General features: G+C 71.1%; 55 protein-coding genes and 1 riboswitch (2 of these 56 cut by a window edge). Of the genes, 30 read left to right on the top strand and 25 right to left on the bottom strand.

Annotation, left to right across the window (positions count from 1 at the left end):
• Nucleotides 1–598, top strand: the end of a protein-coding gene (tyrS, locus tag ACQEVG_RS10595; RefSeq protein WP_432980476.1) for a tyrosine--tRNA ligase. Its footprint begins 668 nt before the window's first position; 598 of the gene's 1266 nt are visible here — the last part of the coding sequence; its start codon lies beyond the left edge, outside the window; the stop codon is at nucleotides 596–598.
• Nucleotides 599–668: 70 nt separating this feature from the next.
• Here tyrS and ACQEVG_RS10590 read toward each other — a convergent pair whose 3' ends face one another.
• Complete coding sequence (locus ACQEVG_RS10590; protein ID WP_432980473.1) at nucleotides 669–944, bottom strand: GlsB/YeaQ/YmgE family stress response membrane protein; 276 nt, start codon at nucleotides 942–944, stop codon at nucleotides 669–671.
• Nucleotides 945–1160: 216 nt separating this feature from the next.
• Between ACQEVG_RS10590 and ACQEVG_RS10585 the strand changes: the two genes are divergently transcribed.
• Nucleotides 1161–1535 carry a DUF3099 domain-containing protein gene (locus ACQEVG_RS10585; RefSeq protein WP_432985225.1) on the top strand — a complete coding sequence of 125 codons (375 nt, stop codon included), beginning with the start codon at nucleotides 1161–1163 and terminating at the stop codon, nucleotides 1533–1535.
• 193 nt (nucleotides 1536–1728) lie between these two features.
• Nucleotides 1729–1965: a hypothetical protein gene (locus tag ACQEVG_RS10580; protein ID WP_432980470.1), complete on the top strand. Its 237-nt coding sequence runs from the start codon at nucleotides 1729–1731 to the stop codon at nucleotides 1963–1965.
• A gap of 52 nt (nucleotides 1966–2017) precedes the next feature.
• Here the strand turns inward: ACQEVG_RS10580 and moaA are convergent, their stop codons facing one another.
• From moaA to ACQEVG_RS10565, 3 genes are all read right to left on the bottom strand, one after another.
• Complete coding sequence (gene moaA / locus ACQEVG_RS10575) at nucleotides 2018–3007, bottom strand: GTP 3',8-cyclase MoaA (protein ID WP_432980467.1); 990 nt, start codon at nucleotides 3005–3007, stop codon at nucleotides 2018–2020.
• Nucleotides 3008–3192: 185 nt separating this feature from the next.
• Nucleotides 3193–4833 carry a solute symporter family protein gene (locus ACQEVG_RS10570; protein ID WP_432980464.1) on the bottom strand — a complete coding sequence of 547 codons (1641 nt, stop codon included), beginning with the start codon at nucleotides 4831–4833 and terminating at the stop codon, nucleotides 3193–3195.
• Nucleotides 4830–5195, bottom strand: a complete 366-nt coding sequence (locus ACQEVG_RS10565) for a DUF485 domain-containing protein (RefSeq protein ID WP_360879530.1) — start codon at nucleotides 5193–5195, stop codon at nucleotides 4830–4832. The genes ACQEVG_RS10570 and ACQEVG_RS10565 overlap by 4 nt, the downstream gene beginning before the upstream one ends.
• A 260-nt stretch (nucleotides 5196–5455) precedes the next feature.
• Between ACQEVG_RS10565 and ACQEVG_RS10560 the strand changes: the two genes are divergently transcribed.
• Nucleotides 5456–6988, top strand: a complete 1533-nt coding sequence (locus ACQEVG_RS10560; RefSeq protein ID WP_432980460.1) for a S8 family peptidase — start codon at nucleotides 5456–5458, stop codon at nucleotides 6986–6988.
• 62 nt (nucleotides 6989–7050) lie between these two features.
• On the opposite strand, the gene ACQEVG_RS10555 is transcribed toward ACQEVG_RS10560, so the two are convergent.
• The 6 genes from ACQEVG_RS10555 to ACQEVG_RS10530 form a co-directional block, all read right to left on the bottom strand.
• Nucleotides 7051–8094, bottom strand: coding sequence for a zinc-dependent alcohol dehydrogenase family protein (locus ACQEVG_RS10555; RefSeq protein WP_432980457.1), 1044 nt, complete (start codon nucleotides 8092–8094; stop codon nucleotides 7051–7053).
• A 153-nt stretch (nucleotides 8095–8247) separates the two neighbouring features.
• Nucleotides 8248–8961, bottom strand: a complete 714-nt coding sequence (locus ACQEVG_RS10550) for a VIT1/CCC1 transporter family protein (protein ID WP_432980454.1) — start codon at nucleotides 8959–8961, stop codon at nucleotides 8248–8250.
• A 22-nt stretch (nucleotides 8962–8983) separates the two neighbouring features.
• Entirely contained in the window at nucleotides 8984–10207 is a 1224-nt protein-coding gene (locus tag ACQEVG_RS10545; protein WP_432980451.1) for an amidohydrolase family protein, read from the bottom strand.
• A complete protein-coding gene (locus ACQEVG_RS10540; protein WP_432980448.1) occupies nucleotides 10207–11490 on the bottom strand; it encodes an amidohydrolase family protein in 1284 nt (427 codons plus the stop codon). Before ACQEVG_RS10540 ends, ACQEVG_RS10545 begins: the two co-directional genes overlap by 1 nt.
• A gap of 10 nt (nucleotides 11491–11500) precedes the next feature.
• Nucleotides 11501–12385: an SDR family NAD(P)-dependent oxidoreductase gene (locus ACQEVG_RS10535; protein WP_432980445.1), complete on the bottom strand. Its 885-nt coding sequence runs from the start codon at nucleotides 12383–12385 to the stop codon at nucleotides 11501–11503.
• Nucleotides 12385–13212 carry an acetoacetate decarboxylase family protein gene (locus tag ACQEVG_RS10530; protein ID WP_432980442.1) on the bottom strand — a complete coding sequence of 276 codons (828 nt, stop codon included), beginning with the start codon at nucleotides 13210–13212 and terminating at the stop codon, nucleotides 12385–12387. The genes ACQEVG_RS10535 and ACQEVG_RS10530 overlap by 1 nt, the downstream gene beginning before the upstream one ends.
• Nucleotides 13213–13319: 107 nt before the next feature.
• Here ACQEVG_RS10530 and ACQEVG_RS10525 point away from each other — a divergent pair, with 107 nt between their 5' ends.
• From ACQEVG_RS10525 to ACQEVG_RS10500, 6 genes are all read left to right on the top strand, one after another.
• Nucleotides 13320–13937, top strand: coding sequence for a TetR/AcrR family transcriptional regulator (locus ACQEVG_RS10525; protein WP_432980439.1), 618 nt, complete (start codon nucleotides 13320–13322; stop codon nucleotides 13935–13937).
• 54 nt (nucleotides 13938–13991) lie between these two features.
• Entirely contained in the window at nucleotides 13992–15026 is a 1035-nt protein-coding gene (locus ACQEVG_RS10520; protein WP_432980436.1) for a DEDDh family exonuclease, read from the top strand.
• A 54-nt stretch (nucleotides 15027–15080) separates the two neighbouring features.
• Complete coding sequence (locus tag ACQEVG_RS10515; RefSeq protein ID WP_307664289.1) at nucleotides 15081–15314, top strand: hypothetical protein; 234 nt, start codon at nucleotides 15081–15083, stop codon at nucleotides 15312–15314.
• Nucleotides 15315–15388: 74 nt separating this feature from the next.
• Nucleotides 15389–16177 (top strand): SURF1 family cytochrome oxidase biogenesis protein, encoded by a 789-nt coding sequence (locus tag ACQEVG_RS10510; protein WP_432980433.1) that lies wholly within the window; start codon nucleotides 15389–15391, stop codon nucleotides 16175–16177.
• An 85-nt stretch (nucleotides 16178–16262) separates the two neighbouring features.
• Nucleotides 16263–18050, top strand: a complete 1788-nt coding sequence (locus tag ACQEVG_RS10505; protein WP_432980430.1) for a glycoside hydrolase family 15 protein — start codon at nucleotides 16263–16265, stop codon at nucleotides 18048–18050.
• A 4-nt stretch (nucleotides 18051–18054) separates the two neighbouring features.
• A complete protein-coding gene (locus tag ACQEVG_RS10500; RefSeq protein WP_432980427.1) occupies nucleotides 18055–18810 on the top strand; it encodes an SDR family oxidoreductase in 756 nt (251 codons plus the stop codon).
• Between the two features lie 117 nt (nucleotides 18811–18927).
• On the opposite strand, the gene amaP is transcribed toward ACQEVG_RS10500, so the two are convergent.
• From amaP to ACQEVG_RS10475, 5 genes are read right to left on the bottom strand one after another with little or no spacing between them, the layout of a single operon-like run.
• Nucleotides 18928–19506 (bottom strand): alkaline shock response membrane anchor protein AmaP, encoded by a 579-nt coding sequence (amaP, locus tag ACQEVG_RS10495; protein WP_432980424.1) that lies wholly within the window; start codon nucleotides 19504–19506, stop codon nucleotides 18928–18930.
• Between the two features lie 7 nt (nucleotides 19507–19513).
• The gene (locus tag ACQEVG_RS10490) at nucleotides 19514–20155 is read right to left on the bottom strand and encodes a DUF6286 domain-containing protein (RefSeq protein WP_432980421.1); all 642 of its coding nucleotides are present in this window, start codon (nucleotides 20153–20155) and stop codon (nucleotides 19514–19516) included.
• Entirely contained in the window at nucleotides 20152–20523 is a 372-nt protein-coding gene (locus ACQEVG_RS10485) for a hypothetical protein (protein ID WP_432980418.1), read from the bottom strand. Before ACQEVG_RS10485 ends, ACQEVG_RS10490 begins: the two co-directional genes overlap by 4 nt.
• A 6-nt stretch (nucleotides 20524–20529) precedes the next feature.
• Entirely contained in the window at nucleotides 20530–20721 is a 192-nt protein-coding gene (locus ACQEVG_RS10480) for a hypothetical protein (RefSeq protein WP_404726158.1), read from the bottom strand.
• A 33-nt stretch (nucleotides 20722–20754) separates the two neighbouring features.
• Nucleotides 20755–21252 (bottom strand): Asp23/Gls24 family envelope stress response protein, encoded by a 498-nt coding sequence (locus ACQEVG_RS10475; RefSeq protein WP_432980415.1) that lies wholly within the window; start codon nucleotides 21250–21252, stop codon nucleotides 20755–20757.
• Between the two features lie 127 nt (nucleotides 21253–21379).
• On the opposite strand from ACQEVG_RS10475, the gene ACQEVG_RS10470 reads away from it, so the two are divergent.
• On the top strand, nucleotides 21380–22045 hold the full coding sequence (locus tag ACQEVG_RS10470) for a hypothetical protein (RefSeq protein WP_432980412.1): 666 nt from the start codon (nucleotides 21380–21382) through the stop codon (nucleotides 22043–22045).
• Here the strand turns inward: ACQEVG_RS10470 and ACQEVG_RS10465 are convergent, their stop codons facing one another.
• From ACQEVG_RS10465 to abc-f, 3 genes are all read right to left on the bottom strand, one after another.
• The gene (locus ACQEVG_RS10465; protein ID WP_432980409.1) at nucleotides 22046–22837 is read right to left on the bottom strand and encodes an enoyl-CoA hydratase/isomerase family protein; all 792 of its coding nucleotides are present in this window, start codon (nucleotides 22835–22837) and stop codon (nucleotides 22046–22048) included.
• Between the two features lie 161 nt (nucleotides 22838–22998).
• A complete protein-coding gene (locus ACQEVG_RS10460) occupies nucleotides 22999–23217 on the bottom strand; it encodes a helix-turn-helix domain-containing protein (protein ID WP_185035675.1) in 219 nt (72 codons plus the stop codon).
• Between the two features lie 384 nt (nucleotides 23218–23601).
• The gene (gene abc-f, locus ACQEVG_RS10455) at nucleotides 23602–25200 is read right to left on the bottom strand and encodes a ribosomal protection-like ABC-F family protein (protein ID WP_432980405.1); all 1599 of its coding nucleotides are present in this window, start codon (nucleotides 25198–25200) and stop codon (nucleotides 23602–23604) included.
• A gap of 337 nt (nucleotides 25201–25537) precedes the next feature.
• Here abc-f and ACQEVG_RS10450 point away from each other — a divergent pair, with 337 nt between their 5' ends.
• Entirely contained in the window at nucleotides 25538–25942 is a 405-nt protein-coding gene (locus ACQEVG_RS10450; RefSeq protein WP_432980402.1) for a VOC family protein, read from the top strand.
• A gap of 40 nt (nucleotides 25943–25982) precedes the next feature.
• Here the strand turns inward: ACQEVG_RS10450 and ACQEVG_RS10445 are convergent, their stop codons facing one another.
• The 3 genes from ACQEVG_RS10445 to ACQEVG_RS10435 form a co-directional block, all read right to left on the bottom strand.
• Nucleotides 25983–27377, bottom strand: a complete 1395-nt coding sequence (locus tag ACQEVG_RS10445; protein ID WP_432980399.1) for a hypothetical protein — start codon at nucleotides 27375–27377, stop codon at nucleotides 25983–25985.
• Nucleotides 27378–27455: 78 nt separating this feature from the next.
• The gene (locus ACQEVG_RS10440; protein ID WP_432980396.1) at nucleotides 27456–28583 is read right to left on the bottom strand and encodes an alpha/beta hydrolase; all 1128 of its coding nucleotides are present in this window, start codon (nucleotides 28581–28583) and stop codon (nucleotides 27456–27458) included.
• A gap of 55 nt (nucleotides 28584–28638) precedes the next feature.
• Entirely contained in the window at nucleotides 28639–29301 is a 663-nt protein-coding gene (locus ACQEVG_RS10435; RefSeq protein ID WP_432980393.1) for a class II aldolase/adducin family protein, read from the bottom strand.
• Nucleotides 29302–29535: 234 nt separating this feature from the next.
• On the opposite strand from ACQEVG_RS10435, the gene ACQEVG_RS10430 reads away from it, so the two are divergent.
• The 9 genes from ACQEVG_RS10430 (at nucleotide 29536) to cobI (ending at nucleotide 42373) form a co-directional block, all read left to right on the top strand.
• Entirely contained in the window at nucleotides 29536–30789 is a 1254-nt protein-coding gene (locus ACQEVG_RS10430) for an anion permease (RefSeq protein ID WP_432980390.1), read from the top strand.
• Between the two features lie 12 nt (nucleotides 30790–30801).
• Entirely contained in the window at nucleotides 30802–31023 is a 222-nt protein-coding gene (locus ACQEVG_RS10425; RefSeq protein ID WP_432980387.1) for a hypothetical protein, read from the top strand.
• A gap of 131 nt (nucleotides 31024–31154) precedes the next feature.
• Nucleotides 31155–31293: riboswitch (cobalamin riboswitch) on the top strand.
• 107 nt (nucleotides 31294–31400) lie between these two features.
• Nucleotides 31401–32366 carry a cobalamin biosynthesis protein gene (locus ACQEVG_RS10420; protein WP_432980384.1) on the top strand — a complete coding sequence of 322 codons (966 nt, stop codon included), beginning with the start codon at nucleotides 31401–31403 and terminating at the stop codon, nucleotides 32364–32366.
• Nucleotides 32363–33886, top strand: a complete 1524-nt coding sequence (locus ACQEVG_RS10415; protein WP_432980381.1) for a cobyric acid synthase — start codon at nucleotides 32363–32365, stop codon at nucleotides 33884–33886. Before ACQEVG_RS10420 ends, ACQEVG_RS10415 begins: the two co-directional genes overlap by 4 nt.
• Nucleotides 33883–37548, top strand: a complete 3666-nt coding sequence (cobN, locus tag ACQEVG_RS10410; RefSeq protein ID WP_432980378.1) for a cobaltochelatase subunit CobN — start codon at nucleotides 33883–33885, stop codon at nucleotides 37546–37548. The genes ACQEVG_RS10415 and cobN overlap by 4 nt, the downstream gene beginning before the upstream one ends.
• 109 nt (nucleotides 37549–37657) lie before the next feature.
• Nucleotides 37658–39664 (top strand): putative cobaltochelatase, encoded by a 2007-nt coding sequence (locus ACQEVG_RS10405; RefSeq protein ID WP_432980375.1) that lies wholly within the window; start codon nucleotides 37658–37660, stop codon nucleotides 39662–39664.
• A complete protein-coding gene (cobO, locus tag ACQEVG_RS10400) occupies nucleotides 39664–40272 on the top strand; it encodes a cob(I)yrinic acid a,c-diamide adenosyltransferase (RefSeq protein WP_432980372.1) in 609 nt (202 codons plus the stop codon). The genes ACQEVG_RS10405 and cobO overlap by 1 nt, the downstream gene beginning before the upstream one ends.
• A complete protein-coding gene (locus ACQEVG_RS10395) occupies nucleotides 40266–41648 on the top strand; it encodes a cobyrinate a,c-diamide synthase (protein WP_432980369.1) in 1383 nt (460 codons plus the stop codon). Before cobO ends, ACQEVG_RS10395 begins: the two co-directional genes overlap by 7 nt.
• On the top strand, nucleotides 41645–42373 hold the full coding sequence (gene cobI, locus ACQEVG_RS10390; protein WP_432980366.1) for a precorrin-2 C(20)-methyltransferase: 729 nt from the start codon (nucleotides 41645–41647) through the stop codon (nucleotides 42371–42373). Before ACQEVG_RS10395 ends, cobI begins: the two co-directional genes overlap by 4 nt.
• 17 nt (nucleotides 42374–42390) lie before the next feature.
• Here cobI and ACQEVG_RS10385 read toward each other — a convergent pair whose 3' ends face one another.
• Nucleotides 42391–43110, bottom strand: a complete 720-nt coding sequence (locus tag ACQEVG_RS10385) for a ZIP family metal transporter (RefSeq protein ID WP_432980363.1) — start codon at nucleotides 43108–43110, stop codon at nucleotides 42391–42393.
• Between the two features lie 93 nt (nucleotides 43111–43203).
• Here ACQEVG_RS10385 and cobM point away from each other — a divergent pair, with 93 nt between their 5' ends.
• The 4 genes from cobM to cobC all read left to right on the top strand — a co-directional run bounded on the left by cobM (nucleotide 43204) and on the right by cobC (nucleotide 47785).
• On the top strand, nucleotides 43204–44025 hold the full coding sequence (cobM, locus tag ACQEVG_RS10380) for a precorrin-4 C(11)-methyltransferase (protein WP_432980360.1): 822 nt from the start codon (nucleotides 43204–43206) through the stop codon (nucleotides 44023–44025).
• The gene (gene cobJ / locus ACQEVG_RS10375) at nucleotides 44022–45710 is read left to right on the top strand and encodes a precorrin-3B C(17)-methyltransferase (RefSeq protein WP_432980357.1); all 1689 of its coding nucleotides are present in this window, start codon (nucleotides 44022–44024) and stop codon (nucleotides 45708–45710) included. Before cobM ends, cobJ begins: the two co-directional genes overlap by 4 nt.
• Before the next feature lie 94 nt (nucleotides 45711–45804).
• On the top strand, nucleotides 45805–46746 hold the full coding sequence (locus tag ACQEVG_RS10370) for a sirohydrochlorin chelatase (RefSeq protein ID WP_432980354.1): 942 nt from the start codon (nucleotides 45805–45807) through the stop codon (nucleotides 46744–46746).
• Complete coding sequence (cobC, locus tag ACQEVG_RS10365) at nucleotides 46730–47785, top strand: Rv2231c family pyridoxal phosphate-dependent protein CobC (protein ID WP_432980351.1); 1056 nt, start codon at nucleotides 46730–46732, stop codon at nucleotides 47783–47785. The genes ACQEVG_RS10370 and cobC overlap by 17 nt, the downstream gene beginning before the upstream one ends.
• Before the next feature lie 134 nt (nucleotides 47786–47919).
• Here cobC and ACQEVG_RS10360 read toward each other — a convergent pair whose 3' ends face one another.
• Together ACQEVG_RS10360 and ACQEVG_RS10355 are read right to left on the bottom strand one after the other, a co-directional pair.
• Nucleotides 47920–48927, bottom strand: a complete 1008-nt coding sequence (locus ACQEVG_RS10360) for an SCO1860 family LAETG-anchored protein (RefSeq protein ID WP_432980348.1) — start codon at nucleotides 48925–48927, stop codon at nucleotides 47920–47922.
• A gap of 327 nt (nucleotides 48928–49254) precedes the next feature.
• On the bottom strand, nucleotides 49255–50340 hold the full coding sequence (locus ACQEVG_RS10355) for an amidohydrolase family protein (RefSeq protein WP_432980345.1): 1086 nt from the start codon (nucleotides 50338–50340) through the stop codon (nucleotides 49255–49257).
• Nucleotides 50341–50768: 428 nt separating this feature from the next.
• Here ACQEVG_RS10355 and ectA point away from each other — a divergent pair, with 428 nt between their 5' ends.
• Genes ectA through thpD form a run of 4 tightly spaced genes read left to right on the top strand, consistent with a single transcriptional unit; the run spans nucleotide 50769 to nucleotide 53940 of the window.
• Nucleotides 50769–51305, top strand: a complete 537-nt coding sequence (gene ectA, locus ACQEVG_RS10350) for a diaminobutyrate acetyltransferase (RefSeq protein WP_432980342.1) — start codon at nucleotides 50769–50771, stop codon at nucleotides 51303–51305.
• Nucleotides 51306–51332: 27 nt separating this feature from the next.
• On the top strand, nucleotides 51333–52601 hold the full coding sequence (gene ectB / locus ACQEVG_RS10345) for a diaminobutyrate--2-oxoglutarate transaminase (protein WP_432980339.1): 1269 nt from the start codon (nucleotides 51333–51335) through the stop codon (nucleotides 52599–52601).
• 34 nt (nucleotides 52602–52635) lie between these two features.
• A complete protein-coding gene (locus ACQEVG_RS10340) occupies nucleotides 52636–53040 on the top strand; it encodes an ectoine synthase (protein ID WP_432980336.1) in 405 nt (134 codons plus the stop codon).
• 3 nt (nucleotides 53041–53043) lie between these two features.
• Nucleotides 53044–53940: an ectoine hydroxylase gene (gene thpD / locus ACQEVG_RS10335; protein WP_432980333.1), complete on the top strand. Its 897-nt coding sequence runs from the start codon at nucleotides 53044–53046 to the stop codon at nucleotides 53938–53940.
• 65 nt (nucleotides 53941–54005) lie between these two features.
• Here the strand turns inward: thpD and ACQEVG_RS10330 are convergent, their stop codons facing one another.
• Nucleotides 54006–55085 (bottom strand): alkene reductase, encoded by a 1080-nt coding sequence (locus ACQEVG_RS10330; RefSeq protein WP_432980330.1) that lies wholly within the window; start codon nucleotides 55083–55085, stop codon nucleotides 54006–54008.
• A gap of 148 nt (nucleotides 55086–55233) precedes the next feature.
• On the opposite strand from ACQEVG_RS10330, the gene ACQEVG_RS10325 reads away from it, so the two are divergent.
• On the top strand, nucleotides 55234–55275 hold the 5' portion of the coding sequence (locus ACQEVG_RS10325) for a MarR family winged helix-turn-helix transcriptional regulator (RefSeq protein WP_432980327.1). It continues 480 nt past the right edge of the window; only the first 42 of its 522 coding nucleotides appear in the window; it begins with the start codon at nucleotides 55234–55236; its stop codon lies beyond the right edge, outside the window.

The raw sequence follows: 55275 nt of genomic DNA, 5'->3' as shown, positions 1-55275 counted from the left end.
GATCACCAAGGCCGACGGCACGAAGTTCGGCAAGACGGAGACCGGCACGGTCTGGCTGGACGCGGAGCGGACCACTCCGTACGCCTTCTACCAGTTCTGGCTGAACGCGGACGACCGGGACGTCTCCAAGTTCCTGCGGATCTTCAGCTTCAAGTCCCGCGAGGAGATCGAGGAGCTGGAGAGGCTGACCGAGGAGCGGCCGCAGGCGCGTGCCTCGCAGCGGGCGCTCGCGGAAGAGCTGACGACGCTCGTCCACGGCGCGGACCAGTGCGCGGCGGTCGTCGGCGCGTCGAAGGCGCTCTTCGGGCAGGGCGAGCTGGCCGAGCTCGACGAGCCGACGCTGCGCGCGGCACTCTCCGAGCTGCCGCACGCCAGGGTCGCCGAGCCGGCTCCGGTCGTGGACCTGTTCGCCGAGGTGGGTCTGGTGGCCAGCAAGTCGGCGGCCCGCCGCACCGTGAAGGAGGGCGGGGCCTACGTGAACAACGTCAAGGTCACGGCCGAGGACGCGGTGGTGGCCCCGGAGGATCTGCTGCACGGCCGCTGGCTCGTACTGCGCCGGGGCAAGAAGAACCTCGCCGCGGTCGAGGTCACGGGTTAGGCAGAAACAGAGCGGCGGCCGGGCGGGCATCGTGCCCGTCCGGCCGCCGTCGGCCTGCGCGCGGCCGCGCTCAGGCTCTGCCTCTGCGACGGCGTGAGGAGTTGTAGGCCATGTCCCCGAAGAGGACGAGGACGACGGCCGCGCCGAGCTGAAGGGCATGACGGCCCCAGTCGATGCCCCTGGTCTCGGCGATGCCCAGCCCCGATGCCATCCAGTTGCCGAGCAGGGCCCCACCGATGCCCAGGATGGTGGTCAGCCAGAGGGGCAGGTGCTGCTTGCCCGGGATGACCGCCTTGGCGATCAGCCCGAGTACGAATCCCACGATGATCGCCCACAACCAGCCCATGGCTGCCTCCTCGTACGGCTCTGCGTGAGCAGTTACGCCGTCAGTCTCGGCCGGTCCGCCATACAGCGCATGTCGGGCGGAGCCATACGCGCTAAGACGCAGCCCGCGCGCGCAACCCGGGCCCGACCCGCTCTCGTAGCTGTCGGAGCGGCGGCGTACCGTGGAATCCGTCAGGACCGGGGAGTGTCCGACGTGGAAATCTGGTGGTGGAACGTGATGCGGAAGCACGGCAATGCGGAGGTCTTCCGGATCACGGGAGCGCGGCAGGGCCTCGCCGACGATGTGCGCGGCCGGCAGCGCCGCTATGTGATCTCCATGTCGGTGCGGACCCTGGCGGTGATCCTCGCCGCTGTCCTGTGGAATGTGGAACGCCCTGTGGCGATCGTGGCACTGGTGCTCGGCGGAATCCTCCCGTACATCGCCGTCGTGATCGCCAACGCGGGCCGGGAGAGCGCCCCTTCGCTGCCCTCGACGTTCGTCACCGCACCGACCCCGCAGATGATCGCTCCCGCCTCCGACGCCACCACAGCGGAAGCCGAGCCGGAAGCCGACGGCAGCCGACAGGAGCGTCAGCAGCGGGAACCAAGCTGATTCCAGCGTGCCTGCGAAGCTCAGGAAAAGCTCAGATCAATCATGAAGTTCCGGTGCACCGCACCCCGCATGCCGTGACATACTTCGAAGCGCGCTCCGCATCCCCCGTCGGAGCGACGGACCGACGCCGGGCAGCTCCCCCCGTGGCTGCTCGGCGTCGCCACGTGGTGGCCTTCTCCGTACGGACGTAAGAGTGAGTGACGAGACCCCGATCTGCTCCGCGAAGGGCTGCCGCGCCGACGCGGTCTGGGTGCTCGCGTGGAACAACCCGAAGCTGCACACCCCCGAGCGCCGCAAGACATGGCTCGCCTGTGACGATCACCGCGAGCATCTCTCCAACTTCCTTGGCCTGCGCGGCTTTCTGAAGGATGTGGTGACGCTCGAGGAGTGGGAGCGGGGCCAGGGCTCCGGCTCAGCCGCGGATCACTGACGCCGATCCGCTGACGGTCAGTCGTCGATCCTGACCCTTGTCCGGCCGACGCTCAGCCGCCGATCGCCGACATCGGGCGGTCGGGCTGCAGGAACGACGGATCGTCCAGGCCCGAGCCCGCCTTCTTGCCCCACATCGCCAGCTTCCAGATGCGGGCTATCTCCTCGTCCGGAGCCTCCGAGCGCAGCGCGGCGCGCAGATCCGTCTCCTCGCGGGCGAACAGACAGGTGCGCACCTGTCCGTCGGCGGTGAGCCTGGTGCGGTCGCAGGCCGCGCAGAAGGGGCGGGTGACGGAGGCGATGACCCCGACGCGGTGCGGTCCACCGTCCACGAGCCAGCGCTCGGCCGGCGCGGAGCCGCGCTCCCCCTCGCCCTCGGCGGTGAGCGTGAAGCGTGTACGCAGCGAAGCCAGGATGTCGCCTGCGGTGATCATGCCGTCGCGCTTCCAGCCGTGCTGCGCGTCGAGCGGCATCTGCTCGATGAAACGCAGCTCGTAGTCGTTGGCCACGGCCCAGGCAAGCAGCTCGGGGGCCTCGTCGTCATTGAGGCCGGGCATCAGGACCGTATTGACCTTGACCGGGGTGAGGCCCGCGGCGCCGGCGGCCTCCAGGCCGTCCAGCACATCGCGGTGGCGGTCGCGGCGGGTGAGGGCCTTGAAGACGTCGGGCCGCAGGGTGTCCAGCGAGACATTGACCCGGTCCAGGCCGGCGGCCTGCAGGGCACTCGCCGTGCGCTTCAGCCCGATGCCGTTGGTGGTCAGGGACATCTGGGGGCGGGGTTCCAGCGCGGCGCAGCGCTCGACGATCCCGACCAGGCCGGGGCGGAGCAGCGGTTCTCCGCCGGTGAAGCGGACCTCGGTGATGCCGAGGTCGGTGACGGCTATGCGGATCAGCCGGACGATTTCGTCGTCACTGAGCAGATCGGGCTTGGCGAGCCACTGCAGGCCTTCCTCGGGCATGCAGTACGTGCAGCGCAGATTGCACCGGTCGGTCAGTGAAACCCGCAGGTCAGTGGCCACACGGCCATAGGTGTCGATGAGCACGGTGGGCCCCCTCCCCGGTTCAACGGATCTTATTGCCTCCGAGCCTACGCCAGAGGTCCGACAACGAAGGAGGCCGATTGTCACGAGGAGCGGCACGGCCGCGTCGTAGAACCCTACGACGCGGCCGTGCCAGGCACGCCTGCGATGCCCGATCAGTGGGCGATCGGTGGGCGGTCAGTGGGCGGTCAGTGCGCTCCGATCCCGGTGAGGGACTTGACCTCGAGCTCCGCGTACTTGCCCTTGTCCGGCTCCTCCTTGGACAGCAGGGTGCCGAGCCAGCCGAGCAGGAAGCCCAGCGGGATCGAGACGATGCCCGGGTTCTCCAGCGGGAACCAGTAGAAGTCCGCCTCCTTGAACATCGAGGTGGGCTTGCCGGAGACGACCGGTGAGAAGAGCACCAGCACCACGGCCGAGGTCAGACCGCCGTAGATCGACCACAGGGCGCCCTGCGTGGTGAACCTCTTCCAGAACAGGCTGTAGAGGATCGTCGGCAGGTTCGCCGATGCGGCGACCGCGAAGGCGAGAGCGACCAGGCCGGCGACGTTCAGGTCGCGGGCGAGCGCGCCGAGCCCGATGGAGACGACGCCGATGGCGACGGTCGCCCAGCGGGCCGCGCGGACCTCTTCCTTCTCGGTGGCCTTGCCCTTGCGGATGACGTTCGCATAGATGTCGTGGGCGAAGGAGGACGAGGAGGCCAGGGTCAGGCCCGCGACCACCGCGAGGATGGTGGCGAAGGCGACCGCGGAGATCACCGCCAGCAGAATGGATCCGCCGGTGGATCCCGAGCCGCCGCCGATCTCCAGCGCCGCCAGTGGCGCGGCCGTATTGCCCGCCTTGTTGGAAGCGATGATGTCGCCGGGCTTGAGCAGGGCCGCGGCTCCGAAGCCGAGCACGATCGTCATCAGGTAGAAGGCGCCGATGATGCCGATCGCCCAGTTCACCGACTTACGGGCGGCCTTCGCGGTGGGCACGGTGTAGAAGCGGATCAGGATGTGCGGCAGGCCAGCGGTGCCGAGCACCAGCGCGATGCCGAGCGAGATGAAGTCCAGCTTCGATGTGCCGGTCTTGCCGTACTTGAGTCCCGGCTCCAGGAAGGACGCGCCCTTGCCGCTGTTCTCGGCCGCCTTGCCGAGCAGGTCGGAGAGGTTGAAGTTGAACTTCAGCAGGATCAGGAAGGTGATCAGCACGGTGCCCGCGATGAGCAGGACCGCTTTGACCATCTGCACCCACGTGGTGCCCTTCATCCCGCCGATGGTCACGTACACGATCATCAGTACCCCGACCAGGGCGACGATCGCGACCTTGCCCGCATCGCTGGTGATCCCGAGCAGCAGCGAGACCAGCACGCCCGCGCCCGCCATCTGCGCCAGCAGATAGAAGATCGAGACGACGATGGTGGAGGTGCCCGCGGCGGTGCGGACCGGGCGCTGGCGCATGCGGTACGCGAGGACGTCGCCCATCGTGTAGCGGCCGGAATTGCGCAGCGGCTCGGCGACCAGCAGCAGCGCGACCAGCCAGGCGACCAGGAAGCCGATGGAGTAGAGGAAGCCGTCGTAGCCGAAGAGGGCGATGGCGCCCGCGATACCGAGGAAGGACGCGGCGGACATGTAGTCGCCGGAGACCGCGAGCCCGTTCTGGAAGCCGGTGAACTGGCGGCCGCCCGCGTAGAAGTCGGCGGCGTTCTTGGTCTGACGGCCGGCCCAGACGGTGATGAAGAGGGTGGCGACGACGAAGCACGCGAAGAGCGTGATGATCAGCGGCCGGTGCTCGCTCGCCCCGTCGGCGGCCAGCTGGACGGTGGGATACGCGGCGTGCGCGGCGCTCATGCGTCGTCCTCCATGCGGGACTTGATCGCCTCGGCCTTCGGGTCGAGTTTCGCGGCTGCATGACGCGAGTAGAGCCAGGCGATGAGGAAGGTGGTGGCGAACTGGGCGAGTCCGAAGACGAGGGCGACGTTGATGTTGCCGAAGAGCTTTGTGCCCATGAAGCCGCCGGCGTAGTTGGACAGCAGGACGTAGAGCAGGTACCAGGCGATGAACGCGACGGTCAGCGGGAAGGCGAAGGAGCGGTATGTGCGGCGCAGTTCGCCGAATTCCGCACTCTCCTGCACGTCGACGAACTGCTCTGTCGTGGGCTGAGCTGGGCTGGTGTCCGTACCGCCAGGCGGCGACGGTGCATCGGTAGCCACGGAATCTCCTCGCGACGCGGGTGCGGTGGGGATGGACAAGGGGGTCTCACCGGGGGAGTGGTTTTGATGTTGCTCCACCCCCTGACAACGGCACGGAGAGCACATCGGACCGGTTCAACATCGGCCATTTTCTTCCCGACTTTCTTCGGGTTTCTTCTCGAACTGATTGATGGACGGCCATGATCGGCGATAGCTTCGCTGGTCATGTACCCGCCCATTTCATAGGGGTCTGGGCGGGACACGGATGATGTGGAGAACCCATGGCTCATCTGGGATCCAGACGGCGCCGCGCACTCGCGCTCCCCGCCGGTCTGGCGCTCACGGCCTCGCTCGGCTTCCTTCCCGCGGGAGCCGCCTCGGCAGCCCCGGCGGACGAAGTACCCGCCGCGGTGGCGACCGACGGTCCGAAGCTGTCGTACGTGGTGAACGTCAAGGGCGGTCACGGCGCCGCCAAGTCGGTGAAGAAGGCGATAGCCAAGGCCGGCGGTTCGGTGGTGATCGCGTATGACCAGATAGGCGTCATCGTCGTCCACTCGCAGAACCCCGACTTCGCCAAGACGATCCGTCAGGTCAGGGGCGTCCAGTCGGTCGGTGCGACGCGCACCGCGCCGATCGCTCCGGCGGCCGACACGGCGATCGACTCCGAGCGCCCGCTGACCGCCCAGGAGGCGAAGGCCGCCGCGGCGCTGGCGACCGACGGGCAGGACCCGCTCGAGCCGCTTCAGTGGGACCTGCCGGCCATCAAGGCGGACAAGGCTCACGAGAAGACGCTGGGCAGCAGGAAGGTCACGGTCGCGGTCATCGACACGGGTGTTGACGACACCCACCCCGACCTCGCGCCCAACTTCGACGCCAAGGCGTCGGCCAACTGTGTGACCGGCAAGCCGGACACCACTCCCGGCTCCTGGCGGCCGGCCGCCAACGAGAGCGACCACGGCACGCATGTCGCGGGCACGATCGCCGCGGCCAAGAACGGCGTCGGCGTCACAGGTGTCGCCCCGGGCGTCAAGGTCTCCGGCATAAAGGTCGCGACCACGGACGGCTTCTTCTACACCGAGGCGGTCGTCTGCGGCTTCGTCTGGGCCGCCGAGCACGGCGTCGATGTGACCAACAACAGCTACTACACCGACCCGTGGCTGTTCAACTGCAAGAACGACCTCGATCAGGGGGCTCTGGTCGAGGCACACCGCCGGGCCATCGGGTACGCGGAGCGCAAGGGCGTGGTGAACGTCGCCGCGGCCGGCAACTCCAGGATGGACCTCGCCGCCGACGAACTCCCCGACGTGACCAGCCCGAACGACACCACCCCCGTCGAGCGGGTCATCAACCCCCGTGAGTGCCTGGACATTCCCACCCAGATTCCCGGGGTCGTCACCGTCTCCGCGCTGGGTGCGAAGAACCTGAAGTCCTCGTACTCCAACTACGGTCTCGGCGTCATCGACATCTCCGCCCCGGGCGGTGACTCGACCCTCTTCCAGCGGCCGGACGCGCCGGCCGTCGACGGCCGGATCCTGTCCACGCTGCCGGGCGGCACGTACGGCTACAAGGCCGGCACGTCGATGGCCTCGCCCCATGTCGCGGGCGTCGTCGCGCTGATCAAGTCGAAGCACCCGCACGCCTCGGCGGCGCAGGTGAAGGCGCTGCTGTACGCGCAGGCGGACGACACGGCCTGCACGAACCCGTACGACATCGACGGCGACGGCAAGGTCGACGCGGTGTGCGAGGGCGGCAAGGGCAAGAACGCCTTCTACGGGACGGGTGTCGCGGACGCGCTGGACGCGGTTCGCCGGTAACACCTGCTGGAACCGCGCAGTTCGGGCCGGACGCGGCGTCTCGCGTCCGGCCCTCTGCCGTTCTACGGCTTGATCAGGACCTTGAGCGCCGTGCGCTCGTCCATCGCCCGGTAGCCCGCGGGGACACCGTCGAGGCCGACCGACAGGTCGAAGACGGGCGACGGGTCGATCGTGCCGTCCAGGACGTCGGGCAGCAGCTCGGGTATGTATGCGCGCACGGGCGCGACGCCACCGCGCAGAGCGATGTTGCGGTCGAACATGACGGAGAGGTCCAGGCCGGTGCCGCTGCCGTGCGGCACTCCGACATAGCCGATCGCGCCGCCGTCGCGGGTGATCCCGACGGCCGTACGCATCGACTGCTCGGTGCCGACGGCCTCGATCACGGCGTGCGCGCCCTGACCGCCGGTGAGCTCGCGGACGGCCGCGACGGCCGCGTCGCCGCGCTCGGCGACGACATCGGTGGCGCCGAAGGTCTTGGCGATGTCCGTACGCGCCTGGTGGCGGCCGAGCGCGATGATCCGCTCGGCACCGAGCCGCTTCGCGGCCAGCACACCGCACAGCCCGACCGCGCCGTCACCGACGACCGCGACGGTGGAGCCCATGGTGACGCCCGCGCCGATCGCCGCGTGGTGCCCGGTGCCCATGACGTCGGAGAGCGCGAGCAGCGCGGTCAGCAGTCGGTCGTCGGACGCGGCTTCGGCCGGGAGCCTGACGAGGGTGCCGTCGGCGAAGGGCACGCGTACGGCCTCGCCCTGGCCGCCGTCGTAGCCGACCGAGCCCCAGAAGCCGCCTTGGGGGCAGGACGTCTGCAGGCCCTCCGAGCAGTAGTCGCAGGTCCCGTCGGACCAGACGAACGGCGCGACGACCAGGTCGCCGGGCTCGAAGCCGGTGACCTCGGAGCCCGCCTCCTCGACCACGCCGAGGAACTCATGGCCGATGCGCTGGCCCGGCTGCCGGGCCGACTCGCCGCGGTACGCCCACAGGTCGCTGCCGCAGATGCAGGCGCGCAGGACGCGCAGCACCACATCGCTGGGCTGCTGGATCGCCGGGTCGGGCACCTCCTCCACGCGGATGTCGTGCGGAGCGTGGATGACGGTGGCGCGCATGCTGCGGGTCCTTGCTGATCAGACGGATGTGCAGCCCTCCACGGTACGCCTGTGGGGCAGCGGTCGGCACTCCGGTGGCCGGCAGCGGCCGGGCCGCCCGGCAGGTGAGCATGATCCAGAAGTCGGGCACGGGTCGCCCCGCGGGCCGAGCGCTCAGACGCCCGCCGCGCCGAGCAGCGACCCCGCTCCGTAGGTCACCGCCATCGCCAGCGCTCCCCCGCCCACGTTCCGCAGCACCGCGGGCCTCAGCGCCGCGGCGCCCAGGCGGGCGCTCCACCAGCCGGTCAGGGCCAGCGCCGCGAGCACCGACAGGACCGTGACCAGCAGGCGCAGGGACGAGGGCGGCAGGACGATCGCCAGCAGTGGCAGCAGCGCGCCCACCGTGAAGGCCAGGAAGCTCGCGCCCGCCGCGTGCCACGGGTTGGCCAGCTCGTCGGGGTCGATGCCGAGCTCCACGCGCGCGTGGGCACGCAGTGCGTCCCGTTCGGTGAGCTGCTCCGCCGCCTCGCGGGCCACTTCCTGCGACAGGCCGCGGGCCACCAGCAGCCCGGTCAGTTCCTCCAGTTCCTCCTCGGGCTGCTCGCGCAGCTCACGCCGCTCCAGCGCCAGGGCCGCCTTCTCGGAGTCGCGCTGGGTGGAGACGGATACGTACTCACCGGCCGCCATGGACAGGGACCCGGCCAGCAGTCCGGCGAGACCGGCCGTGAGCAGGGTGGCGCGCGAGTCGGTGGCGCCGGCGACGCCGACGACGAGGCCCGCGGTGGAGACGATGCCGTCGTTTGCGCCGAGGACCGCGGCCCGGAGCCAGTTGAGGCGCGTGCCGAGGGCCCCGTCGTGGGCCTCGTCGTGGGTCGATGGCTCAGTCATCCCGGGAGGGTAACTCCCCTTGTCACCAGACGCGCACCGACCCGCCTTCGGCGAACGCCGGGCTCGTCGCCTCCGGTGGGATGTCCGTCAGCGGCTCGGCGATCTCCTCGACCGCCGGCCCGACCCTCGCCGCGATCGGATCGAGGAGGCCGAGGTCGAAACCGTAGACGCGGGCGGCGTTGCCGCCGGTCATCGCCGCGATCTCGTGCCTCGGCAGGCCAGCGTAGGCGATGCGGAGGCCTTCGCGGGAGTACGGCGTGGTGCCTTCGTCGTGCGGATAGTCGCTGCCCCACATGATCTTGTCGAGGCCGATCCGGTCGCGCAGCGGCACCTCGTGCGGGCGCATGAAGCTCGCGCCGACGAAGCAGTTGTCGCGCCAGACCTCACTGGGGCCGCTGCCCATCGAAGCGGCAAGCCCCGCACCGAACTTGGACTCCGCGGTGGCGGCCTTGGTCGCGGCGGCCACCAGCCGGGCGTGGTAGTAGTCCAGCATGTCGAGCACGCCCGGAATCCAGCCCGAGCCCTGTTCGGTGAGGACCAGCTTCAGGCCCGGGTGGCGGCGGAAGACCCCGCCGAAGATCAGATGCCACAGGGCCCGGTGCGAGAACCATGTCGTCTCGACCATGAACACCGCGCGGGCCGCCGGTTCCTCGCCGAGCGGCGGGGACGCCGAGCCGCCGTGGTGGTTGACGGGTACGCCGAGTTCGTCACAGACCGCCCAGATCGGGTCGTACGTCTGCGAGTACAGCTCGGGAAGGCCGGAGCCCGGTGGCGTACCGGGCAGCAGGATGCCGCCCGTCAGACCCGCCGACGCCGCCTTGCGGATCTCGCGGACCGCCTCGTCGACGTCGTTGAGCAGAATCTGCGCCACGCCCGCCCGGCGCCCCGGTGCGGCGGCGCAGAAGTCGGCGAGCCAGCGGTTGTGGGCGCGCAGGCCGGCCCAGCGCTGCTCGTACTCCTCCTTCGACGGCGCAGGGGCCATGAGTGAGGCGCTGGGGAAGAACGGCGGGATGGTGTTGGGGAAGACGACTTCGGCGACGATTCCGTCGGCCTCCAGCTCGGCCACGCGCCGGTCGGAGTTCCAGTTGCGGTCCGCCGTGTCGGCGAGGAGATCCTCGTACGGATTGACGTACGTGGCCGCCCAGGCGTCGAAGTCGTCGTGGTACCTCTTCTCCAAGTACGGCTTGTAGTCGAGGAGATCGGCCCCGGCGTGGCAGTCGGCGGAGATGACGGTGTAGCGGTCCATCAGCTCACTCCCAGCGCCGGGAAGTCGTGGTCCGTCAGCCAGTGCCGCCCCACCTCTCGCGACCTCGCCCAGGACGCCTCGACGGCCGACTGGTCCGCCAACTGGCCGAGTTCGGCCAGTGTCGGTCCGATGCGGCGGGCGGTCGGGGCCAGCTTCCGGGTGTCGAAGCCGAAGACCTCGGCCGCCGCCAGGCCCAGCATGCGCCGGGTCTCGGCGACCGGGATGTCGTGGAAGGTCTTCGCCAGCCACGCGCGCGTGTCGGGCCAGGTGCCCTCGGGATGCGGGAAGTCGCTGCCCCAGAGGATGTTGTCGACCCCGATCTCGTACCGCTGGGCGAGTTCGCGCCGCTTGGTGTTGGTGGCGCAGATGAAGATCTGGCGGTCCAGATACTCGCTCGGCGGCCGCTTCAGCTCGGCGAACGGCGAGAGCTTCTTGCCGCCGTGCGCGCCGAGATAGAGCCGGTCCATGAACCAGAGCAGATTCGGCAGCCACCAGCATCCGGACTCGGCGACGCCGAACCTCAGCCCGGGATGCCGCTCGAAGACACCGGACCAGAGCAGGAACCACAGCGGGCGGGCCGGCCACCAGGTGACCTCGGAGACATAGATCCCCAGGTGGTCGCCGTACTCATGGCGCGGGGCCGCACCGGAGTGGGTGACCATGGGCATGCCGGTCTCGGCGGCCGCGGCCCAGATCGGGTCGTAACGCCGGTCGTGATAGGGCGCCTTGTCCACCCACATCGAGGGGATCATCAGCGCTCCGAGCCCGGACTCCTTGGCCCGGTGGATCTCGGCGACGACCCGCTCGACGTCGCCCGTGACGGGCAGCAGGGCCACCCCGCAGTGCCGTTCGGGGTTGGCGGAGACGAACTCGGCGAGCCAGCGGTTGTGCGCCTGCGCGCCCGCCATGCCGAGGTCGGGGTCCTGGTCGCCGGAGAGCCCGAGGCCCACGCCGAAGGGGGCGGCCGTCCGGCTGTCGACGGCGTCCGCGTCCGGGAAGACGACCTCGGCCACCACGCCGTCGCCGTCGAGCTCCTTGAGCCGCTGGGCAGGGTCCCAACCGCCCTTCAGCCCCTCTTCGTTGTCGCTGAACCACTTGCTCGCGAAAGCCTCGTTGCGCACGCCGAGCCGGGTCATCTCCTCGCGGCGGCGGTCCCGCCCGGCCAGGAATTCGTCGAAGTCCCGGTGGAACCGGGCGTCCAGATAGGGCCGGTACTGCTCGGTCGGCAGCCCGGCGTGGCAGTCGGAGGAGATGATCAGGTACGGGTCGTTCGGGTCGGTCATCGCACGCCCCTCAGTCCAGGATGAAGCTCTCGAGATACGACGGGTTGGCGCGGTCGAGCATCGACCGCGACCGCGCGCGGATCTGCCGGTCGCTGTGCTCGCTCGCCGGCAGCAGCCAGAAGCGGCCGGCGCGGATCCCGTCCACGACGAACGCGGCGACCTCCTCGACCGGTGTGAACGCCACCTCGTGCCCGGCGTCCTTCATCGCCGCCTCCCACTGGTCGAGGCTGCGGTAGGGAGTTCTGCGCGGCCGCTCCTTGGCGTACCGCTCCGGCCTGTTGCGGTGCGACTCCCACAGCCCGGTGCGCAGCATGTGCGGCCCGGGGAAGAGGACGGACGCGCCCACGCGCGCGTGTTCCGCCTTCAGATGCGCGTACAGCGACTCGGTCATCGTCACGACGGCGGCTTTGGTGACGGCGTACACCGAAGCGGTGGGCAGCGGCGCGATCCCGCCGTCGCCCGACGAGGTGTTGACGACATGGCCGGGCTCGCCGCTCGCGATCATGCGCGGCACGAAGGCCTGGACGCCGTGGAAGACCCCCCAGACATTGACCGCGAAGGCCCACTTCCAGTCGTTGGGCTCGTGTTCCCACATCCGGCCCTCGGCGCCGGAGCCGACCCCCGCGTTGTTGCACAGCACATGGACGGCGCCGAAGGTCTCGTACGCGGCGTCCGCGAGCTGCGACACGGAGTCGCGGTCGCCGACGTCGACGGTCTGCGCGAGCACCCGGGCGCCGTCCTGGGCGAGCCGGTCCGCCGCCTTGTGCAGTGCCGCCTCCTCGACGTCCGCGAGGACGACTTTCAGCCCCTCGGCCGCGAACCGCCGTGCCATGGCGAGCCCGATGCCGCTCGCCGCGCCCGTGACGACGGCCACCTGTCCCTGGCTCAGCCGCATCACTGGCTCCCCGTCGGCGGTCCGTCGAGGATCTGCTGCGGGTCGTCGTAACGCTGGTGGATGTACGGCAGCAGCGCCTGCGCGCTCACCCGCTCGACCGCCTTCCCCCGCTGGTCGGTGGTTTTCTCGCCGATGGTGAGCTCGACGAGACGGCGTACGGGAAGGTCGGCGACGGGGTCGTACGCCGACTCGCGCAGCACCACGTCGCCGCTGAGCTTGTTCAGTCTGCGGAACTTCTCGTTGCGGATGCAGTGGACGAGTACGGGGTCGGCGTCGAAGCCCCGACCGTCCACCGCGGGCAGGAACTTGAAGTAGAAGTCGAGCTTCTCGGCCGGTTCGGGCAGCGGCAGCGGTCCCTGCACCGCGCCGCGCACCTCGACGAAGGCGATGCCGTGCCGGGCCAGCACGGCCCGTACCAGCAGACCGTCACGTTCGACGGCGACCTCGCCCAGCTTCTTCGGCTCGCCGAAGACCTCGCGTCCGCCGATCAGCGCGCGCTCATGGGTCATCGGCATGACGAGCGGGTACCAGCCCTCGCGCCCGTCGTGCAGCGCCGCGACCGCCACCGAGCCCGCGCCTGGGGGTACCTCCCGCGCCGAAGGCTGCGGGGGAGGGTAGCCGGGCAGATCGACCTTGCTGATGTTGGCCCGGACCAGGGGCCGCTCGGAGGGCTTGAGGGGTGGCGGGAGTACGGCCGCCACCGCGTCCGGGTCGCTCTCCCACACCGCCGCGACGCCCGTGGACCAGATGTCGGGGAGCCGGGAGCCGGACGCGCGAGCCGCGGCGATCTCCGCCTCGCTGCGCGCGCCGTACCGTACACGTGCCATGACGTACCACCCTTCGCTTCATCGTCGGGGGTCGGTTCTGTAACACAGTTACACCGGCGGCGATGAGGGGTAAAGAGCCGTGCACGCATGATGAGTTGAGGAGCGAGATGCCACGCACCCCGCTGACCCGCGAAGAGGTGCTTCGGACGGCGGCGGCCCTCGTGAAGCGGCACGGCCCCGACGCGCTCACCATGCGCAAGCTCGCCGCCGAGCTCGGCACGGCGGTCACCTCGATCTACTGGCATGTCGGCAATCGCGAATCCCTGCTGGACGCACTGGTGGAGCGCACGGTCCAGGAGATGGGCGCGATCCGGCCGGTGGGGCGCACACCCGCGCAGCGCGTCGTCTCGGTCGCCCGCCGGCTCCGCCGCGAGCTGCGCGACCGGCCGCATCTGATCGCGATGGTCCATGAACGGGGGCTCACGGAACGGATGTTCCTGCCCGCGCAGCAGGCACTCGTGCACGAGGTGCACTCCGCCGGGCTGCGCGGAGCGCGCGCCGCCGAGGCCGTGCGCGCCGTCCAGTTCCAGGTCGTGGGCTTCGTGCTCGTCGAGCGCAACCGCGAGCGCTCACCGGTCCAGTCGCCCGGCGAGAGCGAGCTCTGGGACACGAGGACGGCCGAACACGACCCGGCGCTGGCCCGCGCGCTGGCCCGGCCCGCGGACTCGGAGCGGCTCTTCACCGCGTCCGTACGGGCGTTGGTGAGCGCATTGCTGGGGGCGTGAAGGAGCATACGGGCCGGGCGGATCCGGCGTTGTCAGTCCCGGCCCGTATTCTCTGTGACCATGCTCGACGACCATACGACTGCAGCGACATCGTGGCCGGCCGCGTACCCACAGGGGTACGCGGTCGTCGACGTGGAGACCACCGGACTCGCCCGCGACGACCGGATAATCTCCGCTGCCGTGTACCGCCTCGACGCGCAGGGCGATGTCGAGGACCACTGGTACACCCTGGTCAACCCGGAGCGCGATCCGGGTCCGGTGTGGATCCACGGTCTGACGAGCGATGTGCTGGAGGGCGCACCGCTCTTCGGTGATATCGCCGCGGAGTTCTCACAGCGGCTGGAGGGCCGCGTCCTCGTCGCGCACAACGCCATCTTCGACTGGTCGATGATTGCCCGGGAGTACGCACGCGCGCAGCGCACCGCGCCCACCCGGCAGCGGCTGTGCACCATCGCGCTCTCCAAGGAGCTCCGGCTGCCGCTGCCCAACCACAAGCTCGCGTCGCTCGCCGCCCACTACGGGGTGGTACAGCAGCGGGCGCACCACGCACTGGACGATGCGCGGGTGCTGGCGGAGGCGTTCCGGCCGAGTCTGCACACGGCGGCCCGCGACGGGGTGCGGCTGCCGCTGCACGAATGCCGCCCGCTGACCGAGTGGTCGGACTCCCCCGCGACCCCGCGAATCGGTTACCAGGCGTCGTACGGCCAGTCTTCCTCCGGTCGGTCTTCGTCCGGGTCCTCCTACGGGCAGTCGGCCTACGGCCACGGCAGCTGGCGGCCCTCGCGCAAGCGCCCACCCTGCCCCTACCCCAACCCCGGTCGGTACGAGGTGGGCAGAGCACTTGTGCAGGGCATGCGGGTGGCGTTCTCCGGCGACACCTCCGTCGACCGGGAACTGCTGGAGGACCGGGCGATCGAGGCGGGCCTCCATGTCGCGACCAGCGTCTCCCGGCTGACCAGCCTGCTGGTGACCAACGACCCCGACTCGTCCACCTCGAAGACCGTGAAGGCGAAGTCCTACGGCACGCCGGTCATCGACGAGGCGGCCTTCACCCAGCTGTTGCGCGACGTGACCCCTGCAGACGGGTGACGGCCGGGCGTGCCGCCCACTCTTCGGGGACCGTCGCCCCGCACCCTGTGGCGCATGGCACGTTGCGAGGTATGCGGAAACGACTACGGCATGTCCTTCGAAGTGCACGCGCAGGGCGCCGTGCACGTCTTCGACTGCTTCTCCTGCGCCATTCACCGCATGGCGCCCATCTGTGAGCACTGCCGCGTTCAGATCATCGGCCAGGGTGTCGAGGTCGACGGCCACTGGTACTGCGGCGGGCACTGCGCCCGCGCGGAGGGGAGGGCGGGCATCGTCGACAAGGTATGACGGACAGGCAGGGCGCGCGGCCCGGTCGGGACCCCCCGTCCGGGCCCGAGGCGACAGCGGGTACGGTCGAAACCGTGTACCGCTTCCTGTTGTCCCGCCAGTGGGTGATCCTCACCCTCATCGGCCTCGTACTCATCCCCACGATGATCGAGCTGGGCTTCTGGCAGCTCCACCGGCACCAGCACCGGGTCGCGCAGAACACACTGATCGCCGAGAACCTCCGGGCGAAGCCCGTCCCGGTGACCGGGCTGGCCTCCCCCGGACACACCGTCCCGCGCGCCGACTACTGGCGCCGGGTCACCGCCACGGGCACCTTCGACACCGCGCACGAAGTCGTCGTACGCCGCCGTACCTCCGCCGACGACCAGGTCGGCTTCCATGTGCTGACCCCGCTGATCCTGGCCGACGGCCGCGCCGTCCTGATCAACCGCGGCTGGATCCCGGCCGCCGCGGACCAGAAGGCGTTCCCCTCCGTGCCGCCCGCCCCCAAGGGCACGGTGACCGTGACCGGCCGGCTCAAGGCCGACGAGACGACGCGGGCCAGCGGCATCAAGGACCTGGCCGGTCTGCCGCCCCGCCAGGTCATGCTCGTCAGCAGCGCACAGCAGGCCGAGTCACTCGGCCGCACCGTGCTCGGCGGCTATCTGGAACAGACCGCGCCGGAGCCCGCGGGCAGCAGCCCGGAACTGATCCCGGACCCCGACCACGACTCCATCGGCCCCCACATGGCCTACGCCGTTCAGTGGTGGCTGTTCGCCGCGGGAGTACCCGTCGGCTGGGTGATTCTGGTACGCCGCGAGAAGCGCGACCGCGGGGCCGCCGCGGACAGCAGCACCCCGGAGCCCACCCCGGCGAGCGTCTGACTCCATTGATCACGAGTGCGCGCGGTCACCCGCGGCCGAGACCGCGACTGCTTAACCGCCACACTGGGCGGGAACACGCCAAACCGTGACGCTACGCATCGAGGACTACGCTCTTATCGGCGATCTGCAGGCGGCCGGACTCGTCGGCACAGACGGCTCCATCGACTGGCTGTGCCTGCCCCGCTTCGACTCGGCGGCCTGTTTCGCCGCGCTGCTCGGCGACAAGGAGAACGGCCACTGGACGATAGCTCCCAAGGGTGCGGGCCTGTGCACCCGGCGCGGCTATGTCGGCGAGTCGCTCGTCCTGGAGACCGTGTGGGAGACCCGCACCGGCACGGTGAAGGTCATCGACTTCATGCCGCAGCGCGACGTGGCACCCGATGTCGTACGCATCGTGGAGGGCGTCAGCGGCACGGTCGAGATGAGGGGCACGCTCCGGCTGCGCATGGACTACGGCTCCGTGGTGCCGTGGATGCGGCGGTCGGACGGGCATCGCGTCGCGGTTGCCGGCCCCGACTCCGTATGGCTGCGCAGCGAGCCGGAGGTCAAGACATGGGGTCAGCAGTTCAGCACCATCTCGTCGTTCACGGTCGGCCCCGGGGAGAAGGTGGCGTTCGTCCTCACCTGGCATCCCTCGCACCAGCCGCGGCCGAGGCTCGTCGATCCGTACGAGGCGCTGGAGAGCAGCCTGGAGGACTGGACCGAGTGGTCCAGGCGCTGCTGTGGTGCCGAGGGCCAGTACCAAGAGGCCGTCCTGCGCTCCCTGATCACGCTGAAAGCGCTCACGTATGCCCCGACCGGCGGAATCGTCGCCGCGCCCACCACGTCGCTGCCGGAGGAGCTCGGCGGGGTACGGAACTGGGACTACCGCTACTGCTGGCTGCGCGACTCCACCCTCACGCTGGGCGCGCTGCTGGCGGCCGGCTATCACGAAGAGGCCGAGGCCTGGCGCGACTGGCTGCTGCGCGCGGTGGCCGGGGACCCGGCGGACCTCCAGATCATGTACGGGCTGGCGGGCGAGCGGCGGCTGCCCGAGATGGAGCTGCCGTGGCTGAGCGGCTACGCGGGCTCCGCGCCGGTCCGCACCGGCAACGAGGCCGTGACCCAGCTTCAGCTCGATGTGTACGGAGAAGTCATCGACTCCCTCCATGTGGCACGGGAAGCAGGCCTGCCGGCGGAGAAGCACGCCTGGAACATCCAGTTGAGCCTGCTCGGCTTCCTCGAGTCGAAGTGGCGGGAGCCGGACGAGGGGTTGTGGGAAGTACGGGGTCCGCGCCGCCACTTCGTGCACTCCAAGGTCATGGCATGGGTGGCGGCGGACCGTGCCGTGCGCACCCTTGAGGCATACCCCGAGCTGAGCGGCGACCCGGCGCGCTGGCGGGCGATGCGGGACGAGGTGCACCGGGAAGTGTGCGAGAAGGGGTACGACCCGGTACGGAACACCTTCACGCAGTCGTACGGATCCGCCGAACTCGACGCGGCGACGCTGCTGATCCCGCGGGTCGGCTTTCTGCCGCCGGACGATCCGCGGGTGATCGGGACGGTGGACGCGGTGCAGCGGGAGCTCGGCACGGGCGGTCTCGTACGCCGCTACAGCACCGAGGGCCTGCCGGTGGACGGGATGCCGGGGAGCGAAGGGGCGTTTCTGGCCTGCTCGTTCTGGCTGGCCGACGCTCTGCTGATGACGGGGCGGGCGAAGGAGGCGCGGGCACTCTTCGAGCGGCTGCTCGCGCTGCGCAACGATGTGGGGCTGCTGGCCGAGGAGTACGACCCGGTGGCCGGGCGGCAGCTCGGGAACTTCCCGCAGGCGTTCAGCCATATCGCTCTGGTGAACACGGCCCTCGCGCTGGGGCAGGAGGAGACGGCAGGATAGGTCCATGGATCTTGGACTGAAGGACCGCGTCTATGTCGTCACGGGTGCGTCGCGGGGGCTGGGCAACGCGACGGCGCGGGCACTTGTCGCGGACGGCGCGAAGGTCGTCATCACCGGACGGGACAAGAAGACCGTCGCGGATGCCGCCGCCGAACTGGGGCCGAACGCCGTGGGCGTCGCCGCGGACAATGCCGACCCGGCGGGTGCGGAGCGCCTCGTCGCCGCGGCACGGGCGCACTTCGGCCGCTTCGACGGCATTCTGATCAGCGTGGGCGGCCCGGCGCCGGGCTTCGCGGCGGACAACACGGACGAGCAGTGGCAGGCGGCGTTCGACGCGGTGTTCCTGGGGGCGGTACGGCTGGCCCGCACCGCGGCGGCGGCGCTGGGCGAGGGCGGGGTCATCGGTTTCGTCCTGTCCGGCTCGGTCCATGAGCCGATCCCGGGCCTGACGATCTCCAACGGCCTCCGCCCGGGCCTGGCGGGCTTCGCGAAGTCCCTCTCGGACGAGCTGGGCCCCCAGGGCATCCGGGTCGTGGGCCTGCTCCCGGCCCGCATCGACACGGACCGCGTGCGCGAACTCGACGCGCTCTCGGGCGACGCGGAGGCGGCGCGCACGGCGAACGAGTCGCGCATTCCGCTGCGGCGCTACGGGACGCCGGAGGAGTTCGGCACCGCCGCGGCGTTCCTGCTGTCGCCGGCGGCGTCGTACCTGACGGGGGTCATGCTTCCGGTGGACGGGGGCGCACGGCACGGGTTCTGACACGCGGTGCGGGGGCTGAGCTCTCGCTGCCGGGTGCGGCGGGCAGGCCCCCGCGCGAGCACGGGGTGCCGCGCCCCCTGAGGGGTCCGGAGCCAAGCCCCGGTTCGCGCTGAAGGGTCAACTCACCCTCTGCGCACCGTGCTTCGCCGCACGCAGTCTGACCTCCGCCGGCAGCGCCGCCAGCCCCGCCGAGTCACGCGCATGCCCCACCGCCTCCTCCGTCAGCCGCGTGAGCGCGTCCCCGGGCGACGCGTACGGTTCCAGCAGCAGGTTCACCCGTGCCTCCGGGGCGCTGCGGCGGCCCAGCAGCATGACGTGGGCGCGGGCGACGCCCTCCAGGGATTCCGCCTCGCCCTCCAGGACGCCCTCCAGCGCGCGGCCCCGCAGCAACGCGCCCTCGCCGTCGCCGCTGTCGACCAGGACCTCCGCCAGCCGGGCCCGGCGGAACTGGGCGATCAGCCACCACAGCGCAAGCAGCACCACCACCGCCAGTACCGCGATGACCACCGGCCACCACCAGCCCTCGTCGCGCCAGCGTTCCCGGGCCGCCTTGCTCAGCAGGACGTCGCCCGGGCCGTCCCAGGGCCACCAGGACGGCACCGGCCACCCGGCCCCCGCGGCGAACACCGCGCCGCCCACGCACAGCAGCACCAGCCCGGCGAGGCCGAGCACTACGCGATTGACCACCCGGAGCATTCGCGCCTCACCTCTTCTTCGCCGGCGGCCGGCCGACATGCACGGTCAGGGCGGGCGGCCTGGCAAGGCCGAGCTCCCCGATCGCCGCGGCCAGCGAGGCGTCCAGATCCGCCCGTACGTCGTCGAGTTCGCGGAAGTGCGACTGCGCGCGCACGGAGACCTTCGCCCGCCCCATCCGCACCCGCACCGACTGCACCCCGGAGACCTCCATCGCCCGGTCCCGCAGCACGAACGCCGCGGCCTCCCGCTCGATACCCGCGCGTACCGAGGCGACGTCGCGGCGCATCGGCAGCAGCGACCGCAGTCCGGGCGTGAGCGCGAGGACGATCAGGCCGACGCCGATGACCATCGCGACGGCCGCGGCCGCCAGCACCCCCGGTTCGTCGAGCCGCCACTTCGCGAGGTCTGCCGCGAGCGCCCGGCGCCACTGCATGGCGGGCCGGCCGGCCCGTACCGCCGCGATGTCGTACAGCAGCAGCCCCGAGCCCCCGAGCACCACCAGGGCCACCAGGCCTGCCGGCACACGGCGCACGGACCAGAAGCGGCCGCCTTTGCCGCCCTCGCCGTCCTTCGACCCCGGTCCCGGGTGGTAGGCGGCGGCCGACGCCGACTGGTCGAGATCGAGTACGGGCCGTACGGGCTCGCTCATCGGATCCTCCCCTGTGCCGCGCTGCGCGAGTGGACCGAGTGCAGTCGTTCGACCTGCACGGCCACCTCGGGCACATCCATCCCCGCCAACGCCTTTACCCGCTGGGCGACTCGATGACGCACCGCGCCGCACTGGCGGCCGATGTCGGAGGGGTAGTCGAGCTCCAGGCTGACCCGCACCCGGGCGTGGTCATGGTGCACCGTGACCATGGCGCGGGGCGGCACGCCGTCCTCCGGTACGCCGAGCAGCGCTTCTTTCGCCGCCTGGGCGGCGATCTTCGCCACCACCCGGTCGGCGATCGTGGTCGCCCCGCGCTCGGCGGCCGGGACGCTCCCCCTACCTCCGGTGGAGGGACCCCCAGTGGCCACGGCGGGTCACCGCCGCCGGTCGCCGCGCTCGCGACCGCGGAAGAAGTCGCCCGGTTCAAGGTCGCCGTCGAGGAACCGGCCGGCCACGAAGCCGACCGCTCCCAACGCCGCGACCAGCAGAAAGGCACCGAATCCGCCGAAGTATCCGGCGAAGCCGAGCGCCATGCCGGCGATCAGGCCGGCCACAGCCATGCTCATCGTGGGCTCCTCCACTGGAGATGCCGAAGGCGCCTAGTGGAGACGTTGCTCCGGCTCTTCGTCTTCCTCATCGGGCAGTTTCACATCGCTGACCGCGATATTGACCTCGACGACCTCAAGTCCGGTCATCCGTTCCACCGCGGAGATGACGTTCTCGCGCACCGCGCGGGTGACGTCGGAGATGGAAACGCCGTAGTCGACGACGATTTCGAGGTCGAGGGCCGTCTGCACCTCGCCCACCTCGGCCTTTACACCGCGCGTGGCGGTGGACCTGCTGGTGCCCGGCACCCGTTCGCGTACCGCGCTGAAGGTGCGGGAGATCCCGCTGCCCATCGTATGGACGCCGAGCACATCACGGGCGGCGAGCCCGGCGATCTTCTCGACGACGCCGTCAGCGATGGTCGTACGGCCACGGGATGCGGGGTCGCCGCCGCCGCGCTTGGTTGTGGAGGTCTTCCTGGGCTCCTCGGCCGAGCCGAACGACTCATTGCCGGGGCTCTCGGGCCGGCTCCGCAGAATAGGGTCGGTCATCGCAGTGTGTCCTTTCCCTGTCGAATCCGGGTCGGGGTCGGTCCACTCCTCCGGACGGGATCCACTCCGTTGCCCACACTAAGTGCGCTTGCCCGCTCTCGCGCCGGGGATGCGGCAGGCTGGAGCAATGACCACGGCTGATGCGGTGCGGCGACGGCTCGGACTAGGAAGGCTGCTTCCGCTGGGCGGCGCGGCGGACGGGGCCTGGCTGGCCGAACGGGCTGCCCAGGCGGTGCTCCGTCGGGTGGCGGCACAGGTGCCCGGCGTGGCGGCAGGACCGCTGAGGCTGGCGCTCGCGGACCCCGGCGCGGCGGCGACGCCCGCCGTCCCGCCCCCACCGAGCGCGCTGCCGCCGGGCCCGCTGCGTATCGAGGCGGATTTCGGGGTGGTGGCACAGGAGCCGCTCCCGGCCACGGCGTCCACGCTGCGTACGGCGCTGTTCGCGGCCGCGGCCCAGCTGCTGGATCTGGACGTCACACAGGTGGATCTACGAGTGACGGAGCTGCTGGACACGGCCCCGAAACCCGGCGCTCCCGCTCACCCACCCGAGGTACGGGCCGTCGCTCCGACGGACCTCGCCGGCACGGCGGCGTCCCGCGCGCCGGGCGTGGCCCATCTGACCGCCACGCTGGGCACGCCGGTGCATCTGGCGCCGGACCATGTCCGCGTCGAGGTGGCGACGGCGAGCGGTCACCGTCCGCTGGAGGTGGTCCGGGCAGTCCGCGAGGCCGTGACGGCGGCGCTCGCGGACGGCCGCCCGGTGGCTGTGCTGATCACCTCGGTGGATAGCTGATCAGTCGCCGACACCCGCGAGGTCGCGCAGCCGGCGCGCCTGCGCCGCCCGCTCCGCCGTGCGCTGCTCCTCGTACGAACGACCCGCCACTCCCTGCAGCAGCGCCTTCGTCTCGATCACCGCGTCCCGCGGCGCCGCGAGCAGCGCCGAGGCCAGGTCCCGCACCGCGCCGTCGAGTTCGTCACCGGGCACGACAAGGTTGGCCAGGCCGGTGCGCTCGGCCTCGTCCGCGTGGACGAAGCGGCCCGTCGCGCAGATCTCCAGCGCCCGGGCATAGCCGACGAGCGAAGCCAGCGGGTGCGTGCCGGTGAGGTCGGGGACGAGCCCGAGGCTGGTCTCGCGCATGGCGAACTGCACGTCCTGCGCGACGACCCGCAGGTCGCAGGCGAGGGCGAGCTGGAAGCCTGCTCCGATCGCATGCCCGTGGACGGCCGCGATCGTGACGATGTCACTGCGGCGCCACCAGGTGAACCCCTCCTGGTACTCGGCGATGACCGCGTCGAGCTCCTTGTCGGAACGGCGTGCGAGGTCGAGGAAGGACGGCTCGCCGTCGAAGCCCTCGGGTGTGAACGCCTGCCGGTCGAGGCCGGCGGAGAAGGACTTGCCCTCGCCGCGCAGCACCACGACCCGCACACTGCCCGGCAGTGACCGACCCGCCTGCGCCAACGCCCGCCACAGAGCGGGAGATTGGGCGTTGCGCTTGTCCGGGTTGGTCAGCGTGACCGTGGCAACCGCGTCCTCGACGGTGAGCCGTACGCCGTCCTTGTCGAGCACAGAGTCGAGCGAAGCCATGGGGCGCCTCCGGTTCGGGTGCAGTCTGTCCGTATCGGCAAAGCCGACACGGACGAAGTTAAGTGACTGCACAGTAACCACCTGGTCGACCGCATGACCGACCGGGTGGCCACCGCAGGAACCGGTGGACCGGAGGAGCCTCGATGTTCAGGCCGAAGCGGTCAGGCCGTAGCCTTCTTGCCTCGCGTCGCTCCGCCGCGTCCCCGGAGCGTGACTCCGGACTCGCTGAGCATCCGGTGTACGAATCCATAGGAGCGGCCGGTCTCTTCGGCCAGCGCCCGGATGCTCGCACCGGAGTCGTACTTCTTCTTCAGGTCTGCCGCGAGCTTGTCGCGCGCGGCGCCGGTAACCCGGCTGCCCTTCTTCAGAGTCTCGGCCACCCGTGCCTCCTCATGGGAAGTGCGCTCTGGACTTCTCATGATCACCCCTCGAGGGCTTCCTGGCCACCCATTCGACAAGGTCCGTGCGACAAGCTTTGCCGTGCGCCGCGCGGCCGACACGACCGGAATCACTCATTCCGCACGTCTGTGTTCGCACGTCCGAACGGGTTCCCGACAGAAATGCCAGGTCAGCGCCGCGCCCGGGAGACGGTCGCGGCGAGGGACCGGACCGAGCGGATCCGCTCGGCGCCACGCCGGGTACGAGACCCACTCACTCAGATGATGGATCACCTGTAGGCCGAATGATCCATACGGAGTGGATCAGAGCCGGACGAGGACCCCGGAAGCGCCGGATCCTGCCCGGTGAGGCCGGCCCGTGCCCGGTCAGGCGAGCGCCACCAGGTCCGCGTAGTCCGCGCCCCACAGGTCCTCGACGCCGTCCGGCAGCAGGATGATGCGCTCGGGCTCGAGCGCCTCGACCGCTCCCTCGTCGTGCGTGACGAGGATGACCGCGCCCTTGTAGGTGCGCAGGGCGCCGAGGATCTCCTCGCGGCTGGCCGGGTCGAGGTTGTTGGTGGGCTCGTCGAGCAGCAGGACATTCGCCGACGAGACGACCAGGGTGGCCAGCGCCAGACGGGTCTTCTCGCCGCCGGAGAGGACTCCGGCCGGCTTGTCGACGTCGTCGCCGGAGAACAGGAAGGAGCCGAGCGTCTTGCGCACCTCGACGAGGTCGAGATCGGGCGCGGAGGAACGCATGTTCTCCAGGACCGTGCGGTCCGGGTCGAGCGTCTCGTGCTCCTGGGCGTAGTAGCCGAGCTTGAGGCCGTGCCCCGGGGTGACCTCGCCGGTGTCCGGCTGCTCCACGCCCGCGAGCAGCCGCAGCAGCGTCGTCTTGCCCGCGCCGTTGAGGCCGAGGATGACGACCCGGGAGCCCTTGTCGATGGCGAGGTCCACATCGGTGAAGATTTCGAGGGAGCCGTACGACTTGGACAGGCTCTCCGCGGTCAGCGGGGTCTTGCCACAGGGCGCGGGATCGGGGAAGCGCAGCTTGGCGACCTTGTCGGAGACACGTACCGCTTCAAGACCGGACAGCAGCCGCTCGGCGCGCTTGGCCATGTTCTGCGCGGCCACGGTCTTGGTGGCCTTGGCGCGCATCTTGTCGGCCTGGGAATTGAGGGCCGCGGCCTTCTTCTCGGCATTCTGGCGCTCGCGCTTGCGGCGCTTCTCATCCGCCTCGCGCTGCTGCTGGTAGAGCTTCCAGCCCATGTTGTAGACATCGATCTGCGAGCGGTTGGCGTCCAGGTAGAAGACCTTGTTGACGACCGTCTCGACGAGGTCGACATCGTGGGAGATCACGATGAAGCCGCCGCGGTAGGACTTCAGATACTCACGGAGCCAGACGATCGAGTCGGCGTCGAGGTGGTTGGTGGGCTCGTCGAGCAGCAGGGTGTCGGCGTCCGAGAAGAGGATGCGCGCGAGCTCGACGCGCCGACGCTGACCGCCGGAGAGCGTATGCAGGGGCTGGCCGAGCACTCGGTCGGGCAGGCCGAGCGCGGCGGCGATGGTGGCGGCCTCGGCCTCGGCGGCGTACCCGCCCTTGGTGAGGAACTCCGTCTCCAGGCGCTCGTACTTCTTCATCGCCTTCTCGCGGGTGGCGCCCTTGCCGTTCGCCATCCGCTCCTCGTTCTCGCGCATCTTCTTCAGCACGGAGTCGAGGTCACGGGCGGAGAGGATCCGGTTGCGGGCGAGAACGTCGAGGTCGCCGGTGCGCGGGTCCTGCGGGAGGTAGCCGACCTCGCCGGAGCGGGAGATGGTGCCGCCGGCGGGGATGCCTTCGCCCGCGAGGCACTTGGTGAGGGTGGTCTTGCCCGCGCCGTTGCGGCCCACCAGGCCGATGCGGTCGCCTTTGGCGATACGGAAGGAAGCTGACTCGATGAGGATGCGTGCGCCGGCGCGCAGCTCGATGCCGGAAGCGGTGATCACGGAAAGACTCCAGGGCGGTATGGACGGCGGAAGGGACGGGCGCGGGAGCTTCGACGCCGCCTAATGCGCAAGGAGAATTGCCATACGACTGAGTCTACCGGTGCCCTGCAAGTGGTTTTGCGCCAGCTTTCGCGGCGATGGCCCGGGCTCGATCGGTGCCCCGGGGCAGGGCGTTGCCGAGGGAGCGCAGCGCCGGCGGTGGACCGGGAGTGGTCCTGCACCGGCCTGCGCACCGGCGACATGGCGCAGCGCGCCGCGTTCCGCCCGCTGTCAGTGCCAACTGTCACACTGAGATGCAGATCACATTTCCATCGTCGAGTCTGAAGGAGTGATCGGGATGTCGCAGTCACCGAGCATCTGTCCGACGCTGGTGTACGCGGACGCGAAGGCCGCGATCAAACAGCTCACGGAAGCCTTCGGCTTCACCGAACACGCGGTGTACGAGGACGAGACCGGCGCGGTCGTGCACGCCGAGCTGACGTACGGCAACGGCATGGTGATGCTCGGCAGCAAGGGCACCGGAAGCGAGTTCGACAAGCTGATGAAGGACGGCGGGCCGACGGGCGTGTTCGTCCATGTCGACGACGTCGACGCCCATCACGCCGGTGCGCTGGAGCATGGTGCGGACATCGTGATGCCGCCGACGGACCAGGACTACGGCGCGCGTGACTACATGGCACGCGACATCGAGGGCAATGTGTGGAGCTTTGGCACGTACTCGCCGGGGGCGGCGGAGGTCTGACGCCTGTCTCCGCCGCCCGATCGTCGAGTCCGCGCCCGGATCAGACGCCTCCGGTGTGCACCTGGAACGCCGCCCTGCGTACGGCCCTGGCGAGGGCGGGGTCGGGGTGCGCGGCCGCCAGGGCCACCAGAACCTGCACGGTACGGGGGTGGCCGCCGGTGCGTACCGCTTCGAGGAGGGCCGGGACCGTGCCCTGGACCGCGGAGTCGAGGTGCCGCAGCAGCAGCTGCGGCTCCCCGTGGTCGGCGACGGCCGCCGCGGTGTCCACCCAGAGCCAGGTCGCTTCCTCACGGGTGAGGACGTCGGCCGCGTCCTCGGGGTCCGCGCCCTCGTACTCGGCGAGCCACAGCAGTACGTAGGGGCGCAGCGAGGGCTCGTCGGCGGCGGCGCGGACCTCGGCCTCGGCGGGGGCGCCGACGACGCGCAGCGCCTCGAAGGCGAGTCCGCGCAGCAGGGCGTCCTCGCCACGGGCGACGGCGAGCAGCTCGGTGACCGCGCTGGAGACGGTGCGGGCGGCGAGCCAGGCGCGGTACTCGGCACGGGCCGGGCCGGGGGTGAGGCGGGCGCAGCCGCGCAGCATGTCCTCGGCGGACTGCTCGATATTGCCTGCGGGGCTCTGTGCGGCGACGCAGATCTGCTCCAGCTTGACCCAGACCGCCCAGTTGCCGAGGGGGGTGAGGGTGGCCGAGCGGCCCTTGTCGAGGGTCAGCGCGCCGACGGAGGACAGGCCCTGCAGCGCCCAGCCGAGGAGGAGCGAGACGGGTACGTCAGCACCCGGGTCGGCACCGGGCTGGGTGTCCGGCTGCGGGCCGTAGGGGACTTCGCAGCGCTCCTCGCGCAGTTCGGCGACGCGCTGCTGGAGCAGGTCGAGCAGGACCGGCACGAGCACGGGGCCGGCCGAGAGCTGGAGCAGGGAGAGCACCTGGGGGACGGCCTCGACGACCTCGGCGACCGCGGTGGGCGCGACGTCGCCGGGCGCCGGGTGGGCCAGCGACCAGGCGTCGAAGAGGGCCACCCAGCCGCGCAGTACGGCCATGTCGTCGCGGTCCCAGGCGCGCAGCCGCCAGCCGGGGCGGGCGGTGTCACCGTGCAGCTCGACCAGGCCGGCGAGGCGGGCCCGGTCCCAGCCCGCGCGCACCTGGAGCGGGGTCAACTCCAGTGCGGCGGCCGCCCGTTCCTGGGTCCGTTCGGTGAGCTGGGCGGTGCTGGGGTCCCTCTCGACGGCGGCCCAGCGGGCGATCCGTACGGCGTCGGCCAGCACTGTCCGCGCCTGGCGGGCCAGCTCGGAGGGGGCGGGGGTGCCTTCGGGCGGCCGGGGGGCCGGCCGGGTGCGCCGGGTCGTCACGGCCCGCCGTGCGGTGGCCAGGGATCGCGGGCGGACAAGACGAAGTCTGGTGTTGCGCGCCAATTGCTCATCAGGCTTTCGGGACGTCACGGGGAGCAGTCTTCCCGCTGACGGCCCGAAAGCCCAAACGGAACCTGGCCGGCAAGATCCGCAAGACAGGCCTCAGGGCTACATCAAGGGGGTGAGGAAGCGGCGGAGGGCTTCTTCGTAGCGGTCCGGGTCGGCGTTCCACATGGCTGCGTGCGGGGCGTCCTTGACGGTGTGGAGGCTGACCAGGTCTGGTCGGCGGGCGGCCAGTTCGCGGGACGGCTGCCAGGGGGCGAGGGTGTCGTCCGGGCCGTGGAAGATGAGGGTCGGCACGCGCATCGCCTTGTGGTCGGCGGCTTCCTGCAGCCGGTCACCGTGCAGGCCGGTCCTGCCCTTGGCCGCCCTGACGGCGAGCGGCAGCAGGAACGCCGGGGTCCGGCGGGCGGCGGCCAGAGCGCGCAGGGTGGCTTCCCAGTCGAGGACCGGTGAGTCGAGGACGAGTCCGCTGATCCGGTCGCGCAGCCCGGAGTTGACCGCGGCGTGCAGAGCCATCGAGGCACCGGTGGACCAGCCGTGCAGGATGACCTTTTCGGCGCCGAAGCGGACGGCGAAGCGGATCGCGGCGTCCAGGTCGCGCCATTCGGAGTCGCCGAGGTGCCCGAGCCCGTCGGCGGGCTTGGGTGCGCCCGGGTCTCCGCGGTAGCCGAGGCCGAGTACCGGGAAGTGACGGGTGTGCAGGAACGGCAGGAGATTCAGGGGGTGTTCCCGTGTGGTGCCCAGGCCGTGCACGGCGATCACCCAGGTGTCGCGGTGTCCGGGCACGAACCAGGCGGGCAGTGCGCCCAGTTCGCCCGGTATGTTCACATCGCTGTGATAGATACCGAACGCGCTCGACGGATCGCCCGTGTGCACCTGCGGGGTGAGCCGCACCCGGCTGCCCGGCTCCAGGCTGCCGAGACTGACCCGCTCCAGGCGGCGTACGACGGTGTCGACGGGGTGCGGCACCGCGTCGAGCACGGGTCCGACGACGGCATGGATGCCCTCGCCGTCGAGTCCGTATCTGCCGGGGCGCTGTGCGGCGAGGCTGCGGGTCAGGGTGACCTGGCCCGCGGCCGTGGCGTGCACGGTGAGCCCGGGGTCGCCGGGCAGTGGGCGTCCTTGCGGCAGCTTGAGCGCGGCGTCGCTGGCGTAGCGGCCGGCTGCGACCGCGGTCGCGCCGAGTCCGATCAGGGTGGTGACGGCCACTGCCGTCGCTGTTGCCGGGCGCACCCGTCCAGTGTCGGCATCCGCGCGCCGGGCTGCCAGTGGACGGCAGCCGCGGGTGTCAGTCCGGCTGGCCGTAGCTCCGGAGCTTCTCGGCGGCTTCGCTCAGCTGGGAGCCGGAGAGGAGGCTGGGCGCGTGGCCGGGCAGCGCCGACGCGGTCAGCCAGAGACGGCACATCCACTCCAGCTGGGCGGTGCGGTCGTAGGCCTGGTCGAGACGGTCGCCGTACGCGACGGTGCCGTGGTTCTGCAGAAGGCAGGCGGTGCGCTCCGCCAGGGCGCGCAGCATGTTCTCGGCGAGCTCCTCGGTCCCGAACAGTGCGTACGGGGCGACGCGGACGGGGCCGCCGAGTGCCGCGGTCATGTAGTGGATGGGTGGGAGCTCGGGGACGAGGGTGGAGACGGCGGTGGCATGCACGGCGTGGGTGTGGACGACGGCGCCGGCGCCGGTGTTGCGGTAGACCTCCAGATGCAGCGGCAGCTCGCTGGTGGGCGCGAGGTCGCCGAGGAGCTGGTTGCCGTCGAGATCGACGGCGATGGCGTCCTGGCGGGTGAGCCGATCGTAGGGGACCCCGGTCGGGGTGACCAGGACGAGTCTGCCGACCCGTACCGAGACATTGCCCGATGTGCCCACCACCAGGCCTTCCGCCGCTGTCCTGCGGGCCGTGGCGACGAGATCCAGCCATGCCCGTTCGATCGCGTCCTGCCGCACCTCATCGCTCATGCGGTGATCCTGTCAGGCGGGGGTCCAGGGCCTGGACGGACCGTGACGGAGATCACGCGTATCGCCACAAAACCAGCTATTCGCGGCACCAGCCCTTTGATACCGGCCCGACAGGGCTGACGGAGCGAAGAATCCTCACTTGCGGACACCGCGAAGCCCGTCTCAGTTCATCTTCCGTTCACTCAGATTACCTACGTTCAACAGGCCAATGACGTCGAACGATTGCCTGGGTAAATGGAACACATCACCTTGCTGCTCGCGATCGTGATCGTGACAGCGCTCGTGTTCGATTTCACGAACGGTTTCCACGACACCGCCAACGCGATGGCGACCACCATCTCGACCGGCGCACTGAAGCCCAAGACCGCGGTGGCCATGTCCGCCGCGCTCAACCTCGTCGGCGCGTTCCTGTCCATCGAGGTCGCCAAGACAATCTCCAGCGGCATCGTCACCGAGGAAGGCATCTCACCGGAGGTGATCTTCGCGGCGCTCGTCGGCGCCATCCTCTGGAACCTGATGACCTGGCTGATCGGCCTGCCGTCCAGCTCCTCGCACGCCCTGATGGGCGGACTGGTCGGCGCCACCATCGCCTCGGTCGGCGTCAGCGGCGTCAACGGCGGCACCGTCGTCACCAAAGTCCTGATCCCCGCAATCGCCGCCCCGCTGGTGGCCGGCATCGCGGCCTTCCTCGCCTCCCGGCTGACGTACAAGATCGGCCAGAACGCCGACGCCAAGGCCACCGCGAAGGGCTACCGCGCCGGTTCCATCGCCTCGGCGGGCCTCGTCTCGCTGGCCCACGGCACCAACGACGCGCAGAAGACCATGGGCATCATCACGCTGGCGCTCGTCGCCGGCGGTGTGCTCTCCCCCGGCTCCAACCCCCCGCTGTGGGTCATCGTCTCGGCCGGCAGCGCGATTGCGCTGGGCACCTACCTCGGCGGCTGGCGGATCATCCGCACCCTGGGCAAGGGCCTCACCGACCTCCAGCCGCAGCAGGGCTTCGCCGCCCAGACCAGCGCGGCCAGCGTCATCCTCGCCTCCTCCAACCTCGGCTTCTCGCTGTCCACCACGCACTCCTGCTCCGGCGCCGTGATGGGCGCGGGCCTGGGCCGCAAGGGCGGCGTGGTCCGCTGGTCCACCGCCACCCGGATGTTCGTCGCGTGGGGTCTGACCCTGCCGGCCGCGGCCCTGGTCGCGGCCGGTTCGGAGTTCGTGGCCAAGCAGGGCGACTGGGGTGTCGCGGCGGTCGCGGCCTTCCTGATCGGCGCCTGCGTCGCGATCTGGTTCGTCTCCCGCCGCCAGGTGATCGACCACACCAACGTCAATGACGTGGACGGCGACGCCGAGCCCGCGGGCGTGGTGACCGCCGCCATCGCGGCCGTCACCCCGCCGCCGGCCGGCACCCCCGCGCAGGACATCAAGACGACCATCCAGGCTCCGGCGCCCGCCGCGGGCTCCGAGCCGGCGACCCGCCCGGCCGCGGTGTAAGGACAGATCAGTATGAAAATCGACTGGGCAGCTCTCGGCTCCGTCTTCGGCGTGAGCCTCGTGGCCACCGTCGCCCTGGTGGGCCTGTTCACCCTGGGCGTCGTGGGCCTGACCAAGCAGGAGTCTGCGGCGGCGCAGGGTGGCTCCGCGGTCCTGGCCCGCACGGCGGCGTATGCGTGCTTCGCGCTGTGCGCGGCGGCCGTGTCGTACGGGATCTATCTGATCATCACCTGAGCACAGCCAGGGCAGATGCGGTGAGGGCGGGACGGATGTCCCGCCCTCACTGCGTTTTCCGACGGTCCGCACATGGTGTCGGTGTGGGCCTTCGCACACTGTCCCGTCGCAGGTCAAGGGTGAGTTGACGGCCCTCGCAGGGCCGTGGTGGACTGCCGGAGCCAACTACGGCGGCAGCAGAGGAAGCCGGTGCGAATCCGGCGCGGTCCCGCCACTGTCACCGGGAGCAGTCACCCGGAAGCCAGGAACTCTCGCCGCCGGTCTCGTCGAACCAGGGCGCGGACACCCTGAGTGAGGACATATCGCCATGCCCGGGTGCGGTTCATCTCCTGCTGTGAGTACGAGGGTTCTTCCAGGCGAAGCGCCGGCCTGAACCCATGCGTGCCGACCGGCAATTCGTATACGGCGCCACCGCCGGCCTCGTCGGCGACCTGCTGCTCGGCGATCCTCGCCGGGGGCATCCGGTCGCCGCGTTCGGCCGCGCCGCGGGCGCCGTCGAGCGTCTGTTGTGGCGTGACCACCGCGGCTGGGGCGCGCTGCACACCACCGTGTGCGCCGGAGGCGCTGCCGCGGCCGCCGGGTTCCTCGCACGCGGGGTACGCAGCCGCCCCGCCGCATCCCTCGCGCTGACCGCCGCCGCCACCTGGGCGGTGGTCGGCGGCACTTCGCTGGGCCGCGAGGCGCGGGCCATCGGCGGCGCGCTCGCGGCCGGGGACATCGAGGCGGCCCGGGAGCGGCTGCCCCATCTGTGCGGGCGCGACCCGCAGGCCCTGGACGAGCAGCAGATCGCGCGTGCCGTCGTCGAGTCCGTCGCCGAGAACACCTCCGACGCGGTGGTGGGCGCGCTGGTCTGGGGGGCGCTGGCCGGTGTGCCGGGACTCGTCGCGTTCCGCGCGGTGAACACCCTCGACGCGATGGTGGGGCACAAATCGGCCAAGTACCGGCGATTCGGCTGGGCTTCGGCACGCCTCGACGATGTGGCCGGGTGGCCGGGGGCCCGCCTCACCGCGGGACTCGCGGTACTCACCGGCCCGGATGCGAGGGGAGCCGTACGGGCGTGGCGCGCCGACGCGAAGAAACATCCGAGCCCCAATGCGGGGCCCGTGGAAGCCTCGTTCGCGGGCGCTCTGGGCGTACGGCTGGGCGGGACGCTCTCGTACGGCGGCCGGGTCGAGCACCGGCCCGTACTGAACGGCAACGGTCGCCCGGTGGAGTTCGGTGACGTCGAGCGTGCCGTACGGCTTTCGCGCCGTATCGGCTGGCTGACACTGGCGGCCTGCGCGGCGGGCCGCGTGACGGGGCAGGTACTGCGCGCGCGGCGCGCGGGAAAGGGGCGGACATGACCGGTACCGGCCGCACCGGCGGCGGGCTGCTCGTCGCGGGCACCACCTCCGACGCCGGCAAGAGCGTCGTCACCGCCGGGATCTGCCGATGGCTCGTACGGCAGGGAGTGAAGGTCGCGCCCTTCAAAGGGCAGAACATGTCCCTCAACTCCTTCGTGACGCGCGAGGGCGCCGAGATCGGACGTGCCCAGGCCATGCAGGCGCAGGCCGCCCGCGTGGAGCCCAGCGCGCTGATGAACCCCGTGCTGCTCAAGCCCGGCAGCGACCGGTCCAGCCAGGTCGTGCTGATGGGCAGACCCGTCGGAGAGCTCAGCGCACGCGGCTACCACGGGGGGCGGCAGGAAGCCCTGCTTTCGACCGTTCTGGAGTGCCTGGAGGAACTGCGGGGCACGTATGACGCCGTGATCTGCGAGGGGGCGGGCAGTCCGGCCGAGATCAATCTGCGGCGTACGGACATCGTGAACATGGGCATCGCACGGGCCGCGCGGCTGCCGGTGCTCGTGGTCGGGGACATCGACCGCGGCGGTGTCTTCGCGTCCTTCTTCGGTACGACAGCGCTGCTCAGCGCGGCGGACCAGGAGCTGATCGCGGGATATCTGGTCAATAAGTTCCGGGGCGACGTGACACTGCTCGAGCCGGGCCTTGAGATGCTGCACGGGCTGACCGGGCGGCACACATACGGCGTGCTGCCCTTCGCCCACGGCCTCGGCATCGACGAGGAGGACGGGCTGAGGGTCTCACTGCGCGGTGCGGTACGGGAGTCGGCCGTCGCGCCGCCGGTCGGCGAGGACGTGCTGCGGGTCGCCGTGTGCGCGGTGCCGCTGATGTCCAACTTCACGGACGTGGACGCGCTGGCCGCCGAACCGGGCGTCGTCGTGCGCTTCGTGGACCGGGCAGAGGAGCTCGTCGACGCCGACCTGGTCATCGTGCCGGGCACCCGCGGCACGGTGAAGGCCCTTGCCTGGCTGCGCGAGCGGGGGCTTGCCGACGCTCTGCTGCGGCGGGCCGCCGAGGGGCGGCCGGTGCTCGGCATCTGCGGCGGCTTCCAGGCGCTGGGCGAGCGGATCGACGACGAGATCGAGTCGCGGGCGGGCACCGTCGACGGACTCGGGCTGCTGCCCGTACGGGTGCGGTTCGCGAAGGACAAGACCCTCGCGCGGCCCGTGGGCAAGGCGCTCGGCGAGCGGGTCGAGGGCTACGAGATCCATCACGGGGTCGCCGAAGTGCTCGGCGGGGAGACCTTCCTGGACGGCTGCCGGGTCGGCTCGGTGTGGGGCACGCACTGGCACGGGTCGCTGGAGAGCGACGGCTTCAGGCGCGCCTTTCTGCGCGAGGTGGCGGCGGCAGCCGGCCGGCGCTTCGTACCTGCCCCGGACACCAGCTTCGGCGCGCTGCGCGAGGAGCAGCTGGACCGCCTGGGCGACCTGATCGAAGAACACGCGGACACGGACGCGCTGCTGCGGCTGATCGAGTCGGGCGCTCCGCCGGAACTGCCTTTCCTTCCACCGGGAGCGCCATGAGCACCGTGCTGTTGTTGTCCACCGCCGACACCGACCTGCTGGCGGCCCGCGCCTCCGGCGCGGCGTACCGGATCGGCAACCCGACCCGGGTCGACGTCGCCGGTGAACTGCCCGCGCTCATCGAGGGCTGTGACATCGCCGTCGTCAGGCTGCTGGGCGGGAAGCGAGCCTGGGAGGACGGGCTCGCCGCGCTCAAGGCGGCCCGGATTCCGACGGTGCTGCTCGGCGGTGAGGCTGTGCCGGACGCCGAGTTGATGGCCGAGTCGTCCGTGCCCGCCGGTGTGGTGGCGGAGGCCCTGCGGTATCTCGTCGAGGGCGGTCCCGGGAACCTCGTCGAGCTGGCCCGCTTCCTGTCGGACACCGTGCTGCTCACCGGGGTGGGCTTCGCCGAGCCGCAGAAGATGCCCGAGTACGGCGTCCATGGCAGGCGCCCGCTCACGGAGGGCCGCCCGACCGTCGGCGTTCTCTTCTACCGGGCGCACGAGCTGTCCGGGAACACGGCCTTCATCGATGTGCTGTGCGACCGGATCGAGGAGCGGGGGGCCAATGCCCTTCCCGTGTACTGCGGTTCGCTGCGCGGCGCCGACGCCGGGCTGTACGAGCTGCTCGGCAGGGCCGACGCGCTGATCGCCACCGTGCTGGCGGCGGGCGGCACGCGCGCGAGCGACGCGAGCGCCGGCGGGGACGACGAGGCATGGGACATCGGGGCGCTCGCCGAACTGAACGTGCCCGTCCTGCAGGGGCTCTGCCTCACCTCCTCGCGCGCCGTGTGGGAGGCATCGGACGCGGCCCTCTCCCCCATGGACGCGGCGATGCAGGTCGCGATCCCGGAGTTCGACGGACGGCTGATCACGGTCCCGTTCTCCTTCAAGGAGCAGGGTCCCGATGACGTACCGGTGTATGTCGCGGACCCGGAGCGGGCCGGGCGCGTCGCCGGAATCGCCGTACGTCACGCGGAGTTGAAGCACAAGCCGAACGCTCGGAAGCGGCTCGCGCTGGTCTTCACGGCCTATCCGACGAAGCATTCGCGGGTCGGAAACGCCGTGGGCCTCGACACGCCCGCGTCCGCGGTACGGGTCCTGGACGCCCTGCGCGATGCCGGATACGGCGTCGACGGCCACCCCGCAGGCGGCGACGAACTGATCCACCGGCTCATCAGCGCCGGTGGCCACGACGTCGAGTGGCTGACGGAGGAGCAGCTGGCCGCCGCCCCCGCGCGCGTGCCGCTCGCCGACTACCGCGCCTGGTTCGACACGCTGGACCCGCAGCTGCGCGAGGGAATGCTGGAGCACTGGGGCGAGCCCCCGGGCTCGCTCTATGTCGACGGCGACGACATCGTGCTCGCTTCCCTCCGGTTCGGGAACGTCGTGGTGATGATCCAGCCGCCGCGCGGCTTCGGTGAGAACCCGATCGCGATCTACCACGACCCCGACATGCCGCCCTCGCACCACTACATGGCGGCCTACCGCTGGCTGGAGACCGCGGCATCGGAGGGCGGCTTCGGCGCGGACGCGATCGTCCACATGGGCAAGCACGGCACCATGGAGTGGCTGCCGGGCAAGGGCCTTGGCCTGTCGGCGGGCTGCGGACCGGACGCGGTGCTCGGCGAACTGCCTTTGATCTACCCGTTCATCGTCAACGACCCGGGCGAGGGCACCCAGGCCAAGCGCCGCGGCCACGCCACGATCGTGGACCATCTGGTGCCGCCGATGGCGCGCGCGGACACCTACGGCGATCTGGCCAAGCTGGAGCAGCTGCTCGACGAGTACGCGCTGGTCAGCGATCTCGACCCGGGGAAGGCCCCGGCCGTACGGGCGCAGATCTGGACGCTCGTGAAGGCCGCGGAGCTCCATCACGATCTGCATGTCGACGAACAGCCGGACGACGGCGACTTCGACGAGTTCGTGATGCACATCGACGGCTATCTCTGCGAGATCAAGGACGTCCAGATCAGGGACGGTCTGCACATCCTCGGCGGCGGTCCGCAGGCGGAGGCGCGGGTCAATCTCGTGCTCGCCGTGCTGCGCGCCTCGCAGGTGTGGGGCGGCCAGGCCCATGCGCTGCCGGGGCTCAGGGCCTCGCTCGCCGAGTACTTCGGTCTTACGGAGAAGGACCTGCTGGGCGAGCCGGGCGCCGCGGCGAAGGTGCCGACCGAGCTGACCGCGCTGGTCGAGGGTCCGGCCCGGACCGCCGCCGATGCGATCGATCTGCTCGAGCAGCTGTGCCGGCGGCTCGCCCTGGGCATGGAGGAGCGCGACTGGGACGCGGCCGCGGTGCCTTCCCTCGTACGTGAGGTCGTGGGCAGCGAACTCCCCGACGCCGTCGCGGTGCTGGAGTTCGCCTGCCGCGAGGTGGTGCCGCGGCTGGCCCGTACGACCGACGAGATCGGCAACATCCTGCGGGCACTGGACGGCGGCTACGTCCCGGCCGGCCCTTCGGGCTCGCCGACCCGCGGCCTGGTCAACGTTCTGCCGACCGGGCGCAACTTCTACTCCGTCGACCCGAAGGCCATCCCCTCCCGGCTGTCGTGGGAGGTCGGCCAGGCGCTCGCCGACTCGCTGGTGGCGCGGTATCTGGCGGACACGGGCGCGTATCCGAAGTCCGTGGGTCTGACGGTGTGGGGCACCTCCGCGATGCGCACCCAGGGCGACGACATCGCCGAGATCCTGGCGCTGCTCGGCTGCCGCCCGGTCTGGGACGACGCGTCCCGCCGCGTGACGGGCTTCGAGATCGTGCCGGCACAGGAGCTGGGGCGGCCGCGCATCGACGTCACGGTCCGCATCTCCGGCTTCTTCCGGGACGCCTTCCCGCATGTGGTGGGCCTGCTCGACGACGCCGTACGGGCGGTGGCCGAGCTCGACGAGCCCGCCGAGGCCAACTATGTGCGCGCGCACGCGGACGAGGACACGGCACAGCACGGCGACCGGCGGCGGGCCACGGCGCGGATCTTCGGCTCGAAGCCGGGGGCGTACGGAGCCGGTCTGCTGCCGCTGATCGACGCGCGGAACTGGCGCTCCGACGCGGACCTCGCGGAGGTGTACGCGGTGTGGGGCGGCTATGCGTACGGGCGCGGTCTCGACGGTCGTGCGGCTCGCGGGGACATGGAGACGGCGTTCCGGCGGATCGCGGTCGCCGCGAAGAACGTCGACACGCGGGAGCACGATCTCGTCGACGCGGACGACTACTTCCAGTACCACGGCGGGATGGTCGCCATGGTGCGGCATCTGACGGGTGAGTCGCCCGAGGCGTATGTGGGTGACTCCGCTGTTCCGGACCAGGTCAGGACGCGCACGCTGGGCGAGGAGACGCATCGGGTCTTCCGGGCGCGGGTGGTCAATCCGCGCTGGATGGCGGCGATGCGGAGGCACGGCTACAAGGGTGCGTTCGAGATGGCCGCGACGGTGGACTACCTGTTCGGCTACGACGCGACGGCGGGCGTCGTGGACGACTGGATGTACGAGAAGCTGAGCGCTGAGTATGTCTTCGACCCCGAGAACCGCGAGTTCATGCAGAAGTCCAATCCATGGGCGCTGCGGGGTATTTCGGAACGCCTGCTGGAAGCGGCCGATCGCGGGCTGTGGGCGGAGCCGGACGCGCAGACGCTGGAGCGGCTCCGGGCGACCTACCTTGAGCTCGAGGGCGACCTGGAGGGGGACGCGTGAAGGTCTTTTCTTGCTGGGGGCTCAGCCCCCGGAACCCAGCGCCGCAAACTCCCCCGGACTTCGTCCGGGGGGACCCCCACGGGGCTGGTTCTACGATCGAGGAGTCCGCATGAGCACCCCCTACCCGTTCACCGCGATCGTCGGGCAGGAGGATCTGCGGCTGGCGCTGCTGCTCAACGCGGTCAGCCCGCGGGTCGGCGGTGTGCTCGTACGCGGCGAGAAGGGGACCGCCAAGTCCACCGCCGTACGTGCGCTTTCCGCGTTGATCCCGGAGGTTCCGGTCGTCTCCGGGTGCCGGTTCTCGTGCGACCCCGCGGCGCCGGACCCGGCGTGTCCCGACGGTCCGCACGAGCTCGGCGGCGGTGTGGCGCGGCCCGCGCGGATGGTCGAGCTGCCCGTCGGCGCCTCCGAGGACCGGCTCGTCGGCGCGCTCGACATCGAGCGGGCGCTGGCCGAGGGCGTGAAGGCCTTCGAGCCGGGGCTGCTCGCCGACGCCCACCGCGGAATCCTCTACGTCGACGAAGTCAACCTCCTCCACGACCACTTGGTGGATCTGCTCCTGGACGCGGCCGCGATGGGCGCGTCATATGTGGAGCGTGAGGGTGTGTCGGTGCGCCATGCCGCGCGATTTCTGCTCGTCGGGACCATGAACCCCGAAGAGGGCGAGCTGCGTCCCCAGTTGCTGGACCGCTTCGGGCTCACCGTCGAGGTCGCGGCCTCGCGCGAGCCCGATCAGCGGGTCGAGGTGGTGCGGCGCCGGCTCGCGTACGACGACGATCCCGGTGGTTTCGCCGGTCGCTGGTCGGACGACGAGACCGCGCTGCGGGCGCGGATCGTGGCGGCGCGGGCGCTGCTGCCCGACGTACGGCTTGGCGACGGCGCGCTCAGGCAGATCGCCGCGACCTGCGCGGCCTTCGAGGTGGACGGTATGCGCGCGGACATCGTGATGGCGCGGACGGCGACGGCGCTGGCCGCATGGGCGGGGCGCAGCGACGTGCTCGCGGAGGATGTGCGGCAGGCCGCTCTGCTGGCACTCCCGCACCGGCGGCGACGTAATCCCTTCGACGCGCCGGGCCTGGACGAGGACAAGCTCGACGAGACGCTGGAGGAGTTCGGCGACGACGATCCGGATCCCGGTCCGGACGGGCCCGGCGGTGGCGGTGGGCAGCCTCCGCAGGACGGTCCGGACACACCGCCGCCCGGCGACACGGGTCAGGCCGACACTCCGGCCGAGCCACAGGAGGCCGAGGGCGGGCGGCCGCAGCCCTCCGGCGGCGGTGAGCAGCAGCCCGTACGGGCCGGTGAGCCGTTCCGCACGAAAGTGCTGAGCGTGCCCGGTCTCGGTGAGGGCGCGGCGGGGCGCCGGTCACGGGCGCGGACCGAGCACGGGCGGACGACGGGTGCGCGCAGGCCCCAGGGGGCGCTGACCAAGCTGCACTTGGCGGCGACCGTACTGGCCGCGGCCCCGCACCAGCGGGCGCGCGGGCGCAGCGGGCGCGGTCTGGTGGTGCGGCGTGACGATCTGCGGCAGGCGACCCGGGAGGGGCGCGAGGGCAATCTCGTGCTGTTCGTGGTCGACGCTTCGGGCTCGATGGCGGCCAGGCAGCGGATGAGCGCGGTCAAAGGTGCCGTACTCTCGCTGCTCCTCGACGCCTACCAGCGGCGCGACAAGGTCGGTCTTGTCACCTTCCGCGGCAAGGACGCGGAGCTTGCGCTGCCGCCGACTTCTTCGGTGGACGCCGCCGCAGCCCGTCTCGAGACACTGCCGACGGGCGGCCGTACACCGCTGGGGGCGGGACTGCTGCGGGCGCACGACGTGCTGCGGGTGGAGCGTATGCGTGATCCGTCGCGCCGCCCGCTGCTGGTCGTGGTGACGGACGGGCGCGCGACGGGCGGAGTCGACCCGGTCGCGCTCGGCTCACGGGCCGCGCGGCTGCACGCCGCCGAGGGCACGGCCTCCGTCGTCGTGGACTGCGAGTCGGGGCCGGTGCGGCTCGGGCTCGCCGGTGACCTCGCCCGTGATCTCGGCGGCACCGCCGTCACCCTGGACGAGCTGCGCGCCGACAGCATCGCCGGGCTCGTCAGGGATGTACAAGCGACCAGGAGGGCCGCGTAATGCCGCAGGGACAACCGTCCGTCGTACCCGAGGACGGGCTCACCACCCGCCAGCGCCGCAACCGGCCGCTGGTGATGGTCCATACGGGCGTCGGCAAGGGCAAGTCGACAGCCGCCTTCGGGATGGCGCTGCGTGCCTGGAACCAGGGCTGGCCGATCGGGGTGTTCCAGTTCGTCAAGTCCGCGAAGTGGAAGGTCGGCGAGGAGAACGCGCTCAAGGTACTGGGGGCTTCCGGTGAGGGCGGGAGTGTCGACTGGCACAAGATGGGTGAGGGCTGGTCCTGGATCCAGCGGGCCCCCGCGGACGGCGAGCTGTCCAACGAGGAAAAGGCGCGCGAGGGCTGGGAGCAGGTCAAACGCGATCTGGCCGCTCAGTCGTACAAGCTCTATGTGCTGGACGAGTTCGCGTACCCGATGCACTGGGGCTGGGTCGACACCAACGAGGTGATCCAGGTGCTGCGCGACCGCCCCGGCCACCAGCACGTGGTGATCACCGGCCGCAACGCACCCGCCGAGCTGGTCGACTTCGCCGATCTGGTGACCGACATGTCGAAGGTGAAGCACCCGATGGACGCCGGTCAGAAGGGGCAGCGAGGCATCGAGTGGTAGCACGTCTCGTCATCGCCGCGCCGTCGTCCGGCAGCGGCAAGACCACCGTCGCGACGGGCCTGATGGCGGCCTTCGTCGCGGCGGGCCTCGCCGTGTCCCCGCACAAGGTCGGCCCCGACTACATCGACCCGGGCTACCACTCGCTCGCGACGGGGCGTCCGGGGCGGAACCTGGACGCGTTCCTGTGCGGTACGGAGCTGGTGGCGCCGCTGTTCGCGCACGGCGCGGCGGGATGCGACGTGGCCGTGGTCGAGGGCGTGATGGGCCTGTACGACGGCGCGGCCGGCGCGGGTGAACTGGCCTCCACGGCACAGGTGGCGAAGCTGCTGCGGGCGCCGGTGGTGCTGGTGGTGGACGCGTCGTCGCAGTCGCGTTCGGTGGCGGCGCTGGTGCACGGCTTCGCGTCGTGGGATCCGGAGGTGCGGATCGGGGGCGTGATCCTGAACAAGGTGGGGTCCGACCGGCACGAGGAGCTGCTGCGGGAGGCGCTGGAGGAGTCGGGAGTACCGGTGCTGGGGGTGCTGCGGCGGGTGGCTGAGGTTTCGTCGCCGTCGCGGCACCTGGGTCTGGTGCCGGTCGCCGAGCGGCGGTCGGACGCGGTGGCCGCGGTGGCGGCGATGGCGGAGGTGGTGCGCCTCGGGTGCGACCTGGAGGCGTTGCTGGCGCTGGCGCGGTCGGCTCCGCGGTTGGACGGGGGTGCGTGGGATCCGGGAGCGGCCTGCGGCTCTGTTCCCCACCCCGCCGCTTCCCGGGCCCCCGGTTCGGGGAACGGGCCGCCACCCCTCGTCGCCGTCGCCGGCGGCCCCGCGTTCACCTTCTCCTACGCCGAGCACACCGAACTCCTCACCGCCTCCGGCGCCCACGTCGTCCCCTTCGACCCGCTCCGGGACGAGCAACTCCCCGACGGCGCCGCGGGGCTGGTCATCGGCGGCGGGTTCCCGGAGATGTACGCCACCGAGCTCTCCGCCAACGAGCCGCTCCGCAAGGCCGTCGCCGAGCTCGCGCACAGCGGCGCGCCCGTCGCCGCCGAGTGTGCCGGGCTGCTGTATCTCGCCCGTTCCCTCGACGGGCAGCCCATGTGCGCCGTCCTGGACGCCGAGGCACGGATGTCGGGGCGGCTCACGCTCGGGTACCGCGAGGCCGTCGCCGTGAGCGACAGCGTCCTCGCCGCGGCCGGGACACGCCTGCGGGGGCACGAGTTCCACCGGACCGTCGTGGAGCCCGCCGCGGGCCCGGCCCCCGCCTGGGGCATGCACAAGCCCGAGCGACGCGTCGAGGGGTTCGTACAGCAGGGCGTGCACGCGAGCTATCTGCATACGCACTGGGCGGCCGAGCCCGGTGTGGCGCGCCGATTCGTTGAGAGGTGTACGCGATGAGCAGGCTGATCGGCGTCGGAGTGGGGCCCGGCGACCCGGAGTTGGTGACCGTGAAGGGCGTGCGCGTGCTTCGGGAGGCCGACGTCGTCGTCGTACCGGTGATGGACACGCTGGAGCGCGGGCGCGCGGAGGCGACCGTGCTGCACTACGTGGGTGAGGAGAAGGTCGTACGGATCGTCTTCGCGCTCAACGAGCGCACCGACCGCGCCCGTCGCGAGGCCGCCTGGGACGCCGCCGGTGAGCGCGTCGCCGAACTCCTGCGCAGCCACGAGACCGTCGCCTTCGCCACGATCGGCGACCCCAATGTGTACTCGACGTTCACCTATCTCGCGCAGACGATCGGCGACGTGGTCCCGGGGACGGCCGTCGAGACCGTGCCCGGTATCACCGCGATGCAGGATCTGGCGGCCCGCAGCGGCGCGGTGCTCACCGAGGGCACCGAGCCGCTGACCCTGGTTCCGGTGACCGCCGGGGCCGCCGTGCTCAAGGACGCCCTGGAGGGTCCCGGCACGGTCGTGGCGTACAAGTTCGGGCGGCTGGCGGCCGAAGTGGCGACCGCGCTGCGGAAGACAGGACGGACCGAGGGCGCGGTGTGGGGGTCGGCGCTCGGGCTGCCCGAGGAGTCGATCCGGTCGGCCGCGGAGCTGGGCGAGGGCCCGTTGCCGTATCTCTCGACGCTGATCGCGCCCGCGCCGCGGGGCGGCGGCCGCGGGGGCAAGCTGTGAGTCCGCCGTCCGGGTCCTCACTCGGCGAGGCCCACCACCAGCCAGATGAAGCCCACTCCCCCGGCCGTGCACAGCAGGGTGGAGCGCGCGGGGTGGGCGTGGTGCGCCTCGGGCAGGATCTCGGCGGCGGCGAGATAGAGCAGCGCGCCGCCGAAGAACCCGAGATAGCTGCCGAGGAGTTCCACGGGAAGCGTGAACAGCACGGCGGACGCGGCGCCGACAAGGGGCGCGAGTGCGTCGGCGACGAGCATCGCGACCGCCTTGCCGCGGGTGTTCCCGTACAGGCTGGTGATCGTGTACGTGTTGAAGCCGTCGGCGAAGTCGTGGGTGATGACGGCGATCGCCACGGTCGCGCCCATGCCGCCGCCCACCTGGAAGGCAGCGCCGATCGCGACGCCGTCCATCAGGCTGTGGCCGACCATGGCCGCGGCCGCCGTCAGTCCCACCTGCGGCATTCTCTCGTCCGCACCGTGTGCCGCCTGGCGGACCGCCAGCAGTCGTTCCACCAGGTGGGCGGTGAGAAAGCCGCCGACGAACAGCAGCAGTGCCTGCGGCACTCCGAACACCTTGTTGCCCGCCGCCTCAAGTGCCTCCGGCAGCAGGTCGAGGCCGACCACACCGAGCATCAGACCGCCGGCCAGACCGAGCACGAGGTGGCGGCGGTCGGTGACGCGCTGCGCCGTCCAGCCGCCGAACAGCGTCATCAGGAACGCGCCGAGCGCGACGAGCACCGCCATGCGCCCTTGCTAGCGGATTGACCCGCTTCCTGGCACATCCGAGCTGTCCCGATCCACCCGAATGACACGAATAACCCGAGAGGACCACCGCTCATGGCCGATGCCGCCACCCGTGGCAAGGTGACCTTCGTCGGCGCGGGCCCGGGCGCCGCCGATCTGCTGACGTTCCGGGCCGCACGGGCGATCGCCGATGCCGACATTGTCATCTGGGCGGCCAGCCTGGTGCAGGCGGAGGTCCTGGAGCATGCGCGCGAGGGCGCAGAGATCCTCGATTCGGCGGCGATGTCGCTGGAGGACGTCGTCGCCGTGTACGAACGGGCGCGGGCGGACGACCTGTTGGTCGCCCGCATCCACTCCGGCGACCCGGCGCTGTGGGGCGGCACTCAGGAGCAGCTCGACCGCTGTGTGGAGCTGGGCCTCGACGTCGAGATCGTGCCGGGCGTCTCGTCGTTCTCGGCGGTCGCGGCGCTCGCGCAGCGCGAGCTGACGATCCCTGAGGTCGCGCAGTCCGTGATCCTTACCCGGCTCGGCGGCGGCAAGACGCCGATGCCGCCGGGCGAGGAGGTACGGGAGTTCGCGCGGCACGGCACGACGATGGCGCTCTTTCTGTCGGCGGCCCGTTCGGGGCAGTTGACGCAGGAGCTGCTGGAGGGCGGCTATCCGACGAGTACGCCGGTGGTGATCGCGTACCAGGCGACCTGGCCGGAGGAGCTGATCCTGCGCTGCACGGTCGGCACGCTGGAGGAGACCGTCAAGGAGCACAAGCTCTGGAAGCACACGCTGTTCCTGGTGGGGCCCGCGCTGGCGGCTTCGGGGACGCGCTCGCACCTCTATCACCCGGGCCACTTCCATGGCTTCCGGAAGGCCGATCCGGCCGCCCGCAAGGCCCTGCGCACCAAGGGAGCGAATCAGTGATCGGCCTGATCTCCGCCACGGCGGCGGGAGCTGCCGCCCGCGACCGGCTGGCCGCCGCCTGGCCCGAACGGACCCGGATCTACGAGGGTCCCGTGCGCCCTTCGGTGGAGCGGGCATTCGCCGAGTGCGAGCAGCTGGTCTGCTTCCTGGCGACGGGCGCGGTGGTGCGGCTGATCGCCCCGCTGCTGGCGGGCAAGTCGGCGGACCCGGGCGTGGTGTGCGTGGACGAGGGACAGCGGTATGCGGTGTCCCTGCTGGGCGGCCACAGCGGCGCTGCGAACGAGCTGGCGGCGCAGGTCGCGGACGTTCTGGGCTGCGCCCCGGTGGTGACGACGGCGACGGACGCGGCGGACATCCCGGGCCTGGACACCCTGGGCTGGCCGGTCGAGGGCGCGGTCGCGTCCGTGACGCGCGCGGTCCTTGACGGCGAACCGGTGGCGCTGCGGGCAGACGCGGTGTGGCCGCTCCCGCCGCTGCCGGGCAATGTGACGCCGGAGGGCGCCGGCACCGCTCTCCATGTCACCGACCGGTCCTTCGACGCCGGCCCGAACGACGCCGTACTGCGACCCCCGTCGCTCGTCGTCGGCGTCGGGGCCTCCAAGGGCTCCCCCGTCGACGAGGTCGTCGGCCTCGTCGAGGAGACCCTGCGCGAGGCGGGGCTCTCGGCGCTGAGTGTGGCCGAGCTGGCGACCGTCGACGCGAAGGCCGAGGAGCCGGGGATCGTCGGGGCCGCGGGTCTCCTTGGCGTGCCCCTGGTGACGTACGCCGCCGAGCGGCTCGCAGAGATCGCCGTGCCGAACCCGTCCGGCGCGCCGCTCGCCGCAGTCGGAACGCCCTCCGTCGCCGAGGCCGCGGCGCTCGCGGGCGGCGGCGAACTCCTCGTCCCGAAGCGGAAGTCGAACCCCGTCGGCCGGGCCGCGATGGCGACCTGCGCGGTCGTGCGCAGAGCGCCGCGCGGGCGGCTCGCCGTGGTCGGGCTCGGGCCCGGGGCCCGCGATCTTCTCACCCCGCGTGCGAGGGAGGAGCTGCGCCGCGCCTCCGTACTGGTCGGGCTCGATCAGTACGTGGACCAGATCCGTGATCTGCTCAGGCCGGGCGCCCGGGTCATCGAGTCCGGCCTCGGCGCGGAGGAGGAGCGGGCCCGTACGGCGGTGGCCGAGGCCCGCGCCGGACATGCGGTCGCGCTCATCGGCAGCGGCGACGCGGGCGTGTACGCGATGGCATCCCCCGCGCTCGCCGAGGCGTCCGACGACATCGACGTGGTGGGTGTGCCGGGCGTGACGGCGGCGCTGGCCGCCGCCGCGATCCTGGGTGCGCCGCTCGGGCACGACCATGTCTCGATCAGCCTCTCCGATCTGCACACTCCGTGGGAGGTCATCGAGCGCCGGGTGCGGGCCGCGGCGGAGGCGGACATCATCGTGACCTTCTACAACCCGCGCAGCCGCGGCCGCGACTGGCAGCTCCCGAAGGCGCTGTCGATCCTCGCCGAACACCGCGAGCCGGGCACGCCGGTGGGCGTCGTACGCAATGCGTCCCGGGCGGACGAATCGAGCCGCCTGACGACACTGGCGGGACTGGATCCGGCGACGGTGGACATGATGACGGTCGTGACGGTCGGCAATACGGCCACGCGCGAGATCGCCGGCCGCATGGTGACACCGCGCGGCTACCGGTGGCAGTCATGAAGGACAAGAAATCCTCCTGTAACTGCCCCGCTCTCGCCCCGGGCGGCGTCGCGCGCAATGCTCTGCCGTACCACCCCCACATCAAGGAGAACGCGTGACCACCCCGCCCGCACTGCTGATCGCCGGTCACGGCACCCGTGACGAAGCCGGGGCCGAGGCCTTCCGGGACTTCGTACGGGAGCTGGGGCGGCGCCATCCCGAACTCCCCGTCGGGGGCGGCTTCATCGAGCTGTCCTCGCCGCCCCTCGGCGAAGCCGTCAGCGAACTGGTCGAGCGGGGCGTGACGCGCCTCGCCGCGGTTCCGCTGATGCTGGTGTCCGCCGGGCACGCCAAGGGCGACATCCCGGCCGCTCTTGCCCGTGAGCGGGAGCGGCACCCGCAGATCTCGTACACCTACGGCCGTCCTCTCGGCCCGCACCCCGCGCTGCTGCGCGTGCTGGAGCGGCGGCTGAACGAGGCGCTGGGCTCCGGGCCGCGCCGGCCCGCGGACCGCGCCGATGTGACGGTGCTGCTGGTGGGCCGCGGTTCGACCGACCCGGATGCCAATGCCGAGGTGCACAAGGCGGCCAGGCTGCTCTGGGAGGGACGGGGGTACGCGGGCGTGGAGACGGCGTTCGTGTCGCTCGCCGCGCCCGATGTGCCGAGCGGGCTGGACCGGTGCGTGCGGCTGGGGGCCCGCCGGATCGTGGTGCTGCCGTACTTCCTGTTCACCGGGATCCTGCCGGACCGGGTGCGGCAGCAGACGGAGGGCTGGGCGGAGGCGCACCCGGGCGTCGAGGTGCGCTGCGCCGATGTCATCGGCCCGGAGCCGGAGCTGTTCGACCTGGTGATGGAGCGCTACCGGGAGGCCGTCGCGGGCGACATCCGGATGAACTGCGACTCGTGCGTCTACCGGATCGCGCTGCCGGGCTTCGAGGAGAAGGTGGGCTCGCCGCAGCAGCCGCACTTCCACCCGGACGACGACGGGCACCACCACGACGGACACCGCCACGGCCACGGCCATCAACACCACGGCAGCCATGCGCACTCCCATTGACGCACACGACCTGCGGCACCACGGTGACGCGGAGGTACGGGACGCCGGTCTGACGGATCTCGCCGTCAATGTCCGCTGCGGGACTCCCCCACAGTGGCTGCGTGAGCGCATCACCAGCTCGCTGACCGCTCTCGCCGCCTATCCTGACGGGCGGGCGGCACGGGCCGCGGTGGCGCAGCGGCACGGAGTGCCGGTGGAGCGGGTGCTGCTGACTGCGGGGGCGGCGGAAGCGTTCGTACTGCTGGCCCGGGCGCTGACGGTACGTCACCCGCTGGTCGTGCACCCGCAGTTCACCGAGCCCGAGGCGGCGCTGCGGGACGCGGGGCACCGGGTGGCCCGGCTGCTGCTGAGGGAGGAGGACGGCTTCCGGCTCGACCCGGCGGCCGTGCCCGACGCGGCGGACCTCGTGATGATCGGGAATCCGACCAACCCCACATCCGTACTGCATCCGGCCGCCGACATCGCCGAACTGGCCCGTCCGGGAAGGCTGTTGGTGGTGGACGAGGCGTTCATGGACGCGGTGCCCGGCGAGCCGGAGGCACTGGCGGGACGGACCGACATCCCCGGCCTGGTGGTGCTGCGCAGCCTCACCAAGACCTGGGGGCTCGCGGGCCTGCGCATCGGCTATGTGCTCGCCGAGCCCGGGACCATCGCGGCGCTGGAGCAGGCTCAGCCGCTGTGGCCGGTCTCGACGCCCGCGCTGGCCGCCGCCGAGGCGTGCATGGAGCCCGGCGCGCTCAAGGAGGCCGAGCAGGCGGCGCAGGTGATCGCGACGGAGCGGGCCCATCTGCTGGCGGGTCTTGCGGAGTTCGACGAGGTGCGGGTGGTGGCGGCGGCCGAGGCCCCGTTCGTACTCGTCCACGTCCGGCGCGGGGCCGAGGTGCGCGAGCGGCTGCGTGCTCTGGGCTTCGCGGCCCGCCGGGGCGACACCTTTCCGGGGCTCGGCCCCGGCTGGCTGCGGCTGGCGGTGCGCGACCGGGTGACGACCAATCGCTTTCTGCAGGCGCTCGACCAGGCGCTGACGATGGTCGGGGACTGACGCGCCCCGGCCGTCGTCCATGCGCGACGTCGGCCGGGGCGGCAGCGCCCGGCACCCACGATCGACCCCGTGCCGGCCGGCGGTGGGCGGCCGCCGCGTGACATGACGATCACGAGTGGGTGCGGGCGCCGTGGTCAGCGGCGGGCGCGGGCGCGGGCCAGCACCATGGCGCTGCCGCCGAGCGCCAGCAGCAGGGCCGCGCCTCCGGCGATGTACGAGGTCGCGGCGCTGCCGCCGGTCTCGGCGAGGTCGTCCTTGGCCGGGGCGGCGCCGGACTGCGCCTTGACGCCGGCGCCCGGCTCGGCGGTCGGGTCCTGCGCGGCGGTCGGGTCCTGCGCGGCAGTCGGCTCCTGAGCAGCGGTCGGGTCCTGCGCAGCGGTCGGCTCCTGCGCGGCCGCGGGCTTGGACTCGTCGTGCGCCGTGCCCGGCGACTCGCACTTCGCCTCGGCGAGGGTGACCGAGCCGGTCACCTCGGCGACATTCAGCTTGGCCGGGTTGACGGAGACCCTGAGCTCCAGCGCCGTGGCCGCGGCCGTACGGGACGTGGTGTGCGTCTTGGACAGATCGAGCGTCACCTCACCGACGCCCGGCACCTCGACACGGGTGGTGCCACCGGTCGAGAGCGTGGTCCGCTTGCCGAGCACGGTCACCCGGCCGAGCAGATTCGACTCCGCGACCGGCTGCCTGCCCGCCTCGCAGACGGCCTTCGACGTGACCTTCTCGACCTCGACGATCGACAGCAGCGGCAGTCCCGGCACCTGCACGCGGGCACGGACGAGATTGCTGTACGCCTCCGCCCGGTGCCGGTCGGCGCTCGCCTTCGCGGTGGCCACGTCCGCACGCAGCAGCTGGACGGGCCTGCCCCGGTCGACTCCGTCCACCCGCACGCTCAGCGTGGTCTTCTCTGCGCTCGCGGGCGCCTGCACCTCGTTGAGCGCGGCCTTGAGCGGGACGTCGGCGGACTTGTTGAGCAGGGACACATCGAGACCGGTACGGAGTACGACCGCACTGGCCCGGCCCTCGCCGCCGCCCCCGGTGGCGTACGCCGGCCCGGCGACCGCGACGGGTCCGGCGACCAGCGCGGCAGCTGCCGTCACGGCGGCGGCGCGGCGTGCGGGCATGCGGAAGGTGTTGCTGTTCAAGGTGGTGGAACCCCCACAAGAGACACGGCGTCGCCGCCGCCCCACGGGGACACGTGGGGCGGCGGCGACTGAACACGGGAAGTTTCACGGCACTGAGAGTGAACTGACAGTTGCCTGGCGCGAGTTCACCCCAACGTGGGGTTTCCGCCACGGCATTCGAATCTCTCGGTACGTGTGTTCCCGTGGCTCACCCGTGTCGCGTATCCCGTGAGCGCACAAGGGGGCGCTTGCGCGGGAGCGCGCCAGAAGTGGGCAAACGAGGGACATGGGCCAGGGGTAACGCACTGTCAACTCTGCAACGGAGACGCGGGGCGCAGGACCCGGATATCAGCCGATCACCCGGCCGTTGAGGATCACCCGGCTCGGCGCCGCCAGCGCCCTGACGTCCGCGCGCGGATCCTCGTCGTACACCACGAGATCCGCCGGCGCGCCCTCTTCGAGCGCCGGACGGCCGAGCCACTGCCTCGCCCCCCAGGTCGTCGCCGACAGGGCCTGCAGCGGCGGGATTCCGGCCTTCACGAGCTCGGCGACCTCGGCCGCCACCAGGCCGTGGGCGAGCGAACCGCCCGCATCCGTGCCGACGAAGACCGGGATACCCGCGTCGTACGCCGCGCGCACCGTGTCGTAGCGGCGCTGGTACAGCCGCCGCATATGGGCGGACCACTGGGGGAACTTCGACTCGCCGCCCGCCGCGAGGTCCGGGAACGTGGCGATGTTGACCAGGGTCGGCACAATCGCGACGCCGCGCTCGGCAAAGAGCGGGATGGTGTCCTCGGTGAGGCCGGTGGCGTGCTCGATGCAGTCGATACCCGCCTCGACCAGGTCCCGCAGCGAGTCCTCGGCGAAGCAGTGCGCGGTCACCCGCGCGCCGAGCCGGTGTGCCTCGGCGATCGCCGCCTCGACGGCGCCACGCGGCCAGCAGGCGCCCAGGTCCCCGGCGTCCCGGTCGAGCCAGTCGCCGACGAGCTTGACCCAGCCGTCGCCGCGCCGTGCCTCCTGGGCGACGTGGGCGACGAGCTCGTCCGGTTCGATCTCATGGGCGAAGTTACGGATGTAGCGGCGGGTGCGTGCGATGTGACGGCCCGCCCGGATGATCTTCGGCAGGTCCTCACGGTCGTCGATCCAGCGGGTGTCGGCGGGAGATCCCGCATCACGGATGAGCAGGGTGCCCGCGTCCCGGTCGGTCAGCGCCTGCTTCTCGCTGGTCGCCTCGTCCACCGCGCCGTGGGCGTCGAGCCCGACGTGACAGTGTGCGTCGACCAGACCGGGGAGCGCCCAGCCCTGGACGGTGACGGCCTCGGCACGCGGCCGCTCGTACGAGATCCGGCCATCCACCACCCACAGCTCGTCCCGCGCCTCCTCGGGTCCGACGAGCACCCGCCCCTTCACATGCAGCACCACGTGATCGCTCATGCCAGCACTGTACGAGGCCCGCGGCGCCGTCGTCCGGGCGGCTGCGCGGGCACCGGCGCCGCGCCCCGAACCGGTCGCGCTCTCGGTGAACTCAATTTCTCAGGCCGTGAAAGTCTGCGTTAATTAAAGAATTCCGGATGCCGCTTTATTTCGGGCGGCTTCCCATGGTCTTCTGCCCCCGTTCCCGGATCCTAAACACCAAAATTTCAACAGGATCCGACGGCGTAATTCGAGCGGGTCTCGCGGCAGTTACGGATATGTGACCGACTCCACAGCGCGCCCGGTTCATCGCTTATTTCCGCTGCAAATCGGCCGAAAAGGCCGTCGCCCGAGGCTGCGCACGCGCTCGCGCGATAACACAGAGAGCCGCTCCACCCAACCCCTTCCAGCAATGCAATTTCAGAATTAGCTCGGTAAATTACCTCGGCATGACCGCCGCACAGGAAGACCTTGTACGAACCAGCACGCCGAGCGAATTCACGACGATTGACACCCCACGAGTGGAGGACGGAGCCGCGATCTGGCGCATCGCCCGCGACTCCCAGGTCCTGGACCTCAACTCCTCGTACAGCTATCTGCTGTGGTGTCGCGACTTCGCCGCCACCTCCGTGGTGGCGCGCGACGCCGACGGAACACCCATCGCCTTCGTCACCGGCTATGTGCGCCCCGAGCGCCCGCAGGCCCTGGTCGTCTGGCAGGTCGCCGTCGACCACGCGCACCGCGGCCGGGGCCTGGCCGGTGTGCTCCTCGACGCGCTGACCGCCAAGGTGACCGGCAAGCACGGGGTGCGTGAGGTCGAGACGACCATCACCCCCGACAACACGGCGTCCGACCGGCTCTTCACCTCGTACGCGAAGCGCCACGACGCGCCCCTTGCGCGCGAAGTCCTCTTCGACGGCGGGCTGTTCCCCGAAGGAACCCACCAGCCCGAAGTCCTGTACCGCATTGGCCCCTTCTCCGCCTGACACCCCCCCCACCTCTGGAGACTTGCCGTGACCATCACCCCGCCCGCCCTGAGTGTCTTCGAGACCCTGGAGTCGGAGGTGCGCAGCTACTGCCGCGGTTGGCCGGCCGTGTTCGACCGCGCGCAGGGCAGCTACCTCCACGACGAGGACGGCCACACCTACCTCGACTTCTTCGCCGGCGCCGGATCACTCAACTACGGACACAACAACCCGGTGCTGAAACGCGCGCTGATCGACTACATCGAGCGCGACGGCATCACCCACGGCCTGGACATGGCCACCACGGCCAAGCGCGCCTTCCTGGAGACGTTCCAGAACGTGATCCTGCGGCCGCGCGACCTTCCGTACAAGGTCATGTTCCCGGGCCCGACCGGCACCAACGCGGTCGAGTCCGCGCTCAAGCTGGCCCGCAAGGTCAAGGGGCGCGAGTCCGTCGTCTCGTTCACCAACGCCTTCCACGGCATGTCGCTCGGGTCGCTCGCCGTCACCGGCAACGCCTTCAAGCGGGCCGGCGCCGGCATCCCGCTGGTGCACGGCACACCGATGCCGTTCGACAACTACTTCGACGGCCAGGTCCCGGACTTCCTCTGGTTCGAGCGCCTGCTGGAGGACCAGGGCTCCGGCCTCAACAAGCCGGCCGCCGTGATCGTGGAGACCGTGCAGGGCGAGGGCGGCATCAATGTGGCCCGCGCCGAGTGGCTGCGCGCGCTCCAGGAGCTGTGCCACCGCCAGGACATGCTGCTGATCGTCGACGACATCCAGATGGGCTGCGGCCGCACCGGCGGCTTCTTCTCCTTCGAGGAGGCGGGCATCACGCCGGACATCGTCACCCTGTCGAAGTCCATCAGCGGCTACGGACTGCCCATGTCGCTCTGCCTGTTCAAGCCGGAGCTGGACATCTGGGAGCCGGGCGAGCACAACGGCACCTTCCGCGGCAACAACCCCGCGTTCGTCACCGCCGCCGCCGCGCTCGACACCTACTGGGCGGACGGCCAGATGGAGAAGCAGACCCTCGCCCGCGGCGAGCAGGTCGAGCAGGCGCTGCTGGCCATCGCGGGTGAGAGCGCGGAGCCGGGGGTGAGCTTCCGGGGCCGCGGCCTGGTGTGGGGCCTGGAGTTCGAGGACAAGGCGCGCGCCTCGGCCATCTGCGCCCGGGCCTTCGAGCTGGGGCTGCTGCTGGAGACCTCGGGCCCGGAGAGCGAGGTCGTCAAGCTGCTGCCCGCGCTCACCGTGACGCCCGAGGAGCTGGACGAGGGTCTGCGCATCCTGGCCCGCAGCGTCCGCGAGACGGCCTGACCCGCCGTACGACAAGGAAAGGCAACAACTCACCGTGATCGTCCGATCGTTCAAGGACATCGAGAACACCGAGCGGCATGTGAAGGCCTCGTCGGGGACCTGGGAGAGCAAGCGCATCGTGCTCGCCAAGGAGAAGGTCGGCTTCTCGCTGCACGAGACCGTGCTGTACGCGGGTACGGAGACGTCGATGTGGTACGCGAACCACATCGAGGCCGTGCTCTGCGTGGAGGGCGAGGCCGAGCTCACCAACGACGAGACCGGCGAGACCCACTGGATCGAGCCCGGCACGATGTATCTGCTGGACGGCCATGAGCGCCACACCATGCGTCCCAAGACCGATTTCCGCTGTGTCTGCGTCTTCAACCCGCCCGTCACCGGACGGGAGGACCATGACGAGAACGGCGTCTACCCGCTGCTCACCGAGCCCGAGGAGGGCTGAGAGATGACCACCGCCGCTGTACGCACCGACCTGTACCCGACCCGTGGGGTGGGCGAGGTGACGACCCCTCGCCAGGACCCGGTCGTCTGGTCGTCGCCCGGGGCGCCGGGGCCGATCGTCCCGTCCGACCTGATGGGCTTCGAGCGGGACGGCTTCCTCACCGTCGACGAGCTGATCTCGCAGGACGAAGTCGCCCTGTACCGCAGCGAGTTGGACCGGCTGGTCGCCGATCCGGCGATACGGGCCGATGAGCGCTCGATCATCGAGCCGAAGTCCCAGGACGTGCGCTCGGTCTTCCAGGTGCACAAGCTCAGCGAGGTGTTCGCAGGCCTGGTGCGGGACGAGCGAGTGGTGGGCAGAGCCCGGCAGATCCTTGGCTCGGACGTCTACGTCCACCAGTCCCGGATCAATGTCAAGCCGGGCTTCGGCGCCTCGGGCTTCTACTGGCACTCGGACTTCGAGACCTGGCACGCCGAGGACGGGCTGGCGAACATGCGCACCGTGTCCGTCTCGATCGCGCTGACCGAGAACCTGGACACCAACGGCGGCCTGATGATCATGCCTGGCTCGCACAAGACGTTCCTGGGCTGCGCGGGCGAGACGCCGAAGGACAACTACAAGAAGTCGCTGCAGATGCAGGACGCGGGCACACCGTCGGACGCGGCGCTGACGCGGTTGGCCGACCGGCACGGCATCCGGCTGTTCACCGGCAGGGCCGGGTCCGCGACCTGGTTCGACTGCAACTGCATGCACGGCTCCGGGGACAACATCACCCCGTATCCGCGCAGCAATGTCTTCATCGTCTTCAACAGCGTGGAGAACCAGGCGGCGGAGCCGTTCGCGGCTCCGGTCCCGCGGCCGGACTTCATCGGCGCGCGCGACTTCACGCCGGTGCGCTGACAGCGCGAAGGGGGCGGGGCCGGTCCGGTGGACCGGCGCCGCCCCCTTTCCGTCTTCCGTGCGGGTCAGCTCACGCTCAGCGCCGGGTAGTCGGTGTAGCCCTTGTCGTCACCGCCGAAGAACGTGGCGGTGTCCGGGGTGTTGTACGGGCCTTCGGCCTTGAGCCTGGCGGGCAGGTCCGGGTTGGCCAGGAACAGCGAGCCGAAGGCCACAATGTCCGCGGTCCCGTCCTCGATCAGCCCCAGCGCCCCGTGGTCGGTCGGGCCCTCGGTCGCCGGGTTGAGGATGAAGGTGCCGCTGAACCGCTTGCGCAGCGCGAGCGTCACGTCCCGGTACCCCGGGCCGTTCTCGATGACGTGCAGATAGCCGAGGCCCAGCGGCTCGATCTCGTTGACCAGCGCCGGGTATACGGCCTCCGGGTCGGTCTCGGCGATGTCGTTGTACGGGTTGCCGGGAGAGACGCGCAGTCCGGTCCGCTCCGGTCCGATCGCCGCGGCCACCGCCTTGGCCACCTCGACGGCGAAACGGATGCGGTTCTCGACGGAGCCGCCCCACTCGTCCGTGCGCCGGTTGGTGTTGGGGGCGAGGAACTGGTGGATCAGATAGCCGTTGGCGCCGTGCAGCTCGACTCCGTCGAAGCCGGCCTCGACGGCGTTGCGGGCCGCCTCGACGAAGTCGTCGACGATCCCGGGGATTTCGGCCGCGGTCAGCTCTCGCGGGGCGATGAAGTCCTTGGGCCCCTCGTGCGTGAAGAGCTGGCCCGCGGCGGCGACGGCGGACGGAGCCACGCTGAGAAGTTCCTGGTCCGGCCAGAGCACCGGGTGGCCGATGCGGCCGGCGTGCATGATCTGGGCGAAGATCTTCCCGCCCTTGGCGTGCACGGCGTCGGTGACCTTGCGCCAGGCGGCCACCTGCTCGGCGGTGTGCAGGCCGGGGGTGTCCGGGTAGCCCTGGCCGACGACGGAGGGCTGGATGCCTTCGGTGACGATCAAGCCGGCCGATGCGCGCTGGCCGTAGTACTCGACGGTGGAGTCGGTGACGGTGAGGCCGTCGCCGTACGCCCTGCTGCGGGTCATGGGCGCCATGGCGATCCGGTTGGCGAGCTGCGTACCTGCGAGGTCGATCGGGTCGAATGCGGTGGTCATGGATAGCCCCTCAAAGCTTTATGTGGTCGGCCAAGTAATCGGGCCGGGGCCACTGTAGCCCATTACTTGGTCGACCAAGGTAAAGTTTTTGGAGACACTGTCCCGGACACTGTCCGCTCCGGCAGTCACCACCGCCCGAGGAGGCCCGATGAAACCCGAGACCGCGGCCGACCCCGCCTGTACCGAGCCG

It is taken from the genome of Streptomyces sp. CA-135486 (assembly GCF_050936555.1).
GTDB lineage: Bacteria > Actinomycetota > Actinomycetes > Streptomycetales > Streptomycetaceae > Streptomyces.
Note: the sequence above shows the minus strand (reverse complement) of the source record. Positions and strands in the feature narration are given on the sequence as shown.

What these genes read in the sequence shown, in the direction of transcription:
- ACQEVG_RS10585 (WP_432985225.1), top strand. Translation starts at nt 1,161, where the DNA reads ATGCGGAAGCACGGCAATGCGGAGGTCTTCCGGATCACGGGAGCGCGG.
- cobO (WP_432980372.1), top strand. Translation starts at nt 39,664, where the DNA reads ATGCCGCAGGGACAACCGTCCGTCGTACCCGAGGACGGGCTCACCACC.
- ACQEVG_RS10500 (WP_432980427.1), top strand. Translation starts at nt 18,055, where the DNA reads ATGGATCTTGGACTGAAGGACCGCGTCTATGTCGTCACGGGTGCGTCG.
- ACQEVG_RS10540 (WP_432980448.1), bottom strand. Translation starts at nt 11,490, where the DNA reads ATGACCGACCCGAACGACCCGTACCTGATCATCTCCTCCGACTGCCAC.
- cobM (WP_432980360.1), top strand. Translation starts at nt 43,204, where the DNA reads ATGGCCGATGCCGCCACCCGTGGCAAGGTGACCTTCGTCGGCGCGGGC.
- ectA (WP_432980342.1), top strand. Translation starts at nt 50,769, where the DNA reads ATGACCGCCGCACAGGAAGACCTTGTACGAACCAGCACGCCGAGCGAA.
- ACQEVG_RS10545 (WP_432980451.1), bottom strand. Translation starts at nt 10,207, where the DNA reads ATGGACCGCTACACCGTCATCTCCGCCGACTGCCACGCCGGGGCCGAT.
- ACQEVG_RS10590 (WP_432980473.1), bottom strand. Translation starts at nt 944, where the DNA reads ATGGGCTGGTTGTGGGCGATCATCGTGGGATTCGTACTCGGGCTGATC.
- ACQEVG_RS10415 (WP_432980381.1), top strand. Translation starts at nt 32,363, where the DNA reads ATGACCGGTACCGGCCGCACCGGCGGCGGGCTGCTCGTCGCGGGCACC.
- ACQEVG_RS10355 (WP_432980345.1), bottom strand. Translation starts at nt 50,340, where the DNA reads ATGAGCGATCACGTGGTGCTGCATGTGAAGGGGCGGGTGCTCGTCGGA.
- ACQEVG_RS10430 (WP_432980390.1), top strand. Translation starts at nt 29,536, where the DNA reads ATGGAACACATCACCTTGCTGCTCGCGATCGTGATCGTGACAGCGCTC.
- ACQEVG_RS10465 (WP_432980409.1), bottom strand. Translation starts at nt 22,837, where the DNA reads ATGGCTTCGCTCGACTCTGTGCTCGACAAGGACGGCGTACGGCTCACC.
- ACQEVG_RS10570 (WP_432980464.1), bottom strand. Translation starts at nt 4,833, where the DNA reads ATGAGCGCCGCGCACGCCGCGTATCCCACCGTCCAGCTGGCCGCCGAC.
- cobC (WP_432980351.1), top strand. Translation starts at nt 46,730, where the DNA reads ATGCGCACTCCCATTGACGCACACGACCTGCGGCACCACGGTGACGCG.
- ACQEVG_RS10555 (WP_432980457.1), bottom strand. Translation starts at nt 8,094, where the DNA reads ATGCGCGCCACCGTCATCCACGCTCCGCACGACATCCGCGTGGAGGAG.
- ACQEVG_RS10525 (WP_432980439.1), top strand. Translation starts at nt 13,320, where the DNA reads ATGCCACGCACCCCGCTGACCCGCGAAGAGGTGCTTCGGACGGCGGCG.
- ACQEVG_RS10560 (WP_432980460.1), top strand. Translation starts at nt 5,456, where the DNA reads ATGGCTCATCTGGGATCCAGACGGCGCCGCGCACTCGCGCTCCCCGCC.
- ACQEVG_RS10535 (WP_432980445.1), bottom strand. Translation starts at nt 12,385, where the DNA reads ATGCGGCTGAGCCAGGGACAGGTGGCCGTCGTCACGGGCGCGGCGAGC.
- cobI (WP_432980366.1), top strand. Translation starts at nt 41,645, where the DNA reads ATGAGCAGGCTGATCGGCGTCGGAGTGGGGCCCGGCGACCCGGAGTTG.
- amaP (WP_432980424.1), bottom strand. Translation starts at nt 19,506, where the DNA reads ATGCTCCGGGTGGTCAATCGCGTAGTGCTCGGCCTCGCCGGGCTGGTG.
- thpD (WP_432980333.1), top strand. Translation starts at nt 53,044, where the DNA reads ATGACCACCGCCGCTGTACGCACCGACCTGTACCCGACCCGTGGGGTG.
- ACQEVG_RS10450 (WP_432980402.1), top strand. Translation starts at nt 25,538, where the DNA reads ATGTCGCAGTCACCGAGCATCTGTCCGACGCTGGTGTACGCGGACGCG.
- cobN (WP_432980378.1), top strand. Translation starts at nt 33,883, where the DNA reads ATGAGCACCGTGCTGTTGTTGTCCACCGCCGACACCGACCTGCTGGCG.
- ACQEVG_RS10420 (WP_432980384.1), top strand. Translation starts at nt 31,401, where the DNA reads ATGCGTGCCGACCGGCAATTCGTATACGGCGCCACCGCCGGCCTCGTC.
- ACQEVG_RS10515 (WP_307664289.1), top strand. Translation starts at nt 15,081, where the DNA reads ATGGCACGTTGCGAGGTATGCGGAAACGACTACGGCATGTCCTTCGAA.
- ACQEVG_RS10475 (WP_432980415.1), bottom strand. Translation starts at nt 21,252, where the DNA reads ATGACCGACCCTATTCTGCGGAGCCGGCCCGAGAGCCCCGGCAATGAG.
- ACQEVG_RS10330 (WP_432980330.1), bottom strand. Translation starts at nt 55,085, where the DNA reads ATGACCACCGCATTCGACCCGATCGACCTCGCAGGTACGCAGCTCGCC.
- ACQEVG_RS10480 (WP_404726158.1), bottom strand. Translation starts at nt 20,721, where the DNA reads ATGAGCATGGCTGTGGCCGGCCTGATCGCCGGCATGGCGCTCGGCTTC.
- ACQEVG_RS10530 (WP_432980442.1), bottom strand. Translation starts at nt 13,212, where the DNA reads ATGGCACGTGTACGGTACGGCGCGCGCAGCGAGGCGGAGATCGCCGCG.
- ACQEVG_RS10470 (WP_432980412.1), top strand. Translation starts at nt 21,380, where the DNA reads ATGACCACGGCTGATGCGGTGCGGCGACGGCTCGGACTAGGAAGGCTG.
- ACQEVG_RS10490 (WP_432980421.1), bottom strand. Translation starts at nt 20,155, where the DNA reads ATGAGCGAGCCCGTACGGCCCGTACTCGATCTCGACCAGTCGGCGTCG.
- ACQEVG_RS10435 (WP_432980393.1), bottom strand. Translation starts at nt 29,301, where the DNA reads ATGAGCGATGAGGTGCGGCAGGACGCGATCGAACGGGCATGGCTGGAT.
- ACQEVG_RS10385 (WP_432980363.1), bottom strand. Translation starts at nt 43,110, where the DNA reads ATGGCGGTGCTCGTCGCGCTCGGCGCGTTCCTGATGACGCTGTTCGGC.
- ACQEVG_RS10425 (WP_432980387.1), top strand. Translation starts at nt 30,802, where the DNA reads ATGAAAATCGACTGGGCAGCTCTCGGCTCCGTCTTCGGCGTGAGCCTC.
- ACQEVG_RS10550 (WP_432980454.1), bottom strand. Translation starts at nt 8,961, where the DNA reads ATGACTGAGCCATCGACCCACGACGAGGCCCACGACGGGGCCCTCGGC.
- ACQEVG_RS10405 (WP_432980375.1), top strand. Translation starts at nt 37,658, where the DNA reads ATGAGCACCCCCTACCCGTTCACCGCGATCGTCGGGCAGGAGGATCTG.